The organism is Streptomyces aureoversilis (assembly GCF_042657885.1).
Taxonomy (GTDB): domain Bacteria; phylum Actinomycetota; class Actinomycetes; order Streptomycetales; family Streptomycetaceae; genus Streptomyces; species Streptomyces aureoversilis.
Genome location: NZ_JBHSKJ010000013.1, coordinates 1 through 55,375, shown reverse-complemented (window position 1 = coordinate 55,375; position 55,375 = coordinate 1). Strand labels below are relative to the sequence as shown.

Below are 55,375 nucleotides of genomic sequence, written 5' to 3'. Positions count from 1 at the left end.
GGGCAGCCGGGTCCGGGTGATCGGGCACCACGGGTACGCGCCGGGCAGTGCAGAACCGTTTCTGGACCTGCCCATGGACGCCGCCTACCCCGCCGCCGAGGTCATCCGCACCGGCCGGGCCATCTACCTGCCCGCCCCCGAGGACTACCGGCGCCGCTTCCCCGAGGCCTGGAACGACGTCGCGCACTTCGGACGGCAGTCCTGGGCGTTCCTGCCGCTGATCAACGCGGGACAGATCATCGGGGCGTGGATGGCCGGATTCAGCGTGCCGGTGTCCTTCAGCCCCGACGAGCGGTCCGTGCTCACCACGGTGGCCCGGATGCTCGCCCAGGCCCTGAGCCGGGCCAGCGTGCACGAGTCCGAGCGCGAACTGACCGTCGGCCTGCAGCGGTCCATGATGCCCACCCTGCAGCAGGACATCCCCGGCATGGCCGTCGCCGCGCGCTACATCCCCACCGGCGGCGGACTGGAGGTCGGCGGCGACTGGTACGACATGATCCCGCTCCCCCTCGGCCGGATCGCGCTCGTCATCGGCGACGTCCAAGGACACGACGTACGGGCCGCCGGGCTCATGGGCCAGCTCCGGATCGCCCTGCGCGCCTACGCCTCCGAAGGCCACCACCCCGACGCGGTCCTCTCCCGCGCCTCCCGCTTCCTGGCCGGGATCAACGCCTCCGAGACCGAGGGCGACGAGGCCGAGCCGCGCTTCGCCACCTGCCTGTACATCGAGGTCGACCCCGAGAGCGGGCGGCTCGACATCGCCCGGGCCGGCCACCCCAACCCGGCCATCCGGCTCGGCGACGGCACGATGCTCGTCCGCAACACCGCGGGCGGGCTGCCGCTCGGCATCGACCCCGACACCGACTACCCCACGACGCGGCTCGTCCTCGAACCCGGCGAGACGATGATCGTCTGCACGGACGGGCTGATCGAGACCGGCGGCCACGACCTGGACAGCGGGTGGGACCGGCTGCGCGGCGTCATCGAAGGACAGCCCCTGGACCTGACGGGGACCTGCCCCGACGGCGGGCCGGACGGCGACCTGGAGGCCCTCGCCGACGCCCTCGTCCAGGCCGTCCACGGCCCCTCCTCCCACTACACGACCGGCCCGCTCCTGGACCGGCGCGAGGACGACATCGCCGTCCTCCTGCTCGCCCGCGCCGTCGGCCCGGCCGGCGCCGGGCCCGCGGCCGGGCCCGCGGCCGTGCAGCGGCCCGTACGGCGCACCGTCCTCACCATCGCCCAGGCCGAACCGGATCGCATCGCCGAGGCGCGGCAGCAGGTCCGGGACCTCATGCACGACTGGCCGGACGAGGAGCAGACCGACTCCGCCGTCCTCATGGTCTCGGAGATGGTCACCAACGTCCTCGTCCACACGGACGGGGACGCGGTGCTGATCGCCCGGATCACCGGCGACCCGGGTGCGCGGTGCGTCCGCGTCGACGTCTCGGACAGCAGCGACGAACTGCCGCACCGGCGCCACCCCGGGGAGATGGCCTCGTCGGGACGCGGCCTGGTGCTGATGGAGATCCTGGCCGGGGCGTGGGGGGTGGACCCGCGGGGCGAGGGCAAGAACATCTGGTTCGAACTGTACGAGAAGGAGGGGGCGGGGGTGACGGTGGGCTAGCGCGGCCGGGCCGCGGAGCCCCAATCCACTCCGCCGCGGCGGCGGGCAACCACCGACGGGGTGCCCGGCAGTGCCGTCCGTACCTCAGGCAGGCTCGGCACCGCCGGAATCCGCCGCGGGGGCTGAGCGCCGCCGCGGCGGATTCTTGGGTGCAAGCACCCGTACCCCGATCGCCCCCTGGCAAGGGCTACGCCGCCGGGATCACGCCCAGGCGCCCCGCCTGGTAGTCGTCGAAGGCCTGGGCCAGTTCGGCGTGGGTGTTCATGACGAACGGCCCGTAGTGCTGCATCGGTTCGCGGATCGGCAGTCCGCCGAGCAACACGACCTCGAAGTTCTCCGTCCGGGACTCCTGCTTGCGGTCGGCCCGGATGGTGACCGAGTCGCCCTGCCCGAAGACGACCGTCTGCCCCATCGCGAAGGGCCGCCCCTCGGCGCCCGCCGACCCGTGCCCGGCGAGCCCGTAGGCCAGGGCGTTGAAGTCGGTGCGCCACGGGAGCGTCAGCTCCGCGCCGGGGCTCACGGAGGCGTGGATCATCGTGATGGGCGTGTGCGTCGCACCGGGCCCCTCGTGCCCGGCCACGTCACCGGCGATCAGCCGGACCAGCGACCCGCCGTCCTCGGAGGCCAGCAGCCTGACGCTGCCCCCGCGGATGTCCTGGTACTTCGGGGCGATCATCTTGTCCTCGCGGGGCAGGTTCACCCACAGCTGGAGCCCGTGGAAGAGGCCTCCGCTGGTGACGAGCTCCTCCGGCGGCGTCTCGATGTGCAGCAGCCCGGAGCCGGCCGTCATCCACTGCGTGTCGCCGTCGGTGATGACGCCACCGCCGCCGTGCGAGTCGCGGTGGATGAAGGTGCCGTCGATGATGTAGGTCACCGTCTCGAACCCGCGGTGCGGGTGCCAGGGGGTGCCCTTGGGCTCGCCGGCGGCGTAGTCCACCTCGCCCATCTGGTCCATCATGATGAACGGGTCGAGGTACTTGTAATTGATCCCCGCGAAGGCCCTGCGCACGGGGAATCCCTCGCCCTCGAAACCCGCCGGAGCCGTGCCGACGTACAGCACCGGCCGCTGCGGGGCGCCCGCCGGGGCGGAAACCCGCGGCAGGGTCAACGGGTTCTCGACGGTCACTGCTGGCATGACGACCTCCTCGGTTCGTTCACCGTTCAATTTAGTTGAAGGATGAACAACCTGCAAGGACCCCCGCATTCCCGCGGCGGATGCCGAGGCGGATCCCGGCACGACGGATCCCACGACGGCCCCCATGACGGATCCGCACGATCGCCCTCGCCGCCGGTCATGGACACTGGATCAATGCGCCAGAACGCCACCGGCCCCCGCCCGGCCGCCGTCACCGCCTTCGTCGCCGCGGTCGTGGCGCTGGCCGGACTCGGCGTCGTCGTGGCGAACCACGGCCTCGCGACGGACTCCCCGGTGGCCGACGGCGACGCCTCAGGCCACTTCGCCCAGCCGAAGGCGCAAGGCGACGAGACCGCGGAGGCGATGCGTTCGGCCGTCCGCACCGAGAGGAACACGGCCCCGCTCAAGCCCGCGGGCAGCGGCAGGACCGACCCGCTCCCCGCCTCCGAGCCCCTGCGCGCCACGGAGGCCCCGGCCTCCCCCGCCGTCGGGCCGCTGTTCTACACGGGCCAGGGCGAGCCCGGGCACGGCTGCAGCGCGAGCGTCGTCCACAGCCCCGCGGGCGACCTGATCGTCACCGCCGCGCACTGCGTCTACCTGGACGGCTTCCGCACCGACATCGCCTTCGTGCCGGGCTACCGCGACGGCGTCGCCCCGTACGGCGTGTGGGTGCCGACGTCGGTGGACATCGCCCCGGAGTGGGCGGCCGACCGCGACCCGGACCACGACGTGGCGTTCCTGCGGGTGCGCCGGCCGGACGGGGACGGCAAGCCGATCGAGCAGGTCACGGGCGCGGAGCGCATACGCTTCCGGCCGCCGGCGGACCGCCCGGCGCGGGTGATCGGCTACCCCGTGGGCGAGGAGCGCCCGGTCTCCTGCCAGAACCGCACACAGGCCCACAGCCCCACCCAGCTCCGCTTCGACTGCGCGGGCATGCCCAACGGCACCAGCGGCGGCCCGTTCCTGACAGACGTCGACCCCGCGACCGGGCTGGGCACGATCAACGGGGTCGTGGGCGGTCACGAGGAGGGCGGCGACGAGGAGACGTCGTACAGCTCGTACTTCGGCGACGAGGCCGAGTCCCTCTACCGGCGGGCGACGGGCAAGGGCTGAGCCCGGAGCCCCGGCCGGGAGCCGGCGCCCCGCCGGCGTCAGCCGTAAAGCCTCCGCATCGTGAAGTCCACCATCTGCTCGACCGCCTTCGCGTCGAACACCATCCGGTGGTCGCCCTCGATGTCCAGCACGAAGCCGTAGCCCGTCGGCAGGAGGTCGATCACCTCCGCGCCCGTGATGACGAAGTACTTCGACTCCTTGCCCGCGTACCGCCGCAGCTCCTTCAGCGAGGTGAACATCGGGATCACCGGCTGCTGGGTGTTGTGGAGCGCGAGGAAGCCCGGGTTGTCGCCGCGCGGGCAGTAGACCTTCGACGTGGAGAAGACGGTCTGGAAGTCCTCCGCGGACATCGACCCCGTGGTGAAGGCCCGCACCGCGTCGGCGAGCGACGGAGGGGACGGCTCCGGGTAGAGCGGCTGTTCGCCGTAGACACCGGGACCGCCGGGTTGCTGCGGCGGCGGTGGCGGCGGCGCGTAGCCCTGCGTGCCCGCGTTCTGGTCGTAGCCGTACATGGCCCAAAGCGTAAAGGGTCACAGTCGGTCGAACAGGGGTTGCGTCTTATTACCGGTGGGTAGCATCATGCAGATTACTGCCCGGTACGTATTTGAGGGTTCGTCCTCCCAGTCACTACGGAGCCGTTGTCATGGGCCACTACAAGTCGAATCTCCGCGACATCGAGTTCAACCTCTTCGAGGTCCTCGGCCGCGACAAGCTGTACGGCTCCGGCCCGTTCGCGGAGATGGACGTCGAGACCGCCAAGGACATCCTGTCGGAGATCACGCGCCTCTCGGAGAACGAGCTGGCCGACTCCTTCGCGGACACCGACCGCAACCCCCCGGTCTTCGACCCCGAGACCAACACCGCCCCGATTCCGGACACCTTCAAGAAGAGCTACCAGGCGTACATGGACGCCGAGTGGTGGCGCCTTGGCATCCCGGAGGAGATCGGCGGCACCACCGCCCCGCGCTCGCTGATCTGGGCCTACGCCGAGTCCATCCTGGGTTCCAACCCGGCCATCTGGATGTACTCCTCGGGCCCGGCCTTCGCCGGCATCCTCTTCGACGAGGGCACCGAGCAGCAGAAGCACATTGCGAAGATCGCCGTGGAGAAGCAGTGGGGCTCCACCATGGTGCTGACCGAGCCCGACGCCGGCTCGGACGTGGGCGCCGGCCGCACCAAGGCTGTGCAGCAGGAGGACGGCTCCTGGCACATCGAGGGCGTGAAGCGCTTCATCACCTCGGGTGAGCACGACATGGCGGAGAACATCCTCCACTACGTCCTCGCCCGCCCCGAGGGCGCAGGCCCGGGCACCAAGGGCCTGTCCCTCTTCCTCGTGCCGAAGTACGAGTTCGACTTCGAGACCGGTGAGCTGGGCGAGCGCAACGGCGTCTACGCCACCAACGTCGAGCACAAGATGGGCCTGAAGGCGTCCAACACCTGCGAGATGACCTTCGGCGACAAGCACCCCGCCAAGGGCTGGCTCATCGGCGAGAAGCACGACGGCATCCGCCAGATGTTCATGATCATCGAGTTCGCCCGGATGATGGTCGGCACGAAGGCCATCGCCACCCTCTCCACCGGCTACCTCAACGCGCTGGAGTACGCCAAGGAGCGCGTGCAGGGCCCGGACCTGGCCAACTTCATGGACAAGACCGCGCCCAAGGTCACCATCACGCACCACCCCGACGTGCGCCGCTCGCTGATGACGCAGAAGGCGTACGCGGAGGGCATGCGCGCCCTCGTGCTCTACACCGCCTCCGTCCAGGACGAGATCATGGTCAAGGAGGCCGCGGGCGAGGACTCCAAGGCGCTGCACGGCCTCAACGACCTGCTCCTGCCGATCGTCAAGGGCTACGGCTCCGAGAAGTCCTACGAGCAGCTCGCCCAGTCGCTGCAGACCTTCGGCGGCTCCGGGTACCTGCAGGAGTACCCGATCGAGCAGTACATCCGCGACGCGAAGATCGACACCCTCTACGAGGGCACCACGGCGATCCAGGGCCAGGACTTCTTCTTCCGGAAGATCGTCCGTGACCAGGGTCAGGCCCTGAACACCCTCTCCGAGGAGATCAAGAAGTTCCTGGCCACCGAGGCCGGCGGCGAGGACCTGGCCGGCGCCCGCGGTGCGCTCGCCAAGGCCGCGGTGGACCTGGAGGCGATCGTCGGCAAGATGATCACCGACCTCACCGCCACCGGCGAGGACGTCAAGAACATCTACAAGGTCGGCCTGAACACCACCCGCCTGCTGCTGGCCTCCGGTGACGTCGTCGTCGCCTACCTGCTGCTCAAGGGCGCGGCCGTGGCCGCCGAGAAGCTCGACGGCGCCTCCGCCAAGGACAAGGCGTTCTACACCGGCAAGATCGCGGCGGCGAAGTTCTTCACGACCGACGTCCTGCCGCGCGTCTCCGTCGAGCGCGCGCTCGCCGAGGCCGTCGACAACTCCCTCATGGAGCTGGACGAGGCCGCGTTCTGATCCGACGGATCCGACAGGTCCGACGGATCTGACAGGTCCGATGGATCTGACAGGTCTGGCGGAAAAGGGCTGTTGAGACCCGTGTGAACGATGGGGCAAGAGCCCGGGCGTAAACCAGCGCCCGGCTCTTGCCCTGATCCTTATTCTGGGCGCATGAGCTCTGCGCACCGCTTCGACCGCGGCCACACCGACGACCTGATGTCCTTCCTCGCCGCCAGTCCCTCCCCGTACCACGCGGTGGCCAACACCGCGGAGCGGCTGGAGAAGGCGGGCTTCCGTCAGGTCGCAGAGACCGACGCGTGGGACGGCACGACCGGCGGCAAGTACGTGACGCGCGGTGGCGCGATCATCGCCTGGTACGTCCCGGAGGGCGCGACGCCCGCCACCCCCTTCCGGATCGTCGGTGCGCACACCGACTCCCCCAACCTGCGCGTGAAGCCGCTGCCGGACACCGGTGCGGCGGGCTGGCGCCAGGTCGCCGTCGAGCTCTACGGCGGCACGCTGCTCAACACCTGGCTGGACCGCGACCTCGGGCTCTCCGGCCGGGTCTCCCTGCGGGACGGAAGCCACCGGCTCGTCAACGTGGACCGGCCGCTGCTGCGCGTACCGCAGCTCGCCATCCACCTCGACCGCGGCGTCAACCAGGATGGCCTCAAGCTCGACAAGCAGCGCCACATGACCCCGGTCTGGGGCCTGGGCGAGCCGCGCGAGGGGGACCTGATCCGCTTCGTCGCGCAGGAAGCGGGACTGGCCGCCGAGGACGTCACCGGCTGGGACCTGATGGTCCACAGCGTCGAGCCGCCGGCCTACCTCGGCCGCGACCAGGAGCTCCTCGCCGGCCCGCGCATGGACAACCTGCTGTCCGTGCACGCCGGTACGGCCGCGCTGATCGCCGCCGTCGGCTCCGAGGGGCTGCCCTGCATCCCGGTGCTGGCCGCCTTCGACCACGAGGAGAACGGCAGCCAGTCCGACACCGGCGCCGAGGGCCCGCTGCTCGGAAACGTGCTGGAACGATCCGTCTTCGCACGTGGCGGGACGTACGAGGACAAGGCCCGCGCCTTCGCCGGCACGATCTGCCTCTCCTCCGACACCGGCCACGCCGTCCACCCCAACTACTCCGAGCGCCACGAGCCCGGCCACCACCCGGTGCCCAACGGCGGCCCGATCCTGAAGGTGAACGTCAACCAGCGCTACGCCACGGACGGCAGCGGCCGGGCCGTCTTCGCCGCCGCCTGCGAGCGCGCGGGCGTGCCCTGGCAGCACTTCGTCTCCAACAACTCCATGCCGTGCGGCACCACCATCGGTCCCATCACCGCGGCCCGGCACGGCATCGCCACCGTCGACATCGGCGTGGCCTGCCTGTCCATGCACTCGGCGCGGGAGCTGTGCGGCGCGGACGACCCGTTCCTGCTGGCCGCGGCGCTCACCTCCTTCCTCGAAGGCTGAGGCCGTGCGGCACGGACGTGCGCTGCGCCTCGCGGGCGCAGCGCTCACCGTCACCGCCGCCCTCGGCCTCACGGCCTGCGGCGGCGACGGTGGCAAGGACGACGACAAGCCGGCGACGAGCCCGTTCCGCGCCGCCGGGACGCCCGCCCCGGACGACGACAAGCCCCAGGACGACGACAAGCCCCAGGACAAGGGCGACGCCTGCGGCCCCGGCGACCTGACGGTCGAGGCCCGCAAGGCGCCGGGCGGCCGTCTCCTGCTGGTGGCGACGAACACCGGCGGAAAGCCCTGCACCGCCTACGGCTTCCCGTTCCTGCGCTTCGACCAGGACCAGGCGACGGCGGGCGTCGGGGAGGAGTCCAAGCCGAAGGCGCCGGTGAAGGTCGCGCCCGGGAAGGCGGCGTACGCGGGGGTCACGCCCACTGCGGCGGACGGTTCGGGCGGTCCCGGACGCGACGTCAAGAAGCTGTCGGTGACCTTCCAGACGGCGGGCGGCGACCCGCTGCCGGGCGACCCGGCGGCGCCGGCCCTGCCGGGCGGTTCGCTGCACGTCGACGACCAGGCCCGCGCCACGTACTGGGTGGACGGCGAGGCCGCCGCGCTCAAGGGCTGAGGGCTCCGGCCGATTGGCCGTTCCGGTGCGGGGTAGGCGCATGCGTGCCGGCACCGGAACGGCCAATCGATTCGGAGGCTTCAGCCATGGGCATGGGATGGTGCATCGGTCTGATCGGGATCGGGGCGATCCTCACCTTCGCGGTGGACTGGCACGTCGACGGGATGAACCTCCCCTTGGTGGGGCTGATCCTGATGGCGGTGGGGATCATCGGCACGTGCGCGTACGTGAGCATCTACAAACGCCGTCAGACGCAGCCGCCGCGCCCGGGCGCGCACGTGGTCGAGGTCGAGGAGGACCACCGCTTCACGCGGTGATCCGCACCTGCTGCAAAGGTGATCCTCTTGTAAAGAAGACAGCCGCCGTCAGCCGTCCAGGCCCGCCAGCACCAGCGGCAGCCGGTCCGCGCCGCCCTCGGTGATCCGCACCGGGACGCCCCAGTCCTGCTGGTGCATGTGGCACGCCGGGTACTCGTTCTCCGGGTCGTCGTCGCAGGACGCCGCCATCGCGGAGACGTGCAGCACGCCTTCCGTCACGGTCTCCCCCAGCACCAGGTCCCGGCCGAGGTCCGTGCCCTGGCCCGAGCCCTCCGCGAGGAGCTCCGGCGGGGTGGAGCTGACGAGCAGGCGCGTGGAGGGGCCGTAGCGCGTGTCGAGCTTCTGGCCGGCCGGGGCCTGGAAGACGACGTCCAGCCGCAGCCGCCCGGGGGCGACGTCCGTGGCGGCGCGCTGCGTGCGGTGGGCCACGGACTCGACCCGTACGGCCTCCTCGGGCAGGCGCAGCCGGGTGAGCCGGTGCCGGGCGGACTCGACGACGACGATTTCGTCGCCGGCGAGGACCGCGGCGGAGGGCTCCCGCAGGTCGGTCGCGAGGGTGGTGACCTCGCCGGTCGCCGGGTCGTAGCGGCGCAGGGCGTGGTTGTAGGTGTCGGAGACGGCCACGGAGCCGTCGGGCAGGGCGGTGACGCCGAGGGGGTGCTGGAAGAGCGCCTGTGCGGCGTCCCCGTCGCGGTGGCCGAAGTCGAAGAGACCGGTGCCGACGGCCGTACGGACGGCGAAGCCGTCCCCGTCGCGCTCGACGTACCGCAGCGCGGACGTCTCGGAGTCGGCGACCCACAGGCGGTCCCCGGCCGCGGCGAGCCCGGACGGCTGGGCGAACCATGCCTCGTGCGCGGGCCCGTCGACGAGCCCCTCGTTGGTCGTGCCGGCCGCCACCTCGACCGTGCCGGTCCGCGGGTCGTACGTCCACAGCTGGTGCACGCCGGCCATGGCGATCCACAGCCGGTCGGCGAACCAGGCGACGTCCCAGGGGGAGGAGAGGGAGACCTCGTGTGCGGGGCCGGAGGTGGGCTGTCCCTGCATCCACTGGCGCCCGGTGCCGGCGATGGTCTCGACGGCGCCCGTCTGCAGGTCGTACGTCCGCAGGGCGTGGTTGACGGTGTCGGCGACGACGACCTTGCCTCCTTCGGGACCGGCGCCCGGCAGGAGCGCGAGGCCCTGCGGCTCGCTGAAGGAGCCGGCACCGAAGCCGCGCTCGCCGCTGCCGATGCGGCGGACGACCGTCTCGCCGTCGGCGGCCAGCTCGACCAGCTGGTGGCGCGTGGAGTCGGAGACGAGGAAGCCGCCGCCGGGCAGCACGACGGCCTTGCCGGGGAAGCGCAGGTCGGTGGCGACAGGCTCGGGGGCGACGTACGGGCCGTCGCCGCGGCGCAGCGTCCCCTTGGCCGCGTGCTCGGTCTCCAGCTCCTCGACGAGCTTCTCCAGGGCGTGCGCGTGGCCCTCGCCCGCGTGCTGGGCGACGACGTAGCCCTCGGGGTCGATCACGACGAGCGTGGGCCAGGCGCGCACGGCGTACTGCTTCCACGTGGCCAGCTCGGGGTCGTCGAGGACGGGGTGGTGGACCTCGTAGCGCTCGACGGCGTCGACGACGGCCTGGTGCTCGGCCTCGTGCACGAACTTCGGCGAGTGCACACCGATGATCACCACGGTGTCGCGGTGCTTCTCCTCCAGCTCGCGCAGCTCGTCCAGGACGTGCAGGCAGTTCACGCAGCAGAACGTCCAGAAGTCGAGGATGACGATGCGTCCTCGCAGGTCGGCGAGGGAGAGGTCGGTGTTGCCGGTGTTCAGCCAGCCGCCCTTGCCGATCAGTTCGGGGGCGCGGACGCGTGCTCGTGGGGCCATACACCCATCCAACAGCATCGGCCGCCGCGGCCATTCCCGCGTCCGGGGAATGACACGGGCCGTTCACGAACGGCCCGGAGTTGCGGCCCCGTACCGCACGTCCACGGGCGTCAGCGCCCGAGCACCCGGTCCTTCAGCGCCGGGAACTCCTCGCGGACCTTCGCGACCCTCACCGGGTCGAGGTCCACGGTGAGGACCTCCTCCCCGGGGCCCGCCTCCGCGACGGCCTCGCCCCAGGGGTCGAAGACGACGCTGTGGCCGGCCTGCTCGACGCCCGCGTGGGTGCCCGCCGTGCCGCAGGCGAGGACGTAGGACAGGTTCTCGACCGCCCGGGCGCGGGCCAGCAGCGTCCAGTGGTCGCGGCGCTTGGCGGGCCAGCCGGCCGGGACGACGAAGGTCTGCGCCCCGGCGTCGACCAGGGCCCGGAACAGCTCGGGGAAGCGCAGGTCGTAGCAGGTGGCCAGGCCGAGCGTGGTGTCCGGGAGGGGGAGGGTGACGGGCTCGGTGCCGGCGGTCATCAGGACGGCCTCGCCCTTGTCGAAGCCGAAGCGGTGGATCTTCCGGTACGTGCGGACGAGTTCGCCGGAGGGCGAGAAGACGAGGGAGGTGTTGCACAGCGCCCCGCCGGGGGCCTCCTCGACGATGGAACCGGCGTGCAGCCAGACCCCCGTGTCGCGCGCCGCGGCGGACATCGCGCGGGCCGTTGGGCCGTCCAACGGTTCCGCTGCGTCCGCGAACGACTCGAAGGCGAACGCCCCCACGTGCCACAGCTCCGGCAGGACGACGAGATCGCTGCCGGCCTGCTCGTGCACGAGCGCGGCGGCGCGGGCGCGCCGCTCGGCGGCCGGCTCCTGCGGATCGACGTTTATCTGAATCAGGGAAGCGCGCACGGTACCCACCACTCTCAGCACACGAAACCTCTGCCGGGTCGCCCGTGCGCAGCGTAACTTAACTGCAGAGCACCCAGACAGCACTTGCCCCGCACCCGCTGCCCAGCACGCCCGAGGGATCACGTGACCGTCCACCCGAATCTTCAGCCGGCCATCGACGCCTGGACCCACTCCATCGAAGCCATCAACGACCTGGTCAAACCGCTGGCCGAGAGCGACTGGAACCGGGCCACCGAGTGCCCGGGCTGGTCGGTGCGCGACGTCGTCTCGCACGTCATCGGCGTGGAGACCGAGATGCTGGGCGAGCCGCGGCCGATGCACACGCTGCCGCGCGACCTCTTCCACGTCACCGACGAGTTCTCCCGCTACAACGAGGTGCAGGTCGACGTGCGGCGCTGCCACACGGCCCTGGAGATGACCTCCGAGCTGGAGCTCGTCGTCATCCGCCGCTCCCGGCAGCTGCGCAACGAATCGCGCGGGCCGCAGACGGCGATCCGCTGGCCGCTCGGCTCCGGCAACGAACAGCCCCTCGAACGGGCCCTGGTGGTACGGGCCTTCGACGTATGGACGCACGAGCAGGACCTGCGGCGCGCCCTCGGCGCGCCCGGCAACCTCGACTCGCCCGCGGCCGTCATCTGCCGTGACTTCCTGCTGGGCGCCCTGCCGAAGGTCGTGGCCAAGGACGCGGGCGCGCCGCCCGGATCCGCGGTCGTCTTCGACGTGCACGGCCCGCTGGAGTTCCTGCGGACCGTGCGCGTCGACGCGCAGGGCCGGGGGAAGATCGACAGCAGTGTGTCGCTGGGCCCGACAGTCACGTTCGGGATGGACTGGGAGACGTACGCCCGGCTGGCGTGCGGCCGGGTGCATCCGGAGGCGGCGGCGGGGCGGATCAAGGTGGAGGGTGACGCGGAGCTCGCGGAGGCCGTCCTCCGCGAGTTCGCGATCACTCCCTAGGCGGACAGCGGCCGCCCGCTCACGCCGGTACGTGCACCGTCTCCACTCTCGACGCCACGATCCGCTCGCGCTCGCGCTGCTGCGCCCGGGTGCGCAGCCGCAGGATCTGCGACAGCCCCAGCGCCTCCAGGACGAAGACGGAGGCGAAGGCGACCCGGTAGTCGTCGCCGGTCGCGTCGAGCAGCACGCCCACGGCCAGGAGCGTCGTCATCGAGGCGATGAAGCCGCCCATGTTGACGATGCCGGAGGCGGTGCCCTGGCGCTCGGGCGGGTTGGCGGGGCGGGCGAAGTCGAAGCCGATCATCGAGGCGGGGCCGCACGCGCCGAGCACGAGGCACTCGGTCACCAGCAGCCACATGGGCGCGTGCGCGCCGGGCCAGCCGGCCACCGCCGCCCACACCAGCGCGGTCGCGGCGACCGTGCCGAGCGCGAGCGGCAGCCGGGCCGCGTGGTGGCGGGCGATGATCTGCCCGTAGACCAGGCCCACGGCCATGTTGGAGAGCACGACCAGGGTCAGCAGCAGCCCCGCGGTCTCCCGGGACAGGCCCTCCGCCTCGACGAGGAAGGGCATGCCCCACAGCAGCAGGAAGACCATCGCGGGGAACTGCGTCGTGAAGTGCACCCACATGCCGAGCCGGGTGCCGGGCTCGCGCCACGTCCGGACGATCTGCCGGCGAACGAAACCCTTGCCGCCGGCGGACGCGGTCGCGGGCGGCTCGTGGCCCTCCGGGTGGTCCTTCAGGAACAGCAGCATCAGGACGAGGGCGAGCACGCCAGCGGCCGCGCTGCCACCGAAGGTGGCGGTCCAGCCGGCCGCGTGCAGCAGCCGGGCCAGGAGCATCGTGGAAACGAGGTTGCCCGCCATGCCGAAGAGCGCCGCGACCTGCGCGATCAGCGGGCCGCGGCGGGCGGGGAACCAGCGGGCGCCCAGGCGCAGCACGCTGATGAACGTCATCGCGTCGCCGCAGCCGAGCAGGGCCCGGCTGGCCAGGGCCGTCCCGTAGGAGTGGGAGAGCGCGAAGGCGAACTGCCCGGCGGTGAACAGCACGGCGCCGAGGGCCAGCACCTTCTTGGTGCCCAGCCGGTCGACCAGCAGGCCGACGGGTATCTGCATGCCCGCGTAGACGAGCAGCTGGAGTATGGAGAAGGTGGACAGCGCGGAGGCGTTGATGTGGAAGCGCTCGGCGGCGTCGATCCCCGCCACGCCGAGGCTGGTGCGGAAGATGATCGCGACGAAGTACACCCCGACGCCGATCCCCCAGACGGCGACCGCGCGCCGTCCGCCGGGTGGGTCGCCGGGCAGCGCTGCGGCCCCCTGACTCATCGGTGGTCCCCCCGCTCGTTCATCGGATCTCGCCCCGGGCCAGGTTGCGCACCCAGCTGACGTGCTGGTCGATGACGGCGACGGCGCCCTCGGCGTCACCGGCGCGCAGGGCCTCGAGGATCTCGGTGTGCTCGCTGTGGTTCTTGGCGATGCGGTCGGGGTGGGCGTGCATCACGGCCACGCCCATCCGCAGCTGCCGGTCGCGCAGCTGGTCGTAGAGCCGGGAGAGGATCTGGTTGCCGGCGCTGCGCACGATCTCGGCGTGGAAGGCGCGGTCGCTGACGGAGACCGCGGCCAGGTCGCCGGCGGCGGCCTGGCGGGCCATGTCGTCGAGGAGTTCCTCCAGGCGGGCGATGAGCAGCGGGGAGGCGGGGACGGCCTTGGCCGCCGCGTACTTCTCCACCAGCAGCCGGGTCTCGACCACGTCCGCGATCTCCTGGGCGGAGACGGGCAGGACCAGGGCGCCCTTCTTCGGGTAGAGCTTGATCAGGCCCTCGGCCTCCAGGCGCAGCAGCGCCTCGCGCACGGGGGTCCGCGAGACCCCGGTGGCCTCGGCCAGGTCTCCCTCGGTGAGCAGCGTGCCGCCTTCGTAACGGCGGTGCAGGACGGCTTCCTTGACGTGCGCGTAGACGCGTTCGGCGGCGGGGGGCTGCTTGGTCCGCTGGAGCGGCACGGGCGGAGCGGTTGGCATGAGCACAGCTTAGATACAACATATATACGCAGAAAGAGGGGGTCCGCGATCCGGACAAGGGGCGTCCCGGCTTACGGTCCCGTCCAGCCGTCCCCGTGGTCCCGCCCGGCCGTTCTTACGGCGCCGTCCAGCCGTCCGCGGGCGTGATGAAGACGAACCTCAGGTCAGGACGCTGTATCGGCAACAGGACATGACTGGTCACCCGCACCTCCCGTCCACCGTGGAACGGCAGTTGCAGCCGGAAGACGTCGCCGTCGCGGTGCTCGACGACATCGTGCTCCTCGGACCAGATGCGCCGGCAGTCGGCGTCCGCGTCGAGGATGTCCCGCACGAGCGTGCGCAGTTCGGCGTTGCCGGGGTTGCTGTTGGCGGCGACGCGCAGCATGGCGAGGTAGGTGCGGGCGCAGGCGTCCTCCCAGTCGAGCATCTGCTCGCGGGCCTCGGGGTCGAGCAGCGCCCAGCGCATGAGATTGGCGCCGGGCCGGCGCACCCAGGGAAACCACTCGCCCATGAGGGAATTCGCCGCGACGATATTCCAGGCCACATCGGAGAGATAGGCGGGATAGGACACCTGCTGTTCCAGCAGGGCTTTGACGCCGTGCGGCAGATCACCCGAACCGCCCGGTTCGCGAGTGAGTCCGCCGGGCGGGCGGCGGCCGCAGACGGCGAGAAAGAGCGTGAGCGTCTCGGCCTCGCTCAGCCGCAGTGCGCGGGCGACCCGGAGCAGGAAATTCTCGGAGAAGTCCTGACGGCGGCCGGCCTCCAGCGCGCGGTACCAGCCTTCGCTCACTCCGGTGAGCCGGGCCACGTGGGCCTGGGAGAGACGGCGGCCGGGGCGCGGGAGGACACCGCGCAGCTCGGGGACGGTACGTGCGTCCACGCGCGCCCGCCAGGCGCGGAGAAGACGGCTGATGGATTCCCCGTCCACGTGGTCGGCGCCGTCCACGCGTCCTCCAATTCCGACACTGCAAGTGTTGGTCAATCTTAAGTAAATTGCGCCGCACGGGCTATTCCAGCCGCTGACCTGGATGGGATTCCCGAGGCCGCTCCGCATGACGGCAGAGGCCCGGACGCCGTTCTCTCTCCTCGCTGGAGGGGGGTGAGGAGGGGGGCGTCCGGGCCTTTTGTCGTTTCTGATTCAACTAATGGTTATTGCACCGGGCCATTGCACCGGGACCATTGCCCGGTGCGCCGTCCCGGGGGCGGTGTTATCCCCAGGTGATCAGCCGCTGCGGATTCTCGAGCACGGCGGCCGTGTCGGCCAGCACCTTCGAACCCAGCTCCCCGTCCACCAGGCGGTGGTCGAAGGAGAGCGCCAGCGTCGTCACCTGGCGCGGCTTGACCTTGCCCTTGTGCACCCACGGCTGCAGCTTGATCGCACCGACGGCCAGGATCGCCGACTCGCCCGGGTTGAGGATGGGCGTGCCGGTGTCGACGCCGAAGACGCCCACGTTGGTGATCGTGACCGTGCCGCCGGACATGGCCGCCGGGCTCGTCCTCCCCTCGCGGGCGGTCGCCACCAGCTCGGACAGCGCCGTGGACAGCTCGGGGAGCGTCTTGACGCCCGCGTCCTTGATGTTCGGCACGATCAGCCCGCGCGGCGTGGCCGCCGCGATGCCCAGGTTCACGTAGTCCTTGCGGACGATCTCCTGGTTGGCCTCGTCCCACGACGCGTTCACGTCCGGGTTCCGCTTGATCGCGACGAGGAACGCCTTCGCGACGAGCAGCAGCGGGTTGACCCGCAGACCCGCCATGTCGGGGTCGTCCTTGAGCTTCTGCACGAGCTTCATGGTGCGGGTCACGTCGACGGTGACGAACTCCGTGACATGCGGCGCGGTGAAGGCGCTCGCGACCATCGCCTGGGCGGTGGCCTTGCGCACGCCCTTGACCGGGATCCGCGTCTCGCGCGCGGCGAGGTCCGGCACGGCCGCGGGCACCCCCGCGACGGCCGCCGGCTCCTCCGCGACCGGGGCAGTCGCGGCCGAGGCGGCGGCGTGGACGTCCTCGCGGGTCACGATGCCGTCGGCACCGGACGGCACGACGGAGGCGAGATCGACCCCGAGGTCCTTGGCGAGCTTGCGCACGGGGGGCTTGGCGAGGGGACGGGCGCCGGCCGGTGCGGCGGGGGCGGGCTTCTCCGCCGCCGGAGCCGGGGCGGGGGCCGCGGCGGCGCTCCCGTTGAGCTCCGCCTGTATGGCGGCGGCCACCGGCTGGGCCGGAACGGCCTGCTTACGAGCGCGCCGCTTCGTGGACGACGGCGCCGCCCCGTAGCCGACGAGCACGGCCTGCCGCCCCTGCGGCTCCTCGGGCTCGGCGGCGGGCGCGGCCGGAGCCGCGGCCTGCTCCGGCGCGGCCGGAGCAGGACCCGCGCCGGGCTGGGTGTCCACCGAGATGATCACCTGGCCGACGTCGACCGTCGTCCCCTCGGGGAACCGCAGTTCGTGCACGACCCCGTCGAACGGGATCGGCAGCTCCACGGCGGCCTTGGCCGTCTCGACCTCGCACACCACCTGCCCGTCGGCGACGGTGTCGCCGGCGGCCACGTACCACTTGAGGATCTCGGCCTCGGTGAGCCCCTCGCCCACGTCGGGCATCTTGAACTCGCGGAAGCGCTGGTCGTTCGCGGTCCTTGCAGTCATGGTCACGACTCTCCTCAAACCCCTCAGTACGCCAGCGCGCGGTCGACGGCGTCGAGCACCCGGTCCAGACCCGGAAGGTACTCGTCCTCGAGCCGGGACGGCGGGTAGGGCGCGTGATATCCGCCGACCCGCAGGACCGGTGCCTCCAGGTGGTAGAAGCAGCGCTCCGTGATCCGGGCGGCGATCTCCGCACCGGTGCCCAGGAAGACCGGGGCCTCGTGGACGATGACCAGGCGGCGGGTGCGCTCCACGGACGCCTGGATCGCGTCGAAGTCGATGGGCGACATCGAGCGCAGGTCCAGGACCTCCAGGGACTTGCCCTCCTCCTCGGCCGCGGCCGCGGCCTCCAGACAGGTCTTCACCATCGGCCCGTAGGCGGCGAGGGTGAGGTCCGTGCCCGGGCGGGCGACGCGGGCGGCGTGCAGGGGGGCCGGGATGGCCTCCGTGTCGAGCTCGGACTTGTCGTGGTAGCGGCGCTTGGGCTCGAAGTAGATCACCGGGTCGTCGCTCTGGATGGCCTGCTGGAGCATCCAGTAGGCGTCCGAGGCGTTCGACGGGGAGACCACCTTCAGGCCCGCGACGTGGGCGAACAGCGTCTCGGGCGACTCGCTGTGGTGCTCGACGGCACCGATGGCGCCGCCGTAGGGGATGCGGATGACGACCGGCAGCTTGATCTTGCCGAGCGCGCGGGCGTGCATCTTGGCCAGCTGGGTGACGATCTGGTCGTACGCCGGGAAGACGAACCCGTCGAACTGGATCTCGACGACGGGGCGGTAGCCGCGCAGGGCCAGGCCGATCGCGGTGCCCACGATGCCGGACTCGGCGAGCGGGGTGTCGATGACCCGGTCCTCGCCGAAGTCCTTCTGCAGGCCGTCGGTGACGCGGAAGACGCCGCCGAGCTTGCCGACGTCCTCGCCCATGACGAGGACCTTGGGGTCGTTCTCCAGCGCGGTGCGCAGCGAGGCGTTGATCGCCTTGACGATGGAGAGCTTCTGGGCGGTCATCAGTGGCTCTCCTCGGCGAACGAAGCCTGGTAGGCGGCGAACTGGGCCCGCTCCTCGTCGACGAGGGCGTGGCCGTCGGCGTAGATGTTGTCGAAGATCGCCATGTCGTCGGGGTCCGGCATGGTGCGGACGCGGTCGCGCACGTGCTTGGCGAGCTCGTCGGACTCGGTCTCCAGGGCGGCGAAGAAGGCCTCGTCGGCGTGGCCCTCGCGCTCCAGGTACGCGCGCAGGCGCGCGATCGGGTCCTTGGCCTCCCACAGCTCGCGCTCCTCGTCGCGCCGGTAGCGCGTCGGGTCGTCGGAGGTGGTGTGGGCGCCCATGCGGTACGTGAAGGCCTCGATCAGCATCGGGCCCTGGCCGGTGCGGGCCCGGTCGAGGGCGGCCTTGGTGACGGCGAGGCAGGCGAGGACGTCGTTGCCGTCGACGCGGACGCCGGGGAAGCCGTAGCCCTGCGCGCGCTGGTAGAGCGGGACGCGGGTCTGCTTCTCGGTGGGCTCGGAGATGGCCCACTGGTTGTTCTGGCAGAAGAACACGACCGGGGCGTTGTAGACGGCCGCGAAGGTGAACGCCTCGGCCACGTCGCCCTGGCTGGAGGCGCCGTCGCCGAAGTAGGCGATGACGGCGGAGTCGGCGCCGTCCTTGGTGATCCCCATGGCGTAGCCGGTCGCGTGCAGCGCCTGCGAGCCGATGACGATCGTGTAGAGGTGGAAGTTGTTCTCGTTCGGGTCCCAGCCGCCGTTGTTCACGCCGCGGAACATGCCGAGCAGGTTGGTGGGGTCGACCCCGCGGCACCAGGCAACGCCGTGCTCGCGGTAGGTCGGGAAGACGTAGTCGTCGGGGCGGGTCGCCCGGCCGGAGCCGATCTGGGCGGCCTCCTGGCCCAGCAGGGAGGCCCACAGGCCCAGTTCGCCCTGGCGCTGCAGCGTGGTCGCCTCGGCGTCGAACCTGCGGGTCAGCACCATGTCGCGGTACAGGCCACGCAGTTCCTCGGCGGTCAGGTCGATGGAGTAGTCGGGGTGCTCGACCCGCTCGCCCTCCGGCGTCAGCAGCTGTACGAGCTCGGGTGCGCCCGCCGCCGCGGCGGTCTTGGCGCCGGCGCGCTTGCTGCCGCCGCGGCGCGGCTTGCGCGCGGCAGTGCTGTCCACAGTCACGTGTGCTCCTCCGTCTGTCCGGCCCCCGGGGTCGCCGGCGGCCAGAGGGGGTTCCCCCGCCGTGAGGCAGGAGAATGCTCGCTCGATCCCCGACGGCACACGGGGTGGGTGTGCCGAGGCCGGAACCGGGCGTGACAGGCGCCCCGGCGAAAGGCCTGCAATAAGCACGTTACCCAGAAGGCCGCATTCCTGCGAAACCCCGCCTGACCTGCAATTTTGCTTGGATTTCCAAGTAAATCGAGAAAGCGGGGCGACGCTCCTGGTCACGACCTTGTGAGCACAGCCCGTGCGGGCTGCCGGAACGACGGCACGTTATCCCGGAGGACAAGAGCAGGGGAAGACTCGGTGTGTGAGACTGGCCCTGTGCCCGAACAAGGAAAAATCACGGTATTTCTGCTCGACGACCATGAGGTCGTCCGGCGCGGGGTGCACGAGATGCTCTCCGTCGAGGCCGACATCGAGGTCGTCGGGGAGGCCGGTACGGCCGCCGACGCACTGGTGCGCATTCCGGCCACGCGGCCGGACGTCGCTGTTCTGGACGTTCGCCTTCCGGATGGCAGCGGCGTCGAAGTCTGCCGGGAAATCCGTTCGCAGGATGAGCACATCAAATGCCTGATGCTCACCTCGTTCGCCGATGACGAGGCGCTCTTCGACGCGATCATGGCGGGCGCGTCCGGTTACGTACTGAAAGCCATTCGTGGCAATGAGCTGCTCACCGCCGTACGGGACGTGGCGGCCGGGAAATCCCTGCTCGACCCGGTGGCGACGGCGCGGGTGCTGGAGCGGCTGCGCGACGGCAAGGCCCCCAAGGGCGACGACCGGCTCGCGAGCCTGACCGACCAGGAGCGCCGGATCCTGGACCTGATCGGCGAGGGCCTGACCAACCGCCTGATCGGCGAGCGCCTGCACCTGGCCGAAAAGACGATCAAGAACTACGTCTCCAGCCTGCTGTCCAAGCTCGGCATGGAGCGGCGCTCCCAGGCGGCGGCGTACGTGGCCCGGCTGCAGGCCGAGAAGCGGTGAACCTACGGTGAACCGGTGATTCGGGACCTACGGCCCACGCCAAAGGGGCGGGTGTCCCTGGAGGCGGGTGGGACGGGCGTGCACAGTGGTGCCATGCTCTCCGCGCCGCCCGACCGATACCGAGCCCTCGAACTGCTCGGCCGCACCCCCTACGGCCGCCTTTCGGTCAGCATGCGCGCACTCCCCTTCGTCACCGTCGCGCGCCACGTCGTCTCCGGCGAGAGCGTCCTGCTCCGCCTCCACGGCGACTTCGGCTACGCCCAGGCCTGCGACGGCAACGTCGTCGCCTACGGCGCCGACAACCTGAGCGACCGCCGCGAGGGCGACGAGGCGGTGTGGACCGTGCAATTCGTCGGCACGGCACGTCTCTTCATCCCTTCCGGGGACGACCTGGAGCGCTTCGGCCGGCCGCCCCGCACCGCGGACGCCGCACCCTTCCGGCCCGAATACCTGTGCATCGAACCGCAGTTCATCACCCTGCATCACCTTGAAGGGGTCCCCGCGCGACAGGCCGCGCACTCAGCGTGATCTAACATTTGGGACGTGCCACGCTCACTTGTCACCGATGTCCCGCCCACCGCCAAACCCGACATCGGACCCGGCATCGGCACCCTGCGCACCCTGCTGCGCCGCTACGACCGGGCCGGCGAGCCCGTCTCCTGCATCCCCCTGACCGAGGGCCTCCTCAACCGCGGCTACCGCCTCACCACCACCCGCGGCGACTTCTTCCTCAAGCACCACCTCGACGGCGACCAGGCCGCCATCGCCCGCCAGCACGGCGTCACCCTGCGCCTGGCCGCCCTCGGCCTGCCCGTCGCCCCGCCCGTGGCCCGCACGGACGGCACGACCGTCACCGTCCTCGGCGGCCGCTGCTACGCCCTCCACCCGTGGGTCGACGGCCGCCACCGCGACGGCGGCGAACTGACCCGCGCCCAGTCGCGCAAGCTCGGCGCCCTGCTCGGCCACGTCCACACCTGCCTGGCCAAGGTCTGCCGCGAGGAGCCCCCCGACGGCCCACCGGGGGCCGCGGAAGGCCCTGGAGGGGCCTGTGAGGGCCTGGGAGGAGCCCGGCGGCCCGCAGACGCCTCGGCGGACCCCCAGGACACGTACGCCCTCATCGAGGAGCTTCTCGGGCTCGTACGCCGGGGCAGGGGCAGCCGGCCCCGCGACTCCTTCGACGAACTCGCCGAGCACCGGCTGATCGAGCGCCGCGCCCTGCTGGAGCGCCACGCCCACCGCCGCCCCGCCGACGGCACCGCCCCCGGCTGGGTGCACGGCGACTTCCACCCGCTCAACCTGCTCTACCGCGGCGGCGAACCCGCCGCGATCGTCGACTGGGACCGCCTCGGCGTGCAGCCCCGCGCCGAGGAGGCCGTCCGCGCGGCCGTCATCTTCTTCCTGCGCCCCGACGGCACCCTGGACCTCGCGAAGATACGCCCGTACGCGCGCGCGTACCGGCGGGCGAGCGGCGCGGACCCCGCCGAGCTGGGCGCGGCCGTCCACCGCGTGTGGTGGGAGCGGCTGAACGACTTCTGGATGCTGCGCTGGCGCTACCAGCTGGGCGACCACCGCGCGGACCCCGGCTTCCCGGCCTCGGCGGCGCTGACGGTCTGGTGGACACGGTCGTACGAGGCGGTGCGGGACGCGTTCACGGAGTGAGCGGGGCCCCGCAAGGCGCCTCCCCGCGCACACGACCGAGGGCACCCGATGCGCATCGGGTGCCCTCAAGTACGTGCCGCTTCTCGCCGTCCGGGTCAGGTGCCCGGGGTCGTACCCGTGGCGCCCTGGCCGGCGGTGGTGCCGACGGTGCCGGACTGCCCGGTCGTGGTGCCCGTGGTGGTACCGGTGCTGCCGGACTGGCCCGTGGTGGTGCCGGGCTTGTTGTCGCCGCCGCCGGTGGACGGCTTGGTCGACGGGTCGGGCTGGGTCGACGGGTCCGTGGAGGGCGGGGCGCTGGACGGCGGCGCGGACGTCCCGTGCGACGGCTTGTGCCGGCCGGTGCCCTCGTCGGTGTCCGTGGTGTCGTCCTCGCTGTCCGAATCGCGCTGACGGCCCATGTCGCCCGTCGTGCCGTTGTGGCCCGGGGTGTGGGACTTCTGGGCGTCGGGGCTCTGCGAGCCGGAGGGACCGGGGGTGGACGGACCGACGGAGGTCTTGTCGGGCTTCCTCTCCGTCTTGCCGCCGCCGCTCGTCTGGAACGACTTCAGCGCGTACACCGCGCCCGCCACCAGCACGATCGCCACGACGGCGGCGACGAGCAGCATCCTGCCCTTGCCGCCGCCCCGGCCGCCGTTGCCGCCGTAGCCGTCGAAACCGCCGTCGTCGCCGTGGCGGGGCGGCAGTATCGGCTGCTGGGAGGTGCCGCCGCCGTGCTGCGGGTGCTGCATGGCGGTGGTGTGCGGGCCGCCGACGGCGCCCATCACCTGCGTGGCACCGCCCACGTGGTCGATCGGGCCCGTGTCCCAGGCGCCGGAGTGGGCGCCCGCGTCGTGCAGCATCTGCAGGGCGTACTGGACCAGCCCGCGCATCTCCTCGGCGCTCTGGAACCGGTCGTCCGGGTCCTTGGCGAGGGAGCGCATGACCAGGCCGTCGAGCTCCGGCGGCACGCTGCCGAGGACCTGCGACGGCGGCACCGGCATGTCCTGGACGTGCTGGTAGACGACCGAGAGCGGGGTCTCGCCGGTGAACGGCGGACGCAGCGCCAGCAGTTCGTAGAGCAGGCAGCCGGTGGCGTAGAGGTCCGAGCGGGCGTCGACGGTCTTGCCGAGGGCCTGCTCGGGCGAGAGGTACTGCGGGGTGCCCATGACCATGCCGGTCTGGGTCATGGTGGAGGCCGCGCCGTGCAGGGCGCGGGCGATGCCGAAGTCCATGACCTTCACCGCGCCGCTGTTGGTGATGATCACGTTGGCGGGCTTGATGTCACGGTGCACGATGCCGTGCTGGTGGCTGTAGGCCAGGGCCTCCAGCACGCCGGAGACGATGATGAGCGCCTGCTCGGGCGGCGGGGCGTCGGCGTTGAGCAACAGGTCGCGGATGGTGCGGCCTTCGACCAGCTCCATGACGATGTACGGCACGACGTTGCGGCCGACGGTGTCCTCGCCGGAGTCGTAAACGGCGACGACCGCGTGGTGGTTGAGGCCGGCGACCGACTGCGCCTCGCGGGTGAAGCGGGCCTTGGACACCGGGTCCTCGGCGAGGTCGGCGCGGAGCAGCTTCACCGCGACCGTGCGGCCCAGGCGCACGTCCTCGGCGGCGAAGACCTCGGCCATGCCGCCGCGGCCCAGCCTGTGCGTGAGGCGGTAGCGGCCGTCCCCGACGAGCCCCCCGTTGCCCCACATTTCCGGCACATCGGGCATTCCGCCCTCGTTGGCGTCAGGGTCGGACGGACCCTGGGCGCTCTGCGTCTGTGCCATCAGTCCTCGCCGTCGTGTCTGGCCGCGTCGCGCGGAAGGCGCTGCGGTGGGAAAACGGTCTTCCGCTAAGGCACGCTACAGGTTCCACGGCGCGCGCCGGTCCGGGATGGACGCGCTATCAAACCTGCACGGGCCTGGGCAAGGCAAATCTCGTGACGTCTTGTCTCGCATCCCGTCACGGAACGGGCACGCGGCTTGACGTGCCCGCGGCCTGGGGCAGACTTGGCCGAGATATATCGACAGAACCGACGGAACGGGGCCGCACGGATCACCGTACGGATCGCCGGGCCGACGGACCATAAGCCGAATCACATGCCAAACCGTATGTCGAACCGAATGCCGGAACGTATGCCAGGCAGTGCGCCCAAGGGGGAAGTAGAACGATGAGCCAGGACGGCGCACAGGGCCGCTACACGGGCCGGTCTGTCGGTGGCGGCCGCTACCAGCTCCGCGACCTGCTGGGCGAGGGCGGCATGGCCTCCGTCCACCTGGCCTACGACTCCGTCCTGGACCGTCAGGTGGCCATCAAGACGCTCCACACGGAGCTGGGCCGCGAGGCGTCCTTCCGCGAGCGGTTCCGGCGCGAGGCCCAGGCCGTCGCCAAGCTCACACACACCAACATCGTCTCGGTGTTCGACACGGGCGAGGACGACCTGGACGGGTCGACCATGCCGTACATCGTCATGGAGTACGTCGAGGGCCAGCCGCTGCGCTCCGTCCTCGACGCCGACGTGCACCAGTACGGCGCCATGCCGACCGAGAAGGCGCTGAAGATCACCGCCGACGTGCTGGCGGCGCTCGAGGTCAGCCACGAGATGGGCCTGGTCCACCGCGACATCAAGCCCGGCAACGTGATGATGACCAAGCGCGGCGTGGTCAAGGTCATGGACTTCGGCATCGCCCGCGCCATGCAGTCCGGCGTCACGTCGATGACGCAGACCGGCATGGTCGTCGGCACCCCCCAGTACCTCTCCCCCGAGCAGGCGCTCGGGCGCGGCGTCGACGCCCGCTCGGACCTGTACTCGGTCGGCATCATGCTCTTCGAGCTGCTGACCGGACGGCTGCCGTTCGACGCGGACTCCCCGCTGGCCATCGCCTACGCGCACGTCCAGGAGGAGCCGGTCGCTCCCTCCTCGATCAACCGCTCCATCCCGCCGGCGGTCGACGCCCTGGTCGCCCGGGCGCTGAAGAAGAACCCGAACGAGCGCTTCCCGAGCGCCGAGTCCATGCGCGACGAGTGCGCGCGGGTGACGAGCACGGCGCAGACCGCGCCCTCGCCGATCATCATCGCGGGCGGCCCCCCGGCGCGCAGCGGCGCGGGCGTCAGCTCGGCCGTCTTCCCGCCCGTCGACCAGCAGACCCCGGCACCGGGCCCTGCGGGCGTCCAGACGCCCTACCAGGCCCCTGCGGCCCCCGGGCCGTACAACGGCGGCTACGGGCCCTCCTCGGGCGCTCAGCAGGGCGTCCAGGGCGCCGGGGGCTACCCGACGCCCGTGCAGCCCTTCCAGGGCGCCCAGGGCCCCAGCACGCCCCCGCCCTACTCGATCAGCCCGTCCTCCGGCCCGTCGGCCTCCGCCGGGTCGCCGTCGGGCGGCGGCAAGAGCAACAAGCCCGTCATCATCGGCTCCGCGGTCGTCGCGGGCCTCGCGGTCATCGGCGTGATCGCGGCGATCGCGCTGAACGGCAGCGGCGAGAAGAAGGAAGAGGCCGGGGGCACCGCCGGCGGCACCACCGGCGGAACGCAGAGCCAGGCGCCCGTCACCCCGGGCGGCGGCACGACCACCGGCGGTGGCGGCGGCACCGGCGGCGGCGGTACGACCACGGCGGGCGGCACCACCGGCGGCTCGCAGAGCAAGCACAAGGAGGGCGACAAGAGCAAGACCATCGACCCGTCCAAGTGCACCAAGGCCTACGAGTACTACAGCGACAAGTCGAAGAAGTCCTCGCCCGACTTCCGGTACATGTACATCGACTCGGTGAAGTCGTGCCTGCAGGCCGCCGGCTGGAAGTACCGCATCGACGTGTCGCCCGAGAACACGTGGGGCAAGGGCACGGTGCTCAACCAGGTGCCGGCCGCGGGCGACCCGTTCGACCCGAAGTCGCCGTCGGACCAGTTCGTGCTGACCGTCTCGACGGGCGACCCGGCCTCTTCCTGATCAGCCCGGGCGGGGCCTCCGGGCCCCGGTCCCGTGGGCGTGTGCGTGTGGTGCGTGTGCGTGTGCCCGGTACGTCTTGAGTGGACGTACCGGGCACACGCACAAGCGGAATGACGCTTATTCAGTTTCGGTCTTCAAAGGCCTTCGAAGACTCGGGCTCAGGCCCGGGCCTTTAAAGGTAGGGGCCCGAACGCGCGCCGCCGTGCTGCGGGCTCTCGCCGTCGTCCTCCCCGAGGACACCGGCCGGCAGCGCCCGGCGCATCTGCTCCAGCTGGGCGCGGGCCGCCATCTGCTGGGCGAACAGTGCGGTCTGGATGCCGTGGAACAGGCCTTCCAGCCAGCCGACCAACTGAGCCTGCGCGATGCGCAGTTCCGCCTCGGTCGGCACCGTGTCGTCGGTGAACGGAAGCGACAGGCGCTCCAGCTCCTCGACCAGCTCGGGGGCCAGGCCGTCCTCCAGCTCCTTGACGGAGCTGCGGTGGATCTCCTTGAGCCGGACCCTGCTCGCCTCGTCGAGAGGGGCGGCCCGCACTTCCTCCAGCAGTTGCTTGATCATGCTGCCGATGCGCATGACCTTCGCAGGCTGTTCGACCATCTCCGTCACCGGGACCTCGCGCGACTCGTCGTCGCCCTCCCCGCCGCCGGGGCTGGCGCTGCCGAGAGCCATGCCGTCCGGGCCTACGACCAGGACCTGCGGGCTCTCCTGCGACCGTTCATTCCTCGGCATATCCATGCCGCCATTCTCTCGCACATGTGATTTCCCCCTGTTGATGCCCCCGTACACGCCTGATCCACCGTGCCACGCCCCACGACGCGCGCCCCTTTTTCACTCCGTGCGCCCCTTTTTCCCCGGCCTTCCCGGGCAGTTCGTCATTTCCACGGCTTCGCGTACGGCATCTCATCGCCTTATCGGCGCCCCGCGACGCCGGGGCCGCGGCCTATCGCGGCCGCCTCAGGCGCAGGGCGAAGAAGCCGAGGCCGAGACCGGTGAGGGCGAGGCCCGTGCCGAGGGGGAGCACGCGCAGCACGCGGTCGCCGTAGGCCGCGCTCCTGGCGTTGCGGGCGGCGGCGGGGCGGGTGGAGACGGGGTCGGGCGTCACCGGCCCGAAGGGGCCCTGCGGCTGCTCGGCGGCGCCGTCCGCCTCGTCGGCGGGCGCCGGGGGCCCGATGGCGGGGGCGTCCTCCCCGGGCACGTCCTCCACGGGGCCGGCCGCCTCACCGGTCTCGCCGGAGGGGGCCTCGGAGGGGCCTGCGGACGGTGATCCGCCGGGCGAGCCGGACGGGCGGGACGGACCGGATATCCCGGAGGGCGAGGGCGGAGCCGTGCGGCCGGGGTGGAGGCGGCCCTCGCCGGCGGACGTCCCGGCGAGCCGGCCGTCGCCGGAGCCCGACGGGGGCGGGGGGCGGAGCGTGGGGCCGGGCGCGGGGCCGGCCGGGCCCGGCGGAGGCCGTCCGGGGGACGGGTCCGGGGGCTCCAGGCCCGGTGCGACGGCGACGACCAGCGCGGTGGCCGCGACCACCGGCCCGGCTATGAACCCGGTCCGCAGGCCCGCCCGCAGTCGGCCGCCCATGCCCACGTCGCCTCCTCCGCTCGCCGCCGGAGCCGCTCGCACCCACCCTCACACGGGGTGGGCGGGGCGGCGCGGTGGGTGGCTCAGGAGGGTGGCCGGGGGCCGGGCCGGCCGGAGCCGCCGGTTCCATCGGTTCGGACCGTGAGCATCGGTTCAGACCGTGAGGAGGATCTTCCCCACGTGGGCGCTCTGCTCCATGACGCGGTGGGCCTCCGCGGCCTCCGCCATCGGCATCGTGCGGTCCACGACCGGCCGCACCCGTCCACCGGCGATGAGCGGCCACACGTGCTCCCGCACGGCCGCGATGATCGCCGCCTTCTCGGCCAGCGGGCGGCCGCGCAGGGAGGTCCCCATGACCGCGGCGCGCTTGGTGAGGAGGGCGGCGAGGTCGAGCTCGGCCTTGCGGCCGCCCTGCAGACCGATGATCACCAGGCGGCCGTTGACGGCGAGGGCCTCCACGTTCCGCTCGAGGTACTTCGCCCCGACGATGTCGAGGACGACGTCGGCGCCGACACCGCCGGTGACCTTGTGCAGCTCCTCGACGAAGTCCTGCTCGCGGTAGTCGATGAGGATGTCCGCCCCCAGCTCGCGGCAGGCCTCCAGCTTGTCCCCGCTGCCCGCGGTGACGGCGACGCGCGCGCCGACGGCCTTGGCCAGCTGCACGGCCATGGTGCCGATGCCGCTGCCGCCGCCGTGGACGAGGAAGGTCTCGCCGGGGCGCAGGTGGGCCACCATGAACACGTTGGACCAGACGGTCGCGGTCACCTCGGGCAGGCAGGCCGCCGTGACCAGGTCCATGCCGTCCGGGACGGGCAGGAGCTGGCCCGCGGGGACGCAGACCTTCTGCGCGTACCCGCCGCCGGCAAGCAGCGCGCACACCTCGTCGCCGACCGCCCAGCCGCTGACCCCGGGGCCGAGCGCCGCGATCCGGCCGGAGCACTCCAGGCCGGGGTAGGCGGACGCGCCGGGTGGCGGGTCGTAGAAACCCTGCCGCTGGACGACGTCGGCGCGGTTGACCGCACTGGCCACGACCTCGACCAGAACCTCGCCCTCACCGGGTACGGGATCGGGCACTTCGGTCCACACCAGGGCCTCGGGACCGCCTGGCTCGGGAATGGTGATCGCATACATGGTCGCGAGGCTACCGCCGGGGCACCGGGAAGATCACGGAATATGGGGGCCATGGTGACGCGCAAGATGAACCGGATCTCGCTGTTCCGCACCCTGTGGAACCGCACCCGCGGCGAGGCCGACGACGACGCCGAGGCGGGCCGCTCGATCGTGATGCCCGCCCGGCGCGTCGCGGCGCCGCTGCGGCAGGTCCTGCAGCGGCTGGTCATGGCCCTGCTGGTGCTGGCCGTCACCACGCTGATCGTCTACGCCGACAGCGTGGGCTACCACGACAACTCCGACGGCGGGGTCGACCTCCTGGACGCCGCCTACTACGCGACCGTGACCCTGTCGACCACGGGCTACGGCGACATCACGCCGGTCAGCGACTCGGCGCGGCTCACCAATATCTTGTTGGTCACGCCGCTGCGCGTGCTGTTCCTGATCATTTTGGTGGGAACGACCCTGGAAGTGTTGACCGAGCGGACGCGCCATCAGGTGCAGATCCACCGTTGGAGGAACCGGATGCGGGAGCACACCGTCGTCGTCGGCTACGGCACCAAGGGCCGGCACGCCGTCGAGACGCTGCTCGGCCAGGGCAAGCCCAAGAGCCAGATCGTCGTGGTCGACCCGCAGAAGAAGGTCGTCGACGCCGCGGCGGCCGAGGGCCTGGTCGGCGTCCTGGGCGACGCCACGCGCTCCGAGACCCTGCTGCGGGCGGAGCTGGCGCGGGCCTCGCAGATCGTCATCACCACCCAGCGGGACGACACGGCGGCGCTGGTCACCCTGACGGCCCGGCAGCTGAACAAGTCGGCCAAGATCGTCGTCGCCGTCCGGGAGGACGAGAACGTGCCGCTGCTGCGGCAGAGCGGCGCGAACACGGTCGTGACCAGTTCCAGCTCGGCCGGCCGCCTGCTCGGCATGTCGATGATGAGCCCGAACGTCGGCACGGTCCTGGAGGACCTGCTGACGTACGGGAACGGCCTGGACGTGGCCGAACGCCCGGTCACCAAGCGGGAGGCGGGCCACTCGCCGCGCGACTGCGAGGACCTGGTCGTGGCGGTGGTCCGCGGGCACCGCCTCCTGCACTTCACGGACCCGGAGGTGGAGACGCTGCAGCTGGCGGACAGGGTGATCACGATCAGGCAGGCCGGGGCGCCCGAAGCGGGCTGAAACCACGGGGGCGTCAGGGCGGCTGCGGGCGCTTCAGGACCTCGACGGGGCCTTCAGGACCTCGACGGGAGCTTGAGGACCTCGACGGATCGTCCCGCTCCGCCCGGCGGTACGACCGCCAACGCGTCGGCCGCCGCCAACCCCCGCAGCATGGCGGGCCCGTGAAACCGCAGAGGCCGCACCCGGCCGGGGCCGTCGTACGTGACCGGCACGAGCCGGGTGTCGGCAGGATGCCCGGACACGGCCTCCCCCGGCGCGGCTCGTACGGGCTCGTCCGGCGCCCGCCCGGTGAGCGCGCACAGCAACGGCTCGGCGAGCGTCAGCAGACCGGCCACCGCGGCGAGCGGGTTCCCGGGCAGCCCGACGACGAGGCGCCCGGGCGCGAGCCGGGCGAGCAGCATCGGGTGCCCGGGCCGCACGGCGACCCCGTCGACCAGCAGCTCGGCGCCCAGGCGGTGCAGCGTGGGGTGGACGTGGTCCACGGGCCCGGAGGCGGTGCCGCCGGTGGTGACGACCACGTCCGCGGTGGAGCCGGCGAGCGCGGCGTACAGCGCGTCCGCGTCGTCGCCGATGCGCAGCGCCTCGCCCGGCTCGGCGCCGAGCGCCCGCAGCCAGGGTCCGAGCATCGGCCCGAGGGCGTCCCGGATCAGTCCGCCTTCGGGCAGGCCCTCCTGGAGGAGCTCGTCGCCGAGGACGAGCACGTCGACGCGGGGGCGGCGGGTGACGGTCAGCGTGTCGTAGCCGGCGGCGGCCGCGAGGCCGAGCAGGGGCGGCGTGACGACCGTGCCCGCGGGCACGAGCCGGTCGCCCTGCCGGCACTCGCCGCCGCGCGGCCGGATGTCCTGGCCGTGGCTGACGTGCCGGTTGGCGAGCAGCTCGCCCTGCACGGTGACTTCGCCGTGCTCGCTGCGGAGCACGGCCGTCGCCCCGGCCGGGATGCGGGCCCCCGTGGCGATCCGCAGGGCGTGCCCGTCGCGCAGCGGGCCCGTGCCGGGGCGGCCGGCGAGGACGTCCTGTTCGCCGGGCGGGGGCAGACGCCAGGGGCCGGGGCCGGAGACGGCCCAGCCGTCCATGGCGGAGGTGTCGAAGGAGGGCAGGTCGGTGAGGGCGACGAGCGGCTCGGCGAGGACCTGCCCGAGGGCGTCGCCGAGAGGGCGCTCCTCGGCGGGGAGGGCCTCGGCGGCCGCGGCGGCGACGGCACGGGCCGCGGGCCAGGGGGTGGAGTGGGGGGCGCAGTGGGGGGTGGCGTCGGCCGTCATGTGGCGGGCCCGCTTTTCGTCCTCGGCGACGTCGATGAGGGGGAAGGTGTCGAAGGCGGGGGCGGGGGCGGAGCCGGCCCCGTCCTCGGGACCGGGCCTGCGGGGCGTGGTCCCGACGCTTCGTCCGCCGTCGACCACGCCGCCCCCGACGGGTATCTCGTCGAACGGGAAGTACGCGAAGGGGGCTTGGGCGCTGCCGCGCAGGGCGTCGTCGACGTCGTAGGCGGGCCGCTCGGCGCGGCGGTCCGCGGGGCGGTCCGCAGGGCGGTCCACGGGGCGGGCGTGGTGGCGTCGCCGGTCGTCGGCGAAGAGGGCCAGTGCCTCGTCCGTCGCCCGGTCGAGCGAGGAATCCGCGTCGGCGTCACTCATCGCGCCCCGTCGGCCTTCCCGTCCGCGCCACGGTCGACGGCGTTGCCGGTGGCGCCACGGTCGGCGGACTTGCCGGTAGCGCCACGGTCGGCGGCCTTGCCGGTAGCGCCACGGTCGACGGGCTTCCCGTCCGCGCCACCGGCGGCGGACTTGCCGGCCACGCCGTCCGGGGCGGGCTCCGCACCCGTACCGCCCGAGGTCGGCTTCCCGGCTGCGCTGCCCTCGGCGGGCTTCGGGGCCAAGCCGTTCTCGGCGGGCTTGCCGGCCACGCCGTCCTCGGCGGACGCCGCGACCGCACCGCCCCCGGCGGCAGCCGTCCCCACAGCCGCCCCGGCGGCAGCGGCTTCCGCCGCCCACCGCTGGGCGAGCGCCACGGCCTTGCGGGTTGCTTCGGCCACCGCTTCGGGGCCGCCGCCCGCGCGCCCCGCGGCGTAGCCGACGAGGAACGTCGTCAGGGGCGCGGCAGGGCGGGCCACGCCGTGCGCGGCGTCGCGCGCGAGGTCCAGGAGGGCGGTGGTGTCGACGTCCAGGTCGATGCCGAGTTCGGCCTTGGCCGCGGAGATCCATTCATCCAACACGCTCCCATCGTCCCTGATGCGCGCGCGGGCGGTGGCGACGTCTTCCCAGGTGTCGCAGTCGAAGGAGGCCGTCGGGTGCGCGAACCGGCCGAGGGTCAGCTCGTCGGTGAGCAGCCGCAGCGGCAGCCCGGCGAGGCTGCCGTGCTCGGTGGCGAGCAGCGCCAGCTCCCGGCGCAGCGGCTCGGTGCGGTAGGCGGCGACCAGCGGCTGGTCGCGCCCGTCGAAGTCGGTGAGCAGGACGCCCTCCACGTACGGACCGCCGGTGGCCGCCGCGGCGAGCAGCGCCCGTACGGTCTCGGCCCGCAGGAACGGCAGGTCGGCGGAGAGCACGAGCGTGGTGGCGGAGGCCGTCTGGCGCAGGCCGGCGGCGAGCCCGGCGAGGGGGCCGCCGCCGGGCGGCTCCTCGCGGGCCCACCGCACGGGCCGTGCGGTGGGGCGCCGGGGCCCCACGACGACGGTCTCCTCGGCGTCCGCGCACGCCTCCAGCACCCGGTCCAGCAGCGTCCGCCCGCCCACGCGCAGGGTGGGTTTGTCGGCGCCGCCCAGTCTGCGGGCCGCGCCACCGGCGAGCACTACGGCGTCGTAACCAGTCACCCGACGAGTATGGCCGTTCGGGGCGGGGCGAAAGCTCAGAGAGAGCGCAACAACACAGCGGGCTGCTCGACGCAGTCGGCCACGTACCTCAGGAAGCCTCCCGCCGTGCCGCCGTCGCAGACCCGGTGGTCGAAGGTGAACGACAGCTGCACCACGTGCCGTACCGCCAACTCGCCCTGGTGGACCCAGGGCTTGGGGGCTATCCGGCCGACGCCGAGCATGGCCGCCTCGGGGTGGTTGATGATCGGCGTGGAGCCGTCGACGCCGAACACGCCGTAGTTGTTCAGCGTGAACGTGCCGCCGGTGAGCTCGGCCGGGGTCAGCGTGCCGGACCGCGCGGCCTCGGTGAGGCGGGCGATCTCCTCGGAGAGGCCGGCGGCGTTGCGCAGGTGGGCGTCCCGGACGACGGGGACGACCAGGCCGCGCTCGGTCTGGGCCGCGAAGCCGAGGTGGACGCCGGGCAGGCGGACGATCTCCCGGGCTTCGGTGTCGACGGTGGCGTTGAGGGCGGGATACCGGGCCAGGGCGGCCGTGCAGATGCGGGCGAGCAGGGCCAGGAGGGAGACCTTCGGCCCGCCCGCGGCGTTCATGGCCCGGCGGGCGGCGAGCAGCTCGGTGGCATCGGCGTCCACCCAGCAGGTGGCGTCGGGGATCTCTCGCCGGCTCCGGCCGAGCTTCTCGGCGACGGCACCGCGCACCCCGCGCAGGGGGATGCGCTCGGCGCCCGCCTCGCCGGGGGCGGCCGCCGCAGTGGGCTCGGGGGCGGCCACGGCTTCGGCGGCACGCACGGCGCGCTCCACATCGGCGCGCAGGATCAGCCCGTCCCGCCCGGAACCGGTCAAGGCCCGCAGATCGAGCCCGTGTTCACGGGCCAGCTTCCGGACGAGGGGGGACACGACGGGAACGGGGCCGGTGAGGCCGGGACGTGGTGACCCGCCCTCGGCCGAGCCCGCACGCCGCTCCCCGGACACGTCCGAAGCCACCCCCCGCCCCGCAATGCCACTGGCCGCCCCGGCCACACTCTCCGCCGCAGCGGCGCTCGGCCCATGTGGACGTGACCGGCGGTGCCCGCCCGCCTCCAGGCCGGCCGCCCCGGCCGGACCTCCGCCCGAAGGATCGCCGGAAGCCTCAGCCGTCCCCTCCGCCGCAGCGGCGCTCAGCCCGTACGAACGGGGCCGGCGGTGCCCCTCTGCCCCCGGCGCACCCGGCGCACCCGGCGCACCCGGCTCCGCCGAGCCGCCCGCGGACCCGGCACCGGAGGTGAAGCCCGCACCGGAGGTGGCCCCCGCACCGGAGGCGCCCACGAACCCCCCGGCCTGCGGCCGGACACGGCGGCGCCGCGCCGCAGGCGCCCCCGTGCCGTAGCCCACGAGGACATTGCCGGAGCCCTCCGCCGCGGGGCCGGACCCCGCCTCCGCGGGCGCTCCGACGGCGACCGTCAGCAGCGGCGCCCCCACGGGAAGCTCCGTGCCCTCCTCGCCGAAGCGGGCCGTGACCACGCCGCCGTACGGACAGGGGACTTCGACCATCGCCTTGGCCGTCTCGACCTCCACGACCGGCTGGTCGACGGCCACGACCTCGCCGACCTCGACCAGCCAGCGCACGATCTCCGCCTCGGTGAGCCCCTCGCCGAGATCGGGCAGCCGGAATTCCTTGACCTCGGGCATCAGCTCTCCGCCTCCCACTGCAGCCGTGCGACCGCGTCCAGCACCCGGTCGACCCCGGGCAGGTGGTGCCGCTCCAGCATCGGCGGCGGGTACGGGATGTCGAAGCCGGCGACGCGCAGCACCGGGGCCTCCAGGTGGTGGAAGCAGCGCTCGGTGATCCGGGCCGCGATCTCCCCGCCGGGGCCGCCGAATCCGGTCGACTCGTGGACGATCACGGCACGTCCGGTGCGCCGGACGGAGGCGCAGACCGTCTCCTCGTCGAAGGGCACGAGGGAGCGCAGGTCGACGACTTCGAGGTCCCAGCCTTCGGCGACGGCCGCCTCGGCCGCCTCCATGCAGACCGGCAGGGACGGCCCGTACGTGATGAGCGTGGCGGAGGTGCCGCGGCGGTGGACGGCGGCGCGCCCTATGGCGGGCACCGCCTCGGGCGCCTCGGGGTCCCACTCGGCCTTGGACCAGTAGAGCCGCTTGGGCTCCAGGAAGACGACGGGGTCGTCGGAGGCGATCGCCGCGCGCAGCAGCCCGTAGGCGTCGGCGACGGTGGCGGGGGTGACGACGTGGAGGCCGGGGGTGGCCATGTAGTACGCCTCGGAGGAGTCGCTGTGGTGCTCGACGCCGCCGATGCCGCCGCCGTAGGGCACGCGGACGGTGAGCGGCATGGGCACGGCGCCGCGGGTGCGGTTGCGCATCCGGGCGACGTGGCTGATGAGCTGCTCGAACGAGGGGTAGGCGAAGGCGTCGAACTGCATCTCGACCACGGGCCGCAGCCCGTACATGGCCATGCCGACGGCCGTGCCGAGGATGCCGGCCTCGGCGAGCGGGGTGTCGGTGCAGCGGTCCTCGCCGAACTCCTTCACCAGGCCGTCGGTGACACGGAAGACGCCGCCGAGCGCTCCGACGTCCTCTCCGAGGACGTGGACGGCCGGGTCCTCGGCCATGGCGTCGCGCAGGGCCCGGTTGAGGGCCTGGGCCATGGAGGAGGGCCGGGCTCCGGCCCTGACTGCCGCGGTGGTCATCGCTGCGTCCCTTCCGGGGAGTCCGGGGCGGCTTCCGCCGCGGCGTCGAGCTCGGCGCGCAGCAGCTCGGCCTGCTCCCGCAGTTGGACGGTCTGCTCGGCGTAGACGTGGGTGAAGAGGTCCATGGGGTCCAGCACGGGGTCCTGGTTCATGCGCTCGCGCAGGTCGGCGGCCATGCGCTCGGCCGCTTCCCGCTCGGCGGCCATGCCGGCCTCGTCCAGGAGCTTGCGTGCGGTCAGCTCCTGCTCCAGCAGGGCGATGGGGTCGTGGCCGCGCCAGGTCTCGACTTCGGTGTCGCTGCGGTAGCGCGTGGCGTCGTCGGCGTTGGTGTGGGCGTCCATGCGGTAGGTGACGGCTTCCACGAGGGTGGGGCCGCCTCCTTCGCGGGCCCGCCGCACGGCGTCGGTGAGCACCTCGTGGACGGCAGCGGCGTCGTTGCCGTCCACGAGCCGGCCGGGCATGCCGTAGCCGACGGCCTTGTGGGCGAGCGAGGGGGCCGCGGTCTGCTTGGCGAGCGGGACGGAGATCGCGAAGCCGTTGTTCTGCACGAGGAAGACGACGGGGGCCTGCCAGACGGCGGCGAAGTTCAGCGCCTCGTGAAAATCGCCCTCGCTGGTGCCGCCGTCGCCGACCATGGCGAGCGCGACCACGTCGTCGCCCTTGAGGCGGGCGGCGTGGGCGAGGCCCACCGCGTGCGGCAGCTGGGTGGCCAGCGGGGTGCACAGCGGTGCGATCCTGTGCTCGTGGGGGTCGTATCCGGTGTGCCAGTCGCCGCGCAGGAGCGTGAGCGCCTGGACGGGGTCGAGGCCGCGGGCGACGGCGGCGAGGGTGTCGCGGTAGCTCGGGAAGAGCCAGTCCTGCTCCTGCAGGGCGAGCGCGGCGGCGACCTCGCACGCCTCCTGCCCGGTGGAGGAGGGGTAGACGGCGAGCCGGCCCTGGCGGGTGAGCGCGGTGGCCTGGGCGTTGTATCTCCGGCCGCGGACGAGGTGGCCGTAGAGCCGGAGCAGCAGCCCGGCGTCGAGCCCGTCCGCCGCCTCCGTGCCCAGCACGCGATACGGCTCCGCGTCGGGAAGCAGGGGGGCGGGGTCGGTGCGGGGCCGCCAGGCGGGGGGCGGGGTGGGCCGGTACGAACCGGGCTGCTCCAGAACCGTCATGACGAGCACCTCCTTCGTGAGGACGGGCTTGACCGGACGTACGGCGAAATCGCGCCGACGCCCTCCCTACCGATTGTTCGGTCGTCGGCACATTTTGGCTACAGGCGGCCCGAGCCTGTGGACAAACGGTTCTCCACAGCCTGAGATATGGCCAGGACGTCCAAGAGGGGGAGGCGGGACGCCATGCCGGACGAACAGATGGCCTTCACCGGGAGCAGGGCACCGGCGCGGCCGCTGGACGAGATAGACCGCGCCATCCTGCGCATGCTCCAGGCCGACGGCCGCGCGTCGATACGCTCCGTCGCGGAGCGTGTGCACGTCTCGCGCGCCAACGCCTACGCCCGGATCAACCGGCTCATCGACGACGGGGTGATCCGGGGCTTCAGCGCGCGGGTCGACCAGGAGCGGGCGGGGCAGAGCGCGTCGGCGTACATCACGCTGAAGATCGTGCAGAACTCCTGGCGCACTGTCCGCGACAAGCTCCGGGAGCTGCCGGGGGCCGCGCACATCGCCCTGGTCAGCGGGGACTTCGACGTACTCCTGCTGGTGCACACCAAGGACAACCGCGCCCTGCGCGAGCTGGTGCTGACCCGCATCCAGTCCATGGACGAGGTGCTCAGCACCCGCACGCTGCTGATCTTCGAGGAGACGGACCTGGAGGAGAAGGGCTAGTCCCGCCCGGGGGTGCGCAGGCCCGCGAACGCCGTCAGCACCACCGCATCGGCCACTTCTTCGCTGGTCGCCGCCCCGCCGTGGCCGGGGCGGTACCACTCCACCACGGAGTTGATCATTCCGAAGAGCAGCCGGGTGGCCAGCCGTGCGTCCACATCCGCCCGCAGGTCGCCGTCGGCCGCCGCCTGCTTGAGCAGGTCGGCGACGCGGTGGTCGAACTCGCGGCGGCGCTCCATCGCCCAGCGCTCGGTGTCGGTGTTGCCGCGCACGCGCAGCAGCAGCGTCACGTAGGGCAGCTCGGCCATGAGCACCTCGACAGTGCGCCGGGTGACGTACTGCAGGCGGTCGACGGCGCGTCCCCCGGTCGCCCCCGGCTCGTCCAGCACGGCGAAGAGCCCGTCCAGGGCGCGGCTTATCGCGAGCCGGAGCAGCTCTTCCTTGCCCTTCACGTGGTGGTAGATGGAGGACTTGGAGATCCCGGCCGCCTTGGAGAGGTGCTCCATGGACGTGCCGTCGTAGCCCCGCTCGTTGAACACCTCGACGGCGACCGCGAGCAGCGATTCGGGCGTGTAGGTGTCGCGCTTGGCCATGGTCACGATTACAGCACCCGTGCCTCTCGGTCCGCACGGCGCCTCAGGGCCCGCGACGGCGCGTAGCGCTCGCCCGCCCCCTCGTCGTGCAGGTTGTACAGGAAGTTCCACAGCCAGACCGCGCCGAGGCGGTCGGCCCACTCCAGGGGACCGCCCGGATAGTTCACGCCGAGCCGCATGGCCTTGTCGATGTCCTCGGGGGTCGCCACCTCGCGGGCGGCGGCGTCGGCGGCGAGGTCCACGATCATCGCTACGGTCCTGCCGACGATCATGCCGGGTACGTCGTCGATCACGCTTACCTTCTTGCCGAGCGCCTGCAGGAGGCCCGTGGCCTCCCGGACGTCCTCGGGTGCGGCGTCCGCGGACGGGGCCAGGGCGATGCGGGTGGCGGCGCGGTAGTCGAGCGACAGGTCGAAGAAAATGCCGCGCTCTCCCGGAGGCCCTTCCAGGGCGGCGGAGCCGTCGGTCAGGGCCAGGCACGCACCGCCGGGCAGCCTGATGTGGCCCCCGGAGGCCTGTCCGTCCCCCTCCACGGTGACCTCGATGCCCGCCTCCCGGATCATCTCCACCAGGGCGGCGGCGGGCCCCAGGCCGCCCGTGACGCGGACCGCCGCCGGGGCGTCCTGCGGCTCCGCGGTGTGCGGCAGCGGCCGCTGCGCCTCCGCGGAGTGGTCGAACCACCCCCGGCCGCTCTTGCGCCCCAGCAGTCCCGCCTCCACCAGCCGGCGCTGGGCCAGCGACGGCCGGAACTTCGGGTCGTGGAAGAACGACTCGTAGACCGAACGGGTGACGGCTTCGTTCACGTCCTGGCCGATGAGGTCGGTGAGCTCGAAGGGCCCCATCGCGAACCCGCCGCACTCGCGCAGGACGGCGTCGAGGGTGGCGGGGTCGGCGGCGCGCTCCTCGTACAGCCGGAAGGCTTCGGCGTAGAAGGGCCGGGCGATGCGGTTGACGATGAAACCGGGGGCGTCGGCGCAGGTCACCGGGGTCTTGCCCCACGCGGCCACCGTGGCCGCCGCCCGCTCGGCGGCATCCGCGTCCGTGGCGAAGCCCCGGACGACCTCCACCAGCGGCAGCAACGGTGCGGGGTTGAAGAAGTGCAGGCCGACGAAGCGGCCGGGGAGCCTCAGGCCTCCGGCGACGGCGGTCACCGACAGGGACGAGGTGTTGGTGGCCAGCAGGCACGGGTCGGGAACGACCGATTCCAGCTCGGCGAACAGCTTCTGTTTGACGGGCAGTTGCTCGACAATCGCCTCGATGACGAGCGCGGAGTCGGCGAGTTCGGCGAGCCGTGCGGCGGGCCGCAGACGGGCGAGAGCAGCGTCCCGGCCGGCCGCGTCGAGCCTGCCCTTGTCCACCAGGCGGCCCAGCCGGGCGGCGATCGCCCGCGCCGCCTCCTCCGCGCGGCCGGGCGCGGCGTCGTACAGCCGCACGGGGTGGCCCGCGGTCAGGGCGACCTGGGCGATGCCCTGGCCCATGGTGCCGGCGCCGACGACGGCGACGGTGCCGGCCGGGTCGATTGCGGTCATGGCAGTGATCCTCCCCGAAGTGTTTTTCCACAGGATTGCCGGGCCCCCTTGTCCCGACCGATCGTTCGGTTACTGTATCCACCGGGGGTGCGTCTGGTCCCCCGTATCGGAGCCCCGCTCGACAAGGAGTTGGTCAGCCGTGACCGCCGGACTCACCACCGCTCAGTTGACCGAGAAGCACCGCCCCACCCTGGATCAGGCGCTGGATGCCGTCCGCACGCGCGCCTATTGGTCCCCCTTCCCCGAGCACCCGAAGGCGTACGGCGCGGAGGGCGCCGTGCCGGGCAGCCTGAGCGCCGCCGAGGGCCAGGCCGCCTTCGAGGCGCTGCGCGGCTCGCGCTTCGAGCTGGACCAGCCGGGCACGGACGGCTGGGCGGGCGCGGAGGTGTCGCCGTTCGGGATCGAGCTCGGCATCGAGTATCCGCACCCTGCCGTCGAGGAGCTGCTGCCGGCGCTGCGCGCGGCGATGCCGCAGTGGCGCGAGGCGGGGCCGGAGGCGCGGGCCGCGGTATGCCTGGAGATCCTCGCGCGGATCAACGCCCGCTCGCACGAGTTCGCCCACGCCGTGATGCACACCAGCGGCCAGGCCTTCATGATGGCCTTCCAGGCCGGCGGCCCGCACGCCCAGGACCGGGGCCTGGAGGCCGTCGCCTACGCCTATGCGGAGCAGGTCCGCACGCCGGGCTCGGCCCAGTGGTCCAAGCCGCAGGGCAAGCGCGATCCGCTGGAGCTGCGCAAGGAGTTCACGGCCGTCCCGCGCGGCGTCTCCCTGCTCATCGGCTGCAACACCTTCCCCACGTGGAACGGCTTCCCCGGCTTCTTCGCCTCGCTCGCCACGGGCAACGCCGTCCTGGTCAAGCCGCACCCGCGCGCGGTGCTGCCCCTGGCCCTGACCGTGCGCATCGGGCGCGAGGTGCTGCGCGAGGCCGGCTTCTCGCCCGACCTGGTGGCGCTGGCCGCCGAGCGGGACGGCGAGGGCATCGCCAAGGCCCTGGCCGTGCGCCCGGAGATCCGCATCATCGACTACACAGGCTCCACCGCCTTCGGCGACTGGCTGGAGGCCAACGCCCGCCAGGCGCAGGTCTACACGGAGAAGGCCGGCGTCAACACGGTCGTCCTCGACTCCACCGACGACTACAAGGGCCTCCTCGGCAACCTGGCCTTCTCGCTGTCCCTCTACAGCGGCCAGATGTGCACCACCCCGCAGAACTTCCTGATCCCCCGCGAGGGCATCGCCACCGACGCCGGGCACAAGTCCTACGACGAGGTGGTGTCCGATCTGGCCGCCGCGGTCGACGGCCTGCTGGGCGACGACGCCCGGGCGAACGCCCTGCTGGGCGCCATCGTCAACGACCAGGTCAAGGAGCGGATCGACGCCGCCGCGCAGCTGGGCGAAGTCGCCCTCGCCTCCCGCACGGTGACCAACCCCGACTTCCCCGGCGCCACCGTCCGCACCCCGGTGATCGTGAAGCTGGACGGCGCCAAGCCCGACGCCGAAGCGGCCTACTTCTCGGAGTGCTTCGGCCCGGTCTCCTTCGCCGTGGCCGTCGACTCCGCGGCGGACGCCGTGGAGCTGCTGCGCCGCACGGTGCGGGAGAAGGGCGCGATGACCGTCGGCGCGTACACCACGTCGCCCGAGGTCGAGCGGCTGGTGGAGGAGGCCTGCCTGGAGGAGTGCGCCCAGCTCTCGCTCAACCTGACGGGCGGGGTGTTCGTGAACCAGACGGCGGCCTTCTCCGACTTCCACGGCTCCGGCGGCAACCCCGCCGCCAATGCGGCCCTGTGCGACGGCGCGTTCGTCGCGAACCGCTTCCGCACGATCGAGGTGCGCCGCCCGGCCTAGCTCCGGTCCGGGCCCGGGCCTCCCCAGTGGAACAGCGCCATGGCGACGCTCGTGGCGAGGTTGTAGCTGGAGACCTGCGGCCGCATGGGGAGGGCGACCAGCCGGGTCGCCCTCTCGCGCAGCTCGGGCGAGATGCCGTGGCGCTCGGAGCCGAAGGCGATCAGCGCGTCGTCGGGCAGCGTGAGGGAGCGGATGTCGTCGCCCTCCGGGTCCAGGGCGTACAGCGGCCCGGGCGGGAGCTCGGGCAGGGGCAGCCGCTCGACGGCGGTGGCGTAGTGCAGCCCCGCCCCGGCGCGTACGGCGTTGGGGTGCCAGGGGTCCATGTCCCCGGTGGTGACGACGCCCGTGGCGCCGAAACCGGCCGCCAGCCGGATCACGGCGCCCACGTTGCCGAGGTTGCGGGGGTTGTCCAGGACGACGACGGGGGCCTTCCGGGGCGCCCGTGAGAGCGCGTCGAGGTTCGCCCTGCGGGCCGGCCGCACGGCGAGCGCGGCCACGCCGGTGGGGTGGATCCTGGGCACCAGCTCGCGCAGGGCCTTCGCCGGGATCTCCACCAGCCGCTCGGCGAGGTCGGCCGTGAGGTCGTCGGCCAGCGCGGCGGCGAGCTGCAGCGCCGCCGCCTTGTCGGCGGTGACCGCGAGCCGCACGTCCGCGCCGAAGCGCAGGGCGTGCTTCAGGGCGTGGAAGCCGTCGAGCAGTACGGCGTCGGGGGCGTGCTCGCCCCACTGCCGCACGGCGGCAGCGGCTTCGTCCTCGGTCATGCCCTCAGCCTACGAGAGTCCGGTCGGCCGCTTCGTCCCCCTCGCGCTGCGCCGGGACGGGCTGCTCACGGGCCGGCAGCAGCCGGTCGCGGGCCCGGCCGGCGAGGGGGCCCAGGCGGCGCAGGAAGGAGGTGGGGAGGAAGACCGCGTCGGCCACGATCATCGCGAGGGAGAAGAACGGCAGCCCGAGCAGCAGGGCGATGCCGAGGTGCTCCATCATCATCACGGCCAGCAGGACGTTCTTCACCCGCCGGTTGAGCAGGGTGAAGGGGAAGGCGACCTGCACCGCCACGGTGCCGTAGGTGAGCAGCAGCACGAGCAGCCCGCTGCCGGCGAGGGCGTGGGAGAGCTCGGGCCAGGGCGAGAAGTAGTCGAGGTGCAGCGGGTAGTAGAGCGCGGTGCCGTCCTGCCAGCGCGAGCCCTGGATCTTGTACCAGCCGGCCGTGGCGTAGATCAGGCAGACCTCCGCCATGATCACCAGCAGGCCCGCGTTGTGCAGCAGGTTGGCCAGGACGTCCAGGACCGCGCGGGGTTCGGGTGCGTAGCGCCCCGCGAGCCACCACAGCGCCTGGACGAGCCACAGGCCCCACAGCGCGGTGGCCCAGCCCACGCCGGGGAGCGGGCCGTGGTCGGTCCAGGACATCCGGGTTTCGCCGAGGATCTGCGCGGCGGCCAGCGCGAGCCCGCAGGCGGCCCACAGCACGATGCCCGTCACGTCCGCGCGGGCGGGGGCGCCGGCCTGCTTCGCGGCGCGGCGGGCGTCCAGCGACCAGACCCGCCCGCAGCGCGTGAGGATCAGGTAGAGCGCCATCAGGTGGATGACGTTGTCGCCGCCGTCGCCGAGGAAGACGCTGCGGTTCTGCAGCGACAGCACGCCGACCATGGAGAGCACGGTCATGGTGCGGGTGCGCCAGCCCAGGGTCAGCAGGGCGGCGGTCACGACGGCGAAGGCGTAGACGGCCTCGAACCACAGGCCGCCGTCGGACCACAGCAGGGCGGTGAAGGCGTGGTTGTCGGCTGTCAGCCGACGGGCCATCTCCCAGCTCCACGGCCCGTCGGGCCCGTACATCTCGTGCCGGTTCGGCCATTCGCGCAGCAGGAAGACCAGCCACGTGAAGGAGAGGCCGATGCGGATCACGGCCGTCTGGTAGGCGCCGAGGGGGCTGCTCGTGACGCGGTCGGCGGCGCGCGAGATCCGGGCGCCGAGCGGCAGGGTCGTGCTCATCGGTTCTTCGCCTCCGTACGGTCGGCGGCGGTGACCGGCCACCAGCCCAGCACCCGGTAGGCGGGCTTGGCCCCGCCCTTCTCGTCGCTCCAGACCGGCGGCGCGACCAGGGTGGTCACGGCGCGCACCTGGACGCGGCGGAGGCTGCGCCCGTCCTGCTCGGGGCCGAGGCGGCCGACGACGATGCGCCGGATGTACTGCTCGGAGAGCTCGCCGCGCAGCCCGTTGGGCGCTTCCTTGACGTCGTGGGAATTGGTGTAGAAGTCCCAGGCGCGGCGCAGCTCGTTCTGCTGCGTGTGGCTGGGGAGGAGGTTGTGCCGGATGGCGGCGCCGTCCTTCGCGGTCAGGTCGGTCCAGCCGGTCACCGTGGTCCGCCCGTCGGGACCGGCGAGCTCGGCGCGGGCCTGCACCGCCACGTTCTGCTGGAGCGGGTTGGGAGCGAAGAACTTCCAGTTCTGCTCGTACTCCGGATAGATGTAGTCGTCTATCGCCGCCGCGTTCTGCTTGGTGACCGTGTTCGACGGCGCCACGTGCAGGAACACCATCGCCAGGTGCACCCCCGCCGTCACCGCGATCACCGCTGCGCCCGCCGCGACGACGAGGCGCGCGGGCAGGGACAGCCCCGCGAGGGCGCCGGCCCGCTCGTGCCCGTCATCCGACTCCATGCCCCGCCCCGTTCCTGCGTCCCGCCTGTGCTGTGCACCCGAACGGTACCCAGGTCGTCCGGCGGGGCACAGCGGCCGGGGGTTATCCACAGGCTTGACACCCCTGGGCGGCCGCACCACCATTGAACCGAACGATCGGTCGGTCGGGCCGGTCGCATGCGGGCGGAGAGGCAGGGGGCATGCCATGACGACGATGGCGCCGGACACAGGAGCCCGGGACACCGCGGCCTACGAGGCGGCCTTCGACGCCGCCGTCGCGGCCGACGAGCGCATCGAGCCGCGGGACTGGATGCCCGACGCCTACCGCGCCACCCTCGTCCGCCAGATAGCGCAGCACGCGCACTCCGAGATCATCGGCATGCAGCCCGAGGCCAACTGGATCACCCGCGCGCCCTCGCTGCGCCGCAAGGCGATCCTCATGGCCAAGGTGCAGGACGAGGCCGGCCACGGCCTCTACCTCTACAGCGCCGCCGAAACCCTGGGCACCGGCCGCGACGAGCTGCTCGACAAGCTCCACTCGGGCCGCCAGAAGTACTCCTCGATCTTCAACTACCCCACCCTGACCTGGGCCGACGTGGGCGCCATCGGCTGGCTCGTCGACGGCGCCGCCATCACCAACCAGGTCCCGCTGTGCCGCTGCTCCTACGGGCCCTACGCCCGCGCCATGGTCCGCATCTGCAAGGAGGAGTCCTTCCACCAGCGCCAGGGCTACGAACTGCTGCTCGCCCTGAGCCGCGGCACCGAGGCCCAGCACGCCATGGCGCAGGACGCCGTGGACCGCTGGTGGTGGCCCTCGCTGATGATGTTCGGCCCGCCCGACGCCGAGTCCTCCCATTCGGCCCAGTCCATGGCCTGGAAGATCAAGCGGCACTCCAACGACGAGCTGCGCCAGCGGTTCGTGGACATCTGCGTCCCCCAGGCCGACTCCCTCGGCCTGACCCTCCCCGACCCCGACCTCCGGTGGAACGAGGAGCGCGGGCACCACGACTTCGGCCCCATCGACTGGACGGAGTTCCAGGAGGTGCTCCGCGGCAACGGCCCCTGCAACGACCAGCGGATCAACCAGCGCCGGCGGGCCCATGAAGAGGGCGCATGGGTGCGCGAGGCAGCCGCCGCATACGCGGCCAAGCACGGAAAGGCGACGGCATGACGAACGCTGACTGGCCGCTGTGGGAGGTCTTCGTGCGCAGCAGGCGCGGCCTCGCCCACACCCACGCGGGCAGCCTCCACGCCCCCGACGCGGAGATGGCCCTGCGCAACGCCCGCGACCTCTACACCCGGCGCTCCGAGGGGGTCTCGATCTGGGTGGTGCCCTCCACCGCGGTCACCGCCTCCTCCCCCGACGAGAAGGACCCCTTCTTCGAGCCCGCGGCCGACAAGCCCTACCGCCACCCGACCTTCTACGAGATCCCGGAAGGGGTGCGGCACCTGTGAACGGCGAGCCCGTGACCGCTGTGGAGGCCCCCCTGGCCGCGGCCGCGCTGGCCCTCGGGGACGACGCCCTGGTGCTCTCCCACCGGCTGGGGGAGTGGGCCGGGCACGCCCCGGTCCTCGAGGAGGAGGTCGCCCTCGCCAACATCGCCCTCGACCTGCTCGGCCAGGCCCGCACCCTGCTCTCCCTCGTCGGCGACGAGGACGAGCTGGCCTACCTGCGGGAAGAACGCGCCTTCCGCAACGCCCAGCTGGTCGAGCAGCCCAACGGCGACTTCGCCCGCACCATCGCCCGCCAGCTGTACTTCTCCACCTACCAGCACCTGCTGTACGAGCAGCTGGCCACGGCCGGCGGGCCGGTCGCACCCCTGGCCGGCAAGGCCGTCAAGGAGGTCGCCTACCACCGCGACCACGCCGAGCACTGGACGCTGCGGCTCGGCGACGGCACGGAGGAGAGCCGCACCCGCATGCAGCGCGGGCTGGACGCCCTCTGGAGGTATACGGGCGAGCTCTTCGAGCCCGTCGAGGGGCTGCCGGTCGACTGGAGCGCCCTGCGCGAGGCCTGGCTGTCCGCGGTGACCGGCGTCGTCGAGCGCGCCACGCTCACCCCGCCCTCCGGCCCGCAGAGCGGTGCGTGGACGGCCGGCGCGGGCCGGCAGGGCATCCACACCGAGCCGTTCGGGCGGATGCTCGCGGAGATGCAGCATCTGCACCGCAGCCACCCGGGGGCGTCATGGTGACCGCACCCACCGCCCTGGAGGAGCGGCTGCGCGCCCTGGCCGGAGCCGTCCCCGACCCCGAGCTGCCCGTGCTCACCCTGGCCGAGCTGGGCGTGCTGCGCGACCTGCACGTCACCGGCCCCGGCCGGGTCGAGGTCGAGCTCACCCCCACCTACACCGGCTGCCCCGCGATCGAGGCCATGTCCGCGGACATCGAGCGCGTGCTGCACGAGCACGGCCAGGCCGAGGTGTCCGTCCGCACCGTGCTCTCCCCCGCCTGGTCCACGGACGACATCACGGCCGAAGGGCGCCGCAAGCTCGCCGAGTTCGGCATAGCGCCGCCCCGGCCCACGGGCCCCGGCGCCGGCGGGCCCGTCATGGTGGGCCTGGGCATCCGGTGCCCGCACTGCGGCTCCACCGAGACCACGCTGCTCAGCCGCTTCTCGTCCACCGCCTGCAAGGCCCTGCGCCGCTGCGAGGCGTGCCGGGAGCCGTTCGACCACTTCAAGGAGCTGTAGATGGCAGCGGCCCGCCACGGCGCCTTCCACCCCCTGCGAGTGGCCTCCGTCGACCCCCTCACCGACGACTCGGTGGCCGTCGCCTTCGCCGTGCCCCCCGAGCTGCGGGAGACCTACCGCTACGCCCCCGGCCAGCACATCGCCGTCCGCCGCCCCACCCGCGACGGCGGCGAGATACGCCGCACGTATTCGCTGTGCGCCCCCGCGCCCGCCCCCGGGGCGCCGGGCCCCGCGGAGCTGAGGGTGGGCGTGCGGCTGGTCGACGGCGGCGAGTTCTCGACGTACGCCTTCAAGGAGCTGGCCGCCGGGGACACCGTGGAGGTGATGGCACCGGCCGGGCGGTTCGTGCTGGAGCCGCGCGCCGGGCACTTCGCGGCGATCGTGGGCGGCAGCGGGATCACCCCCGTGCTGTCCATCGCCTCGACCCTGCTGGCGAGGGTGCCCGAGGCCCGGTTCTGCCTCATACGCAGCGACCGGACCGCCGCCTCCACGATGTTCCTGGAGGAGGTCGCCGACCTCAAGGACCGCTTCCCCGACCGCTTCCAGCTGGTGCACGCGCTCTCCCGCGAGGAGCAGCAGGCCGGGCTGCCGTCCGGGCGGCTGGACGAGGAGCGGCTGGCCCGGCTGCTGCCCGCGCTGGTGCCGGTGGAGGAGATCGCCGGCTGGTTCCTGTGCGGGCCCTTCGGCCTGGTGCGGGGTGCCGAGCGGGCGCTGCGCGGCCTCGGGGTCGGACGGGACCGCATCCACCAGGAGATCTTCCACGTGGAGTCCGGGGCGGCCGAGGAGTCCGGGGCCGCCGTGGAGTCCGGCCGGGCCGCTCCCGCCGGCTCGCCCGTGCACAGCACGGTGACCGCGAAGCTCGACGGGCGCGGCGGCAGCTGGCCCGTGCGGGAAGGGGAGACGCTGCTGGAGGCGGTCCTGCGGAACCGGCCGGATGCGCCCTACGCCTGCAAGGGCGGGGTGTGCGGGACGTGCCGGGCGTTCCTGGTCAGCGGCGAGGTGCGGATGGACCGGAACTTCGCACTGGAGCCGGAAGAGATCGAGAGCGGCCATGTCCTGGCCTGCCAGTCGCATCCGCTGACGGAAGAGGTGGAGCTCGACTTCGACCGCTGAGCGTTCCCATTTGCCGCCGCCCGCCTTAAATTGACGGACCGTCAGGTTTCAGGTCCGGCGAGCCGGACACCAGGCGCGGGAGGACGGCGGCAGTGGACTTCACCTTCACCGAGGAACAGCAGGCGGCCCGGGAAGCGGCGCAGGCCGTCCTCTCCAGGGTCTCCCCCGACGGCGTACCCAGCCCGGTCCTCTCCCGGGGCCCGGTCGCGGAGGACTTCGACCGCGCGCTGTGGCGCCGGCTGGCCGCCGCCGATCTGCTGAGCCTGACCGTCGCCGGGGAGCACGGCGGGGCGGGGCTCGGGCCGATCGCCCTGTGCCTGGTGCTGCGCGAGGTGGGGCAGGTGCTCGCCCGGGTGCCGCTGCTGGAATCCGGGGCGACGGCGCTCGCGCTCAGCACGCACGGTGGCCCGGCCGGGGCGGCGGTCCTGCCCGCGCTCGGACGGGGCGAGCTGGTCGCCACGGTCGCCTCCAGCGGGCGCACGGGGCACGACGCGGCCGAACTCGCGGTCGGTGCACGGCCGGCGGCCGGGGCGGGCTGGGTGCTCGACGGCGTCCAGACTGCCGTGCCGTGGGCGCCGTCCGCCGACCTGCTGGTCATTCCGGCGCAGATCGCGGACGGGCGCTCCGTGCTCGGGCTCGTCCCTCGCGATCACCCGGGGGTGGGCCTGGCCGGGCAGGTGTCCACCAACGGCGAGCGGTACGCCGAGGTGCGGCTCGACTCCGTACGACTCGGCGCCCCGCAGGTCGTCACCGCCGAAGGGGCCTGGGATCGGCTGCGCGAGCTGCTCATCGTCGGGACGTGCGCGCTCGCGCTCGGCGTGGGGACGGCGGTGTGCCGGATGACCAGTGCGTACACGGGGAAGCGGGAGCAGTTCGGCTTCCCGCTGGCCACGTTCCAGGCGGTGGCCGTCCAGGCCGCGGACCGCTACATCGACCTGCGGGCGATGGAGGCCACGCTCTGGCAGGCCGCCTGGCGGCTGGAATCCGGGGCGGGCGGACCGCTGCCGGCCGCCGCCGACCTCGCCGTCGCCAAGGTGTGGGCCTCGGAAGGAGTGCGCCGCGCGGTGCAGACCGCGCAGCACCTGCACGGCGGCTTCGGCGCCGACACCGAATACGCCCTGCACCGCTACCACGCCTGGGCCAAACAGCTGGAGCTGTCCCTCGGCCCCGCCGCGGCCCACGAGGAGGCGCTGGGCGACCTGCTGGCCGCCCATGCGCCTGACGGCTACTAGACCGGGGCTGCTAGATCACGGTGCCGGGGGAGCCGTTGCCGTCCACGACCGGGCGGCCCGCGGCCTCCCAGTGCTGCATGCCGCCCGCGACGTTCACCGCGTCCATGCCCTGCTGCACCAGATAGGCGGTGACCTGCGCGGACCGGCCGCCGGAACGGCAGATGACGTTGATCCGGGCGCCGTCGGGCGCCTTCTCCGTCAGCTCGCCGAAGCGGGCCACGAAGTCGCTCATCGGAATGTGCAGCGCGCCCTCCGCGTGGCCCGCCGCCCACTCGTCGGCCTCGCGGACGTCCAGCAGGAAGTCCTCGGGCGAAAGGGCGTCGACGCCGACCGCGGGAATACCGGAACCAAAGCTCATGCCCACGACGCTACCCGACCAGCTCCCGCAGATGCGCCTCGCGCTCCGCGACCTGGGCGCGCAGGCCCTCGGCGATCTCCTCCAGCAGACCGTCCGGGTCCTCCGGCGCCATCCGCAGCATCGAGCCGATCGCCGAACCCTCCAGCTCGGCCGCCAGCTCCGACAGCATCTCCTTGCGCCGCGCCAGCCACTCCAGGCGGGCGTAGAGCTCCTCCGCGACGTCCAGCGGGCGCGGCTCCGGCGGCGGGCCCGCGGCCCACTCCGCCGCCAGCTCCCGCAGCAGGGCCTCGTCGCCGTCCGCGTACGCGGCGTTGACCCGCACGATGAACGCCTCGCGGCGCAGCCGCTCGGCCTCGTCCCGCGCCAGGTCCGGGTGCGCCTCGCGGACCAGCTCCCGGAAGGCCTTGCGGGCCTCGTCGCTCGGGCGCACCCGGCGCGGCGGGCGGACCGGCTTCTCCGTGAGCATCGCCTGCGCCTCCGGGGAGAGGCCCTCCGAGTCCAGCCAGCCGTCGAAGAGCTGCTCCACGCCGGGCAGCGGCTGCACCAGCGCCCGGGCCTCGCGGGCCCGGCGCAGGTCCTCGGCGTCGCCGCTGCGGGCGGCCACGGCCTCGGCGATCTGCGCCTCCAGCTCGTCGAGCCGGGCGTAGACCGGGCCGAGGCGCTGGTGGTGCAGGCGGGAGAAGTTCTCCACCTCCACCCGGAACGTCTCCACGGCGATCTCGAACTCGATCAGCGCCGTCTCGGCCGTGCGGACGGCCTTTTCCAGGCGGGAAGTGTCTGCTGCCGGATTCATCACCCGACCAGCGTAGTTCCCTCCCGGAGGGTTCCCCGGATACCTCGTCCCGCGCCGGGCGCTCGCCCTTGTCGCGGGGCGACGGGGGTTTTGCCGGCGGCCCCGCCATGGGCAGGCAATCAGGCACCGCGGAGTCCGGGTGCCCGGCCGGCAGCAGGCCGTCCGGCACCGCCGGGATGCGCCGTCTCGGCTGCTCGCCGTTGCGGTGGGGGCTTTTCCTGCAGGCCGCCGCCACAAGCGCCACAGGCAGGTGAACACCACGTCGGGACCGCCAGTGCCCGGCCGGCAGCAGGCCGTCCGGCACCGCCGGGATGCGCCGTCTCGGCTGCTCGCCGTTGCGGCGGGGGGTTGCCGGCGGCCCCCGCCACAGCCGCCACAGGCGGGCGACCATCGCGGTCGGAGTTTTGCCTGCGGCACCCGTCATGAGCGCCACGCGCGGGTCAACACCGCGGTCGGAGTTTTTGGCTGCGGGCCCCGCCAATCGCCGCAGGTGGGCAAACGACGGCGGGGCCGGGAAGGGGGCTTGTTGCCGGCTAGACGCCTGTCTCGGCGGCCAGGCGGCCCGTGCGGATCGCCCTTGTCAAGGTTTCGTGGTCTGCTTCCATTTGGTTTGCGTAGGTGTGGGCGAAGCCGGCCACGGCTTCGTCCAGGGCCGGGGACTTGCCGCAGTAGGCCGCTATCAGGCGGGGGTCCGCGGTGTGGGAGTGGGCGCGGGCCAGGAGGGCGCCGGTGAGGCGGGCGTAGTCGTCCAGTTCGTCGGGGGTGAGGGCCGCCGGGTCGACGCTGCCCTTGCGGTTGCGGAACTGCCGCACCTGGTACGGCCGGCCCTCGGCCGTCGCCCAGCCCAGCAGCACGTCGCTGACGACCTGCATCCGCTTCTGGCCGAGCACAACGCGCCGCCCCTCGTGCCCGTCCGGCGGCAGCGCGAAGCCGGCCTTCTCCGCGTACGGCAGCAGGACCGAGGGCCGGGCCTCCTTCACCTGGAGCACGAGCGGCTCGCCGCGGTGGTCCAGGAGCAGCACCACGTACGAGCGCAGCCCCACGCTTCCGGTGCCGACGATGCGGAAGGCCACGTCCTGCACCTCGTACCGGGCCGTCAGCGGCAGCAGGTCCTCCGGGAGGGTGCCGAGGTAGCCGCCGAGGGCGAGGGCGACCGCCGCCGCCTCCCCGTCCGGCAGCCGGCGCAGCACGGGCGGGGCGTCCACGAAGCGCCGCCCGTCGTCGGTCTTCTCCGTGGCCTTGGCCGCGAAGCGGGCGCTTGTGTTCCGCCGGGCCTTCTCCGCGACCCGCTCCAGCGTGCCGACCAGCTCGCGGGCGTCCGCGTGGGAGACGAGCCGCTCGTCGGCGATGGCGTTCCACGCCTCCGCCACCGGCATCCGGGCCAGCAGCCGCATCGTGTGCCGGTAGGAGCCGGCGGCGTCCCGCGCCGCCGCCCGGCAGGTCGGCTCGTCCGCGCCCGCCTCCCGCCCGGCCAGCACCAGCGACGCGGCCAGCCGCTTCACGTCCCACTCCCACGGCCCGTGCAGGGTCTCGTCGAAGTCGTTGAGGTCGATGACGAGTTCGCCGCGCGCGTCCCCGTAGAGCCCGAAGTTGGCGGCGTGGGCGTCTCCGCAGATCTGGGCGCCGACCCCGGTCACCGCCGAGTCCATCAGGTCGTGGCCCATCAGCCCTGCGGACCCGCGCAGGAAGGCGAAGGGGGACGCGGCCATCCGGCCGACCCGTATCGGCGTGAGCTCCGGCAGCCGCCCCGCGTTCGACGCCTCCACCACGGCGACCGCGTCCGGCCGGCCCGGCCCGGCGGTCCACTCCGCGTGCGCGGCCCGCGGCACCCGCTCCCGCAGCGCCTTCCCCTCGGCCTTCGGCGACCCGCCCGCCGCCTTCGGACGCGCGAACCCCGGCACGTACGGCAGTCGCGACATCGCGCCCCACCTCCCCCTTCGCATGAACCGATCCGGCGGCCCTTCCGGCTGCCGGAAGGGCCGCCCAGAAGCTACCCAAGGAGAGGCCCGGAAGGCCCCCCGCCCCCGCCCCGCACACCACGTGGCCGGATCGTTGCCGTACGCCGCCGCGCCCCCTTGACCTCAAGCAAAGTCGAGGTTCGATGATGCGATCACGAGCCTCACACCGGCCACGCGGGGGAGAGAGCGAGGGAACGCATGACCAAGGAATCCGGCTTCTACTCGATCATCGACTACACCGTCGACGGGCCCGAGACGCAGCACGCCCTCCTGAAGGCGTTCACCGAGATCCAGAAGACCTGGGTGCGCTTCTACCCCGGATACCGCTCGGCCCGGTTCCACCTCAGCACGGACGGCACGCGCGTCGTGAACCTCGTCCACTGGGCCACCGAGGCCGACTACCGCAACTTCGTGGAGAACTCCGACACCGACGGCCGCATGGCCGCCATCCGGCAGGCCCTGGAGGGCCTGCCCGGCAAGGCCGAGATCAACATGCCCGGGGCGCCGACCTACCTCGCCTACGAAGTCACGCCCGGGCCGCGCCCGTAGCGGCGCCTCCCGCGGCACCTCCCACGGCACCTCCCACGGCACCTTCCAACGACCGCTTGACCGTTCGCAGCGCAGCCGACACGGCCGCGGGAGGCACGGACCCCGCCCCCGCGGCCTCCCGAGTCTCGCGGGCACCGCGGGCCTCCCGCGCCGTGGCATAGCCCAGCACCTGGGCTATGCCGAGGGCGCGCAACGCCTCGTCGCCGCCCACGGTTCCGGGCTCCCCCAGCATCTGCCGCGCGGTGGACTCCAGCAGCACCCCGGCGACCGCGGCCAACGCCGATGGCGGCAGGGCCTCTTCGAGCATCGCGGCGACGGACACCTTCTCCTGCACGGCAGTTGCGGACGGCACGGCAGTTGCGGACGGAGCAGCAGTTACGGACGGAGCAGCAGACACGGACGGCACAGCAGGCGTCTCACGCCAGGACCTCAGCGAGCCGTAACGGGCCAGGCCGTCATGCAGGGCGGCCGCGAAATCGGACCCCAGACCGGGCCCCGTCATCTCTTCCTTCGACGCTCGCACCGGCGCCTCCTCGAAGCCACGGGCACCGCAGCGGGCGCCCTCGCGGATGAGCGACAGGGCACACGCGGAACACCCCCGACGCATGGCCCGAACGTAGCAAACCGACCAGTTTGTATGTCAAGGTCGTACGGGGTAGTTCGTCACGCTATGCGATCGGGTTCGATCACCACTCCAGGCCTCCTCCAGACCCCTTCCAGACCCCTTCCAGACCCCTTCCAGAGCCGCTCCAGAGCCCCTCCAGGGCCTCTCCAACACCCTTCCAGCGGGGCCCGGTTCCGCCCGGGGTCAGGACGCAGCCGACTCCACCGGCCGAGGCACCGCCGGGGTCGCGTACGCGTCGCCGTACCCCGCCGTCACGTCCGACCCCGCCGGGTCCAGGCGGCCGACCATGTGCGAGGCGGCGAGCCGGGGCATCAGCAGCCGCCAGAAGGCCGTGACCGCCTCCCGGGACAGCCACTCCTGATCGCCCCGGCCGAGCACCTCCAGCCCCGTCGTCGACGCCGTGATGACCGTGGCCGCGTCCTGCGGCGCCACCCCTTCGGCGAGCGCCCCCTCACTGCCCGCCCGCACCAGCTGCCGGCACACGAAGTCCTGCCACTGGCGGCGCAGGTCGGGCCTCTTCGCATCGGCGACGTCGCAGCTCAGGCGGAATCCGGCGCGGACGACGAGGTCGCTGCGGAGGCGGCTCACCATCGCGTGGGAGGCGTCCGCGAGCACCTGCAGGGCCGGCTCGTCGCTGCTGTCCGCGCAGCGCGTGATGGTGAGGAGGGCCTCGCGCGCCTCGGACTCGACGGCCGCGGCCAGCGACTCCTTGTCCTCGAAGTGGAAGTGGAACGCGCCGGTGCTGACCCCGGCCCTGGCACTGATCCCCGAGACCCGCGAACTCGCGTACCCGTACTCGTCGAACGCGGCGGCGGCGGAGTGGATCAGTGCGCGGCGGGTGCGTTCTGCTCGCTCTTGCTTCCTCATGGACGACTCCCGCGACGAACTCGAACCCCGGCGCCCCGACGCGGGGAGGTGGGAAGTGGACGGGGACATGTCACCCGTATTCAGCGTGTGAGAAGTGTAGCAAAACAAAACCAACTAGATGGTTTTCATTACCCACCCTTTTCCGACTCTTGGTGCCGTGCCGGAAAGACCGGCCGGCCATGAAGGCCGGCCGGTCCGGGAAAGGAAATCGCCTCAGGCCGCTACCGCTTGCCGCCCCGAGCCCGAGCCCGAGCCCGAGCCCAATCCCAAGCCCAGGTTCTGATGGATCTCCAGCGTCGCAGTGGACCGGTTGAGGGTGATGTAGTGCAGCCCCGGCGCCCCCTCGTCGAGGAGCCTGCGAGCCATGTCCGTCGCGTAGTCCACGCCTATGCGGTGCGCGACCTTCGGGCGGTCCGCGGCCCGGGTGAGGCGGTCGGCCAGGTCCTGGGGGAAGGCCGCGTTGCTGAGCTCGGCGAACCGGCGGATCTGCCGCGCGTGCGTGGCCGGCATGATCGCCGGGATGATGGGGACGGTGCAGCCGGCCGCGGCGACGCGGTCCCGCAGCCGCAGGTAGTCCTCGACGTGGAAGAACATCTGCGTGATGGCGTAGTCGGCGCCGGCCCGGCACTTGGCCACGAAGTGGCGGATGTCGTCGTCCCAGTCCGCCGACCGGGGGTGGCGCTCGGGGAACGCGGCCACGCCGACCGTGAAGCTGCCAGAGTCCTTGATGAGCTCGACCAGTTCCCGGGCGTGGGAGAAGCCTTCGGGGTGGCGCCGCCACTCCCCCTGCGGGTCGCCCGGAGGGTCCCCGCGCAGGGCGAGGATGTCGCTGATGCCGACGGCGGCGTACTGCCCGATGATGTGGCGCAGCTGGGCGACGGAGTGGTCGACCGCGGTCAGGTGGGCGACCGGCCGGAGCGTGGTCTCGGAGGCGATGCGCTCGGTGGCGGCCACGGTGCGGTCGCGCGAGGACCCGCCCGCCCCGTAGGTCACCGACACGAACGTCGGGGCCACCGCCTCGATGCGGCGGACGGCGTCCCACAGAGTCTGTTCGCCGTCCGCCGTCTTCGGCGGGAAGAATTCGAAGGAGTACGAGCGCGAGCGTCCGCCGCTCGCGAGTACCTCGCGCAGAGTGCTTCGGGACCGTGTGGCCTCCGCGTCCATGCTCTTCCTTTCCTCACAGGGGATACGCCTCCGCACAGGGGGTACGCCGATGCGCGGCCGCTCGGCACACGGTTCGGCACACCGTGGAGTCAGCGCGCGTTGAAGTACGTGGCGTCGGGGTGGTGGATGACGATGGCGTCGGTGGACTGTTCGGGGTGGAGCTGGAATTCCTCGGAGAGGTGGACGCCGATCCGTTCCGGCTGGAGGAGGTCGGCGATCTTGGCGCGGTCTTCGAGGTTGGGGCAGGCTCCGTAGCCGAGGGAGAAGCGGGCGCCGCGGTATTTGAGGGCGAACACGTCGTCCAAAAAAGATGCAGCTTCGACGTCGTCGGGGTCTTCGCCGGCGAAGCCGAGTTCGGCGCGGACGCGGGCGTGCCAGTACTCGGCGAGGGCTTCGGCGAGCTGGACGGACAGGCCGTGGAGTTCGAGGTAGTCGCGGTAGGC

Annotated in this window: 51 protein-coding genes and 1 pseudogene (1 of these 52 cut by a window edge); 21 read left to right on the top strand and 31 right to left on the bottom strand. The window is 72.7% G+C overall.

The genetic code is table 11. The annotated features are described in order from the left end of the window. Window positions 1–1,627: the 3' portion of an ATP-binding SpoIIE family protein phosphatase gene (locus ACFPP6_RS22625; RefSeq protein ID WP_382045299.1), read on the top strand. 545 nt of this gene lie to the left of the window's left edge; only the last 1,627 of its 2,172 coding nucleotides appear in the window; its start codon lies off the left edge, out of view; the stop codon is at window positions 1,625–1,627. A 187-nt stretch (window positions 1,628–1,814) separates the two neighbouring features. On the opposite strand, the gene ACFPP6_RS22620 is transcribed toward ACFPP6_RS22625, so the two are convergent. Continuing rightward, window positions 1,815–2,762 carry a pirin family protein gene (locus tag ACFPP6_RS22620; RefSeq protein WP_382045296.1) on the bottom strand — a complete coding sequence of 316 codons (948 nt, stop codon included), beginning with the start codon at window positions 2,760–2,762 and terminating at the stop codon, window positions 1,815–1,817. A gap of 174 nt (window positions 2,763–2,936) precedes the next feature. Here ACFPP6_RS22620 and ACFPP6_RS22615 point away from each other — a divergent pair, with 174 nt between their 5' ends. Beyond that, on the top strand, window positions 2,937–3,875 hold the full coding sequence (locus ACFPP6_RS22615; protein WP_382045294.1) for a trypsin-like serine peptidase: 939 nt from the start codon (window positions 2,937–2,939) through the stop codon (window positions 3,873–3,875). A gap of 38 nt (window positions 3,876–3,913) precedes the next feature. Here ACFPP6_RS22615 and ACFPP6_RS22610 read toward each other — a convergent pair whose 3' ends face one another. Continuing rightward, window positions 3,914–4,387, bottom strand: coding sequence for an SseB family protein (locus tag ACFPP6_RS22610; RefSeq protein ID WP_058047424.1), 474 nt, complete (start codon window positions 4,385–4,387; stop codon window positions 3,914–3,916). A 131-nt stretch (window positions 4,388–4,518) separates the two neighbouring features. Here ACFPP6_RS22610 and ACFPP6_RS22605 point away from each other — a divergent pair, with 131 nt between their 5' ends. The 4 genes from ACFPP6_RS22605 to ACFPP6_RS22590 all read left to right on the top strand — a co-directional run bounded on the left by ACFPP6_RS22605 (window position 4,519) and on the right by ACFPP6_RS22590 (window position 8,721). After that, the gene (locus ACFPP6_RS22605; RefSeq protein WP_382045290.1) at window positions 4,519–6,345 is read left to right on the top strand and encodes an acyl-CoA dehydrogenase; all 1,827 of its coding nucleotides are present in this window, start codon (window positions 4,519–4,521) and stop codon (window positions 6,343–6,345) included. A gap of 153 nt (window positions 6,346–6,498) precedes the next feature. Next, window positions 6,499–7,791, top strand: coding sequence for a M18 family aminopeptidase (locus tag ACFPP6_RS22600; RefSeq protein ID WP_382045287.1), 1,293 nt, complete (start codon window positions 6,499–6,501; stop codon window positions 7,789–7,791). Window positions 7,792–7,795: 4 nt separating this feature from the next. After that, window positions 7,796–8,404: a DUF4232 domain-containing protein gene (locus tag ACFPP6_RS22595; protein WP_382045285.1), complete on the top strand. Its 609-nt coding sequence runs from the start codon at window positions 7,796–7,798 to the stop codon at window positions 8,402–8,404. Between the two features lie 86 nt (window positions 8,405–8,490). Continuing rightward, window positions 8,491–8,721: a DUF6458 family protein gene (locus ACFPP6_RS22590; RefSeq protein ID WP_382045283.1), complete on the top strand. Its 231-nt coding sequence runs from the start codon at window positions 8,491–8,493 to the stop codon at window positions 8,719–8,721. A 48-nt stretch (window positions 8,722–8,769) separates the two neighbouring features. Here ACFPP6_RS22590 and ACFPP6_RS22585 read toward each other — a convergent pair whose 3' ends face one another. Both ACFPP6_RS22585 and ACFPP6_RS22580 read right to left on the bottom strand, forming a co-directional pair. After that, entirely contained in the window at window positions 8,770–10,584 is a 1,815-nt protein-coding gene (locus ACFPP6_RS22585; RefSeq protein ID WP_382045280.1) for an NHL domain-containing thioredoxin family protein, read from the bottom strand. A gap of 110 nt (window positions 10,585–10,694) precedes the next feature. After that, window positions 10,695–11,474 carry a carbon-nitrogen family hydrolase gene (locus tag ACFPP6_RS22580; RefSeq protein WP_382045278.1) on the bottom strand — a complete coding sequence of 260 codons (780 nt, stop codon included), beginning with the start codon at window positions 11,472–11,474 and terminating at the stop codon, window positions 10,695–10,697. A gap of 123 nt (window positions 11,475–11,597) precedes the next feature. On the opposite strand from ACFPP6_RS22580, the gene ACFPP6_RS22575 reads away from it, so the two are divergent. Next, window positions 11,598–12,428, top strand: a complete 831-nt coding sequence (locus ACFPP6_RS22575) for a maleylpyruvate isomerase family mycothiol-dependent enzyme (protein WP_382045275.1) — start codon at window positions 11,598–11,600, stop codon at window positions 12,426–12,428. A gap of 19 nt (window positions 12,429–12,447) precedes the next feature. On the opposite strand, the gene ACFPP6_RS22570 is transcribed toward ACFPP6_RS22575, so the two are convergent. The 6 genes from ACFPP6_RS22570 to pdhA (ACFPP6_RS22545) form a co-directional block, all read right to left on the bottom strand. Next, entirely contained in the window at window positions 12,448–13,752 is a 1,305-nt protein-coding gene (locus tag ACFPP6_RS22570) for an MFS transporter (RefSeq protein ID WP_382045272.1), read from the bottom strand. A 19-nt stretch (window positions 13,753–13,771) separates the two neighbouring features. Then, entirely contained in the window at window positions 13,772–14,443 is a 672-nt protein-coding gene (locus tag ACFPP6_RS22565) for a GntR family transcriptional regulator (protein ID WP_382045269.1), read from the bottom strand. 115 nt (window positions 14,444–14,558) lie between these two features. Continuing rightward, window positions 14,559–15,389 (bottom strand): helix-turn-helix transcriptional regulator, encoded by an 831-nt coding sequence (locus tag ACFPP6_RS22560; RefSeq protein WP_382045268.1) that lies wholly within the window; start codon window positions 15,387–15,389, stop codon window positions 14,559–14,561. A 262-nt stretch (window positions 15,390–15,651) separates the two neighbouring features. Further along, entirely contained in the window at window positions 15,652–17,082 is a 1,431-nt protein-coding gene (locus ACFPP6_RS22555) for a dihydrolipoamide acetyltransferase family protein (RefSeq protein ID WP_382045265.1), read from the bottom strand. Window positions 17,083–17,105: 23 nt separating this feature from the next. Further along, the gene (locus ACFPP6_RS22550; RefSeq protein WP_382045264.1) at window positions 17,106–18,086 is read right to left on the bottom strand and encodes an alpha-ketoacid dehydrogenase subunit beta; all 981 of its coding nucleotides are present in this window, start codon (window positions 18,084–18,086) and stop codon (window positions 17,106–17,108) included. Then, a complete protein-coding gene (gene pdhA, locus ACFPP6_RS22545) occupies window positions 18,086–19,237 on the bottom strand; it encodes a pyruvate dehydrogenase (acetyl-transferring) E1 component subunit alpha (protein WP_058047413.1) in 1,152 nt (383 codons plus the stop codon). Before pdhA (ACFPP6_RS22545) ends, ACFPP6_RS22550 begins: the two co-directional genes overlap by 1 nt. Window positions 19,238–19,600: 363 nt before the next feature. Here pdhA (ACFPP6_RS22545) and ACFPP6_RS22540 point away from each other — a divergent pair, with 363 nt between their 5' ends. From ACFPP6_RS22540 to ACFPP6_RS22530, 3 genes are all read left to right on the top strand, one after another. Next, window positions 19,601–20,260 carry a response regulator gene (locus ACFPP6_RS22540; RefSeq protein ID WP_382045262.1) on the top strand — a complete coding sequence of 220 codons (660 nt, stop codon included), beginning with the start codon at window positions 19,601–19,603 and terminating at the stop codon, window positions 20,258–20,260. Window positions 20,261–20,353: 93 nt separating this feature from the next. After that, window positions 20,354–20,788, top strand: a complete 435-nt coding sequence (locus ACFPP6_RS22535; protein ID WP_382045260.1) for a pyridoxamine 5'-phosphate oxidase family protein — start codon at window positions 20,354–20,356, stop codon at window positions 20,786–20,788. Between the two features lie 15 nt (window positions 20,789–20,803). Beyond that, entirely contained in the window at window positions 20,804–21,919 is a 1,116-nt protein-coding gene (locus ACFPP6_RS22530; protein ID WP_382045257.1) for a phosphotransferase, read from the top strand. A gap of 95 nt (window positions 21,920–22,014) precedes the next feature. Here ACFPP6_RS22530 and ACFPP6_RS22525 read toward each other — a convergent pair whose 3' ends face one another. Continuing rightward, window positions 22,015–23,673: a protein kinase domain-containing protein gene (locus ACFPP6_RS22525; protein ID WP_382045255.1), complete on the bottom strand. Its 1,659-nt coding sequence runs from the start codon at window positions 23,671–23,673 to the stop codon at window positions 22,015–22,017. A gap of 383 nt (window positions 23,674–24,056) precedes the next feature. Here ACFPP6_RS22525 and ACFPP6_RS22520 point away from each other — a divergent pair, with 383 nt between their 5' ends. After that, complete coding sequence (locus ACFPP6_RS22520) at window positions 24,057–25,829, top strand: protein kinase domain-containing protein (protein ID WP_382045252.1); 1,773 nt, start codon at window positions 24,057–24,059, stop codon at window positions 25,827–25,829. A 172-nt stretch (window positions 25,830–26,001) separates the two neighbouring features. Here ACFPP6_RS22520 and ACFPP6_RS22515 read toward each other — a convergent pair whose 3' ends face one another. The 3 genes from ACFPP6_RS22515 to ACFPP6_RS22505 form a co-directional block, all read right to left on the bottom strand. After that, window positions 26,002–26,562 (bottom strand): bacterial proteasome activator family protein, encoded by a 561-nt coding sequence (locus tag ACFPP6_RS22515; RefSeq protein WP_058047408.1) that lies wholly within the window; start codon window positions 26,560–26,562, stop codon window positions 26,002–26,004. Between the two features lie 205 nt (window positions 26,563–26,767). Next, on the bottom strand, window positions 26,768–27,400 hold the full coding sequence (locus ACFPP6_RS22510) for a hypothetical protein (protein ID WP_382045249.1): 633 nt from the start codon (window positions 27,398–27,400) through the stop codon (window positions 26,768–26,770). Between the two features lie 153 nt (window positions 27,401–27,553). Beyond that, window positions 27,554–28,531 carry an NAD(P)H-quinone oxidoreductase gene (locus ACFPP6_RS22505; RefSeq protein ID WP_382045246.1) on the bottom strand — a complete coding sequence of 326 codons (978 nt, stop codon included), beginning with the start codon at window positions 28,529–28,531 and terminating at the stop codon, window positions 27,554–27,556. A gap of 51 nt (window positions 28,532–28,582) precedes the next feature. Here ACFPP6_RS22505 and ACFPP6_RS22500 point away from each other — a divergent pair, with 51 nt between their 5' ends. Further along, complete coding sequence (locus ACFPP6_RS22500; protein WP_382045243.1) at window positions 28,583–29,683, top strand: potassium channel family protein; 1,101 nt, start codon at window positions 28,583–28,585, stop codon at window positions 29,681–29,683. Window positions 29,684–29,736: 53 nt separating this feature from the next. Here ACFPP6_RS22500 and ACFPP6_RS22495 read toward each other — a convergent pair whose 3' ends face one another. The 5 genes and pseudogenes from ACFPP6_RS22495 to pdhA (ACFPP6_RS22475) all read right to left on the bottom strand — a co-directional run bounded on the left by ACFPP6_RS22495 (window position 29,737) and on the right by pdhA (ACFPP6_RS22475) (window position 36,320). After that, complete coding sequence (locus ACFPP6_RS22495) at window positions 29,737–31,311, bottom strand: molybdopterin molybdotransferase MoeA (RefSeq protein WP_382045240.1); 1,575 nt, start codon at window positions 31,309–31,311, stop codon at window positions 29,737–29,739. Between the two features lie 329 nt (window positions 31,312–31,640). Further along, window positions 31,641–32,483, bottom strand: a pseudogene (locus ACFPP6_RS22490) (NTP transferase domain-containing protein); the annotation flags it as partial. Between the two features lie 35 nt (window positions 32,484–32,518). Then, complete coding sequence (locus tag ACFPP6_RS22485; RefSeq protein WP_382045237.1) at window positions 32,519–34,150, bottom strand: dihydrolipoamide acetyltransferase family protein; 1,632 nt, start codon at window positions 34,148–34,150, stop codon at window positions 32,519–32,521. Continuing rightward, a complete protein-coding gene (locus ACFPP6_RS22480; protein WP_382045235.1) occupies window positions 34,150–35,166 on the bottom strand; it encodes an alpha-ketoacid dehydrogenase subunit beta in 1,017 nt (338 codons plus the stop codon). Before ACFPP6_RS22480 ends, ACFPP6_RS22485 begins: the two co-directional genes overlap by 1 nt. Beyond that, window positions 35,163–36,320 carry a pyruvate dehydrogenase (acetyl-transferring) E1 component subunit alpha gene (pdhA, locus tag ACFPP6_RS22475; RefSeq protein WP_382045232.1) on the bottom strand — a complete coding sequence of 386 codons (1,158 nt, stop codon included), beginning with the start codon at window positions 36,318–36,320 and terminating at the stop codon, window positions 35,163–35,165. Before pdhA (ACFPP6_RS22475) ends, ACFPP6_RS22480 begins: the two co-directional genes overlap by 4 nt. Window positions 36,321–36,503: 183 nt before the next feature. On the opposite strand from pdhA (ACFPP6_RS22475), the gene ACFPP6_RS22470 reads away from it, so the two are divergent. Next, window positions 36,504–36,992 (top strand): Lrp/AsnC family transcriptional regulator, encoded by a 489-nt coding sequence (locus ACFPP6_RS22470; protein ID WP_382045229.1) that lies wholly within the window; start codon window positions 36,504–36,506, stop codon window positions 36,990–36,992. Here the strand turns inward: ACFPP6_RS22470 and ACFPP6_RS22465 are convergent. Together ACFPP6_RS22465 and ACFPP6_RS22460 are read right to left on the bottom strand one after the other, a co-directional pair. Beyond that, window positions 36,989–37,588, bottom strand: coding sequence for a TetR/AcrR family transcriptional regulator (locus tag ACFPP6_RS22465; RefSeq protein WP_058047400.1), 600 nt, complete (start codon window positions 37,586–37,588; stop codon window positions 36,989–36,991). The two genes, ACFPP6_RS22470 and ACFPP6_RS22465, sit on opposite strands and share 4 nt — an antisense overlap. A gap of 2 nt (window positions 37,589–37,590) precedes the next feature. Beyond that, window positions 37,591–39,111: a 3-hydroxyacyl-CoA dehydrogenase gene (locus tag ACFPP6_RS22460; protein WP_382045226.1), complete on the bottom strand. Its 1,521-nt coding sequence runs from the start codon at window positions 39,109–39,111 to the stop codon at window positions 37,591–37,593. A 139-nt stretch (window positions 39,112–39,250) separates the two neighbouring features. On the opposite strand from ACFPP6_RS22460, the gene paaN reads away from it, so the two are divergent. Then, on the top strand, window positions 39,251–40,954 hold the full coding sequence (gene paaN / locus ACFPP6_RS22455; RefSeq protein WP_382045224.1) for a phenylacetic acid degradation protein PaaN: 1,704 nt from the start codon (window positions 39,251–39,253) through the stop codon (window positions 40,952–40,954). Here the strand turns inward: paaN and ACFPP6_RS22450 are convergent. From ACFPP6_RS22450 to ACFPP6_RS22440, 3 genes are read right to left on the bottom strand one after another with little or no spacing between them, the layout of a single operon-like run. Further along, window positions 40,951–41,715 carry a TrmH family RNA methyltransferase gene (locus tag ACFPP6_RS22450; RefSeq protein WP_382045221.1) on the bottom strand — a complete coding sequence of 255 codons (765 nt, stop codon included), beginning with the start codon at window positions 41,713–41,715 and terminating at the stop codon, window positions 40,951–40,953. The two genes, paaN and ACFPP6_RS22450, sit on opposite strands and share 4 nt — an antisense overlap. A 4-nt stretch (window positions 41,716–41,719) precedes the next feature. Continuing rightward, complete coding sequence (locus ACFPP6_RS22445) at window positions 41,720–42,940, bottom strand: HTTM domain-containing protein (protein WP_382045219.1); 1,221 nt, start codon at window positions 42,938–42,940, stop codon at window positions 41,720–41,722. Next, the gene (locus ACFPP6_RS22440; protein ID WP_382045216.1) at window positions 42,937–43,605 is read right to left on the bottom strand and encodes a DUF5819 family protein; all 669 of its coding nucleotides are present in this window, start codon (window positions 43,603–43,605) and stop codon (window positions 42,937–42,939) included. The genes ACFPP6_RS22445 and ACFPP6_RS22440 overlap by 4 nt, the downstream gene beginning before the upstream one ends. Before the next feature lie 184 nt (window positions 43,606–43,789). Here ACFPP6_RS22440 and paaA point away from each other — a divergent pair, with 184 nt between their 5' ends. From paaA to ACFPP6_RS22410, 6 genes are all read left to right on the top strand, one after another. Next, the gene (gene paaA, locus ACFPP6_RS22435; protein WP_382045213.1) at window positions 43,790–44,755 is read left to right on the top strand and encodes a 1,2-phenylacetyl-CoA epoxidase subunit PaaA; all 966 of its coding nucleotides are present in this window, start codon (window positions 43,790–43,792) and stop codon (window positions 44,753–44,755) included. Then, window positions 44,752–45,039, top strand: a complete 288-nt coding sequence (gene paaB, locus ACFPP6_RS22430) for a 1,2-phenylacetyl-CoA epoxidase subunit PaaB (RefSeq protein WP_179081656.1) — start codon at window positions 44,752–44,754, stop codon at window positions 45,037–45,039. The genes paaA and paaB overlap by 4 nt, the downstream gene beginning before the upstream one ends. An 11-nt stretch (window positions 45,040–45,050) precedes the next feature. Beyond that, a complete protein-coding gene (gene paaC, locus ACFPP6_RS22425) occupies window positions 45,051–45,776 on the top strand; it encodes a 1,2-phenylacetyl-CoA epoxidase subunit PaaC (protein ID WP_382045209.1) in 726 nt (241 codons plus the stop codon). After that, window positions 45,770–46,273 (top strand): 1,2-phenylacetyl-CoA epoxidase subunit PaaD, encoded by a 504-nt coding sequence (paaD, locus tag ACFPP6_RS22420; protein ID WP_168095386.1) that lies wholly within the window; start codon window positions 45,770–45,772, stop codon window positions 46,271–46,273. The genes paaC and paaD overlap by 7 nt, the downstream gene beginning before the upstream one ends. Then, on the top strand, window positions 46,274–47,386 hold the full coding sequence (locus tag ACFPP6_RS22415) for a 2Fe-2S iron-sulfur cluster-binding protein (protein ID WP_382045205.1): 1,113 nt from the start codon (window positions 46,274–46,276) through the stop codon (window positions 47,384–47,386). Window positions 47,387–47,478: 92 nt separating this feature from the next. Continuing rightward, the gene (locus ACFPP6_RS22410) at window positions 47,479–48,618 is read left to right on the top strand and encodes an acyl-CoA dehydrogenase family protein (RefSeq protein WP_382045202.1); all 1,140 of its coding nucleotides are present in this window, start codon (window positions 47,479–47,481) and stop codon (window positions 48,616–48,618) included. Between the two features lie 10 nt (window positions 48,619–48,628). Here ACFPP6_RS22410 and ACFPP6_RS22405 read toward each other — a convergent pair whose 3' ends face one another. From ACFPP6_RS22405 to ACFPP6_RS22395, 3 genes are all read right to left on the bottom strand, one after another. Beyond that, window positions 48,629–48,976, bottom strand: coding sequence for a rhodanese-like domain-containing protein (locus ACFPP6_RS22405; protein WP_382045199.1), 348 nt, complete (start codon window positions 48,974–48,976; stop codon window positions 48,629–48,631). A gap of 10 nt (window positions 48,977–48,986) precedes the next feature. After that, complete coding sequence (locus ACFPP6_RS22400) at window positions 48,987–49,769, bottom strand: J domain-containing protein (protein ID WP_382045196.1); 783 nt, start codon at window positions 49,767–49,769, stop codon at window positions 48,987–48,989. A gap of 533 nt (window positions 49,770–50,302) precedes the next feature. Then, entirely contained in the window at window positions 50,303–51,712 is a 1,410-nt protein-coding gene (locus ACFPP6_RS22395) for a DUF2252 domain-containing protein (RefSeq protein WP_382045193.1), read from the bottom strand. 213 nt (window positions 51,713–51,925) lie between these two features. Between ACFPP6_RS22395 and ACFPP6_RS22390 the strand changes: the two genes are divergently transcribed. After that, window positions 51,926–52,276, top strand: coding sequence for an antibiotic biosynthesis monooxygenase (locus ACFPP6_RS22390; RefSeq protein ID WP_382045191.1), 351 nt, complete (start codon window positions 51,926–51,928; stop codon window positions 52,274–52,276). Here ACFPP6_RS22390 and ACFPP6_RS22385 read toward each other — a convergent pair. The 4 genes from ACFPP6_RS22385 to ACFPP6_RS22370 all read right to left on the bottom strand — a co-directional run. Next, a complete protein-coding gene (locus ACFPP6_RS22385; RefSeq protein WP_382045188.1) occupies window positions 52,254–52,628 on the bottom strand; it encodes a hypothetical protein in 375 nt (124 codons plus the stop codon). The two genes, ACFPP6_RS22390 and ACFPP6_RS22385, sit on opposite strands and share 23 nt — an antisense overlap. Window positions 52,629–53,084: 456 nt before the next feature. Beyond that, a complete protein-coding gene (locus ACFPP6_RS22380) occupies window positions 53,085–53,768 on the bottom strand; it encodes a ScbR family autoregulator-binding transcription factor (protein WP_382045186.1) in 684 nt (227 codons plus the stop codon). 213 nt (window positions 53,769–53,981) lie between these two features. Further along, entirely contained in the window at window positions 53,982–54,932 is a 951-nt protein-coding gene (metF, locus tag ACFPP6_RS22375; protein ID WP_382045182.1) for a methylenetetrahydrofolate reductase [NAD(P)H], read from the bottom strand. 89 nt (window positions 54,933–55,021) lie between these two features. Then, window positions 55,022–55,375 (bottom strand): vitamin B12 dependent-methionine synthase activation domain-containing protein (locus ACFPP6_RS22370; RefSeq protein ID WP_382045179.1); only part of this gene is annotated, 354 nt, incomplete at its 5' end.

Coding starts and splice junctions, on each gene's coding strand:
- ACFPP6_RS22620 (WP_382045296.1), bottom strand. CDS start 2,762: ATGCCAGCAGTGACCGTCGAGAACCCGTTGACCCTGCCGCGGGTTTCC.
- ACFPP6_RS22615 (WP_382045294.1), top strand. CDS start 2,937: ATGCGCCAGAACGCCACCGGCCCCCGCCCGGCCGCCGTCACCGCCTTC.
- ACFPP6_RS22610 (WP_058047424.1), bottom strand. CDS start 4,387: ATGTACGGCTACGACCAGAACGCGGGCACGCAGGGCTACGCGCCGCCG.
- ACFPP6_RS22605 (WP_382045290.1), top strand. CDS start 4,519: ATGGGCCACTACAAGTCGAATCTCCGCGACATCGAGTTCAACCTCTTC.
- ACFPP6_RS22600 (WP_382045287.1), top strand. CDS start 6,499: ATGAGCTCTGCGCACCGCTTCGACCGCGGCCACACCGACGACCTGATG.
- ACFPP6_RS22590 (WP_382045283.1), top strand. CDS start 8,491: ATGGGCATGGGATGGTGCATCGGTCTGATCGGGATCGGGGCGATCCTC.
- ACFPP6_RS22585 (WP_382045280.1), bottom strand. CDS start 10,584: ATGGCCCCACGAGCACGCGTCCGCGCCCCCGAACTGATCGGCAAGGGC.
- ACFPP6_RS22570 (WP_382045272.1), bottom strand. CDS start 13,752: ATGAGTCAGGGGGCCGCAGCGCTGCCCGGCGACCCACCCGGCGGACGG.
- ACFPP6_RS22565 (WP_382045269.1), bottom strand. CDS start 14,443: ATGCCAACCGCTCCGCCCGTGCCGCTCCAGCGGACCAAGCAGCCCCCC.
- ACFPP6_RS22555 (WP_382045265.1), bottom strand. CDS start 17,082: ATGACTGCAAGGACCGCGAACGACCAGCGCTTCCGCGAGTTCAAGATG.
- ACFPP6_RS22550 (WP_382045264.1), bottom strand. CDS start 18,086: ATGACCGCCCAGAAGCTCTCCATCGTCAAGGCGATCAACGCCTCGCTG.
- ACFPP6_RS22535 (WP_382045260.1), top strand. CDS start 20,354: ATGCTCTCCGCGCCGCCCGACCGATACCGAGCCCTCGAACTGCTCGGC.
- ACFPP6_RS22525 (WP_382045255.1), bottom strand. CDS start 23,673: ATGGCACAGACGCAGAGCGCCCAGGGTCCGTCCGACCCTGACGCCAAC.
- ACFPP6_RS22520 (WP_382045252.1), top strand. CDS start 24,057: ATGAGCCAGGACGGCGCACAGGGCCGCTACACGGGCCGGTCTGTCGGT.
- ACFPP6_RS22515 (WP_058047408.1), bottom strand. CDS start 26,562: ATGGATATGCCGAGGAATGAACGGTCGCAGGAGAGCCCGCAGGTCCTG.
- ACFPP6_RS22510 (WP_382045249.1), bottom strand. CDS start 27,400: ATGGGCGGCCGACTGCGGGCGGGCCTGCGGACCGGGTTCATAGCCGGG.
- ACFPP6_RS22505 (WP_382045246.1), bottom strand. CDS start 28,531: ATGTATGCGATCACCATTCCCGAGCCAGGCGGTCCCGAGGCCCTGGTG.
- ACFPP6_RS22500 (WP_382045243.1), top strand. CDS start 28,583: ATGGTGACGCGCAAGATGAACCGGATCTCGCTGTTCCGCACCCTGTGG.
- ACFPP6_RS22495 (WP_382045240.1), bottom strand. CDS start 31,311: ATGAGTGACGCCGACGCGGATTCCTCGCTCGACCGGGCGACGGACGAG.
- ACFPP6_RS22485 (WP_382045237.1), bottom strand. CDS start 34,150: ATGCCCGAGGTCAAGGAATTCCGGCTGCCCGATCTCGGCGAGGGGCTC.
- ACFPP6_RS22480 (WP_382045235.1), bottom strand. CDS start 35,166: ATGACCACCGCGGCAGTCAGGGCCGGAGCCCGGCCCTCCTCCATGGCC.
- pdhA (WP_382045232.1), bottom strand. CDS start 36,320: ATGACGGTTCTGGAGCAGCCCGGTTCGTACCGGCCCACCCCGCCCCCC.
- ACFPP6_RS22470 (WP_382045229.1), top strand. CDS start 36,504: ATGCCGGACGAACAGATGGCCTTCACCGGGAGCAGGGCACCGGCGCGG.
- ACFPP6_RS22460 (WP_382045226.1), bottom strand. CDS start 39,111: ATGACCGCAATCGACCCGGCCGGCACCGTCGCCGTCGTCGGCGCCGGC.
- ACFPP6_RS22450 (WP_382045221.1), bottom strand. CDS start 41,715: ATGACCGAGGACGAAGCCGCTGCCGCCGTGCGGCAGTGGGGCGAGCAC.
- ACFPP6_RS22445 (WP_382045219.1), bottom strand. CDS start 42,940: ATGAGCACGACCCTGCCGCTCGGCGCCCGGATCTCGCGCGCCGCCGAC.
- ACFPP6_RS22440 (WP_382045216.1), bottom strand. CDS start 43,605: ATGGAGTCGGATGACGGGCACGAGCGGGCCGGCGCCCTCGCGGGGCTG.
- paaA (WP_382045213.1), top strand. CDS start 43,790: ATGACGACGATGGCGCCGGACACAGGAGCCCGGGACACCGCGGCCTAC.
- paaB (WP_179081656.1), top strand. CDS start 44,752: ATGACGAACGCTGACTGGCCGCTGTGGGAGGTCTTCGTGCGCAGCAGG.
- paaD (WP_168095386.1), top strand. CDS start 45,770: ATGGTGACCGCACCCACCGCCCTGGAGGAGCGGCTGCGCGCCCTGGCC.
- ACFPP6_RS22415 (WP_382045205.1), top strand. CDS start 46,274: ATGGCAGCGGCCCGCCACGGCGCCTTCCACCCCCTGCGAGTGGCCTCC.
- ACFPP6_RS22405 (WP_382045199.1), bottom strand. CDS start 48,976: ATGAGCTTTGGTTCCGGTATTCCCGCGGTCGGCGTCGACGCCCTTTCG.
- ACFPP6_RS22400 (WP_382045196.1), bottom strand. CDS start 49,769: ATGAATCCGGCAGCAGACACTTCCCGCCTGGAAAAGGCCGTCCGCACG.
- ACFPP6_RS22395 (WP_382045193.1), bottom strand. CDS start 51,712: ATGCGAAGGGGGAGGTGGGGCGCGATGTCGCGACTGCCGTACGTGCCG.
- ACFPP6_RS22390 (WP_382045191.1), top strand. CDS start 51,926: ATGACCAAGGAATCCGGCTTCTACTCGATCATCGACTACACCGTCGAC.
- ACFPP6_RS22380 (WP_382045186.1), bottom strand. CDS start 53,768: ATGAGGAAGCAAGAGCGAGCAGAACGCACCCGCCGCGCACTGATCCAC.
- metF (WP_382045182.1), bottom strand. CDS start 54,932: ATGGACGCGGAGGCCACACGGTCCCGAAGCACTCTGCGCGAGGTACTC.